Here is a 55567-nt window from a genome sequence, read left to right on the forward strand (position 1 = left end):
CCGGCACTGCCGCACCCCGTTCTGCGACGGCATCGTGGAGGAAATAGACCACGTCAAGCAATACGCCCGCGGAGGCAAGAGCACCGTCTTCAACGGCGATGGCCGATGCGCTAGTTGCAACAAGGCCAAGGAAGCCGCCGGCTGGTACGAATACACGAGCTACGGCAACGGCCACACCATCATGATCTGTCCCGGCTCGGCGATGTCCTACAAGTCCACCGCGCCACCAGCCACGGGCTACGCGCACAAGCCGTTCCCGCAATTGAGACGCGACTCGAAATGGATACAGCAACTCAAGGAACGGCTGAAGCCCCCACCCGACCAACCGGATCCATGAGCCGCGAGGTAAACCGATCGTTTGCACCGCTCGCCGCTATTACGTAACCACGCATCACCCCGTCCCACCCCTGCTTGGCGCGCTAATCCAAACCGCCTGGCATGCATCCGCCACGCAACACTTCGATTTTCGTGCACCGCGCAAGCTGGCACCTCGTTACCGCACTGGCTTGGCACCTCTTCTTGCCGCTCATCGTGCAGATGCTGAACCCGCGAGATGCGCCACGACCACCATGCGAAGTTTTTCACCATGAGGCTTGACTGTGACGTGAGCCACTGAAATGATTCAGTGCAACACTGTTGCGCTTCTTGCAACCGTATTCCGATACCGAATCTTTCCCGCCTGCGGCATTACTTGCCCCACGGGTCCAGGAGAATTCCATGCACTCAGTATTCATAGACGAACTCGATGCCCAGACTTACGCCGAGAACGTAGCGCGTACCGGATCCACCATTATCATCCCGGCCGGAGCGACCGAACAGCACGGACCTCACATGCCACTGGGCGTAGATGCCATGCTCTCGCGTTCCATCGCAGAAGCCGTCGCGCAACGCACAGGTGCTTTGGTTGCGCCGGCGTTGAGCTACGGGTACAAATCCCAGCCCCGCTCCGGCGGCGGCAACCACCGCAAAGGCACCACCAGCCTCGGCGGCACTTCGCTTAGCTTGATGATTGAGGACGTAGTTGCATCCTTCATCTCCCAGGGCTTCGATAATGTTGTCGTCCTCAACGGGCATTTCGAGAACTACCAGTTCATCTACGAAGGATTGGACAACGCAGTAGTCAAGTGCCGAGCCGCCGGCGCGGCGTCGCGCGCCATCCTGCTGTCTTACTGGGACTTTGTCGATGAGGAAACCTTGGCCAAGGTCTTCCCCGACGGCTTCCTCGGCTGGGACATCGAGCACGGAGGCATCCTCGAAACTTCCTTGATGCTCCTGCTCCACCCGCACCTGGTAAACATGGATCGGGTTGTCGACCACCCGCCCGCTAAGCTCGCGCCCTATGACATCTTCCCGGAGGATCCGTCACGCACCCCGGACAGCGGTTGCCTCTCTTCTGCGAAGGGCGCCACGGCAGATCGCGGCCAGCTGCTATTCGAAACCGTCACAAACCAAGTTGCCGATGCACTCAAAGGCGAGCTGCTGCTGGGCAACATCAGCATCGAGGTGAAATAGCATGTCTGTGGATAGCTCGACATCCCAAGACAGGAAAAAGTCCGCGAAAGCACCCCGGACCCCTGAAGGCACTAAGAAGCAAGTTGAGGTACCACGTTTCATGGGGCGGCACATACCGCCCATGGATCGACTGCTCATTCGCGTAATCCCCCCAGTACTGATTATCGCCGTGATGATTTGGGTCCTGTCCAATCCAGAAGCCGCCTCAGCCGCGATTTCCGAAATGCGCACTTTCGTCACCGGAAAATTCACCTGGCTCTTCATCTTGTATTCAGTATTCACAGTGGTGGTGTGCATTTGGCTCTCCATGAGCCGAGTAGGCAAGATCCGTCTCGGCGGCCCGAACGCCAAACCGCAGCACAGCAAATTCGCTTGGTATTCCATGCTGTTCGCTTGCGGCCAAGGCATCGGCTTGATCTTCTGGTCAGTTGCCGAACCAATTATGCTGCGCGATGAAAATCCCGTGATCCCGGCAGGGCCAAACGGTGGCGGCGAAGAAGGGGCCATTGTTTGGACCTACTTCCACTGGGGCTTGACCGCCTGGGCCATGTATTGCGCCGTTGCAGTGTGCTTGGCCTACTCGCATCACAACCTCGGCAAGACGTTGACTTTTCGCGAGGCTACCGTGGATATCCTGCCCCGATGGTCGCGACGCGGAGCCGGCGTCATCGTTGAGCTCCTGGCAATTATCGCGACCGTACTCGGCCTGGCTACTTCCTTCGGATTCGCAGCCATGCAGTTCACCTCCGGACTGACTTCCTTCACTGGATTAACCGCCAGCCCAATGATGTGGTTCATGGTCATTCTGATCTTCGCTGGCATCACCTCTATTTCGGCTATCGTCGGCATCAGCAAGGGCATGGCACGGATCAGCGGATTGAACTCGATCCTCAGTATCGTGCTGATCGCAGCGGTGCTGGTTTTCGGCCCATCGCTGTACATCATCTCGAATCTGTCCCAGACCTTTGGCAGCTTCTTCACGAACTTCGCGAATATGAGCCTGTGGACCGATTCAGGATTGGCCGCCAACACCCTGGATTCATGGCAAGACAGCTGGAATGGCTGGTGGACGGTCTTCATCTGGTGCTGGGTTATTGCCTTCTCCCCATTCGTGGCCGGATTCATTGCCCGCATTTCGCGTGGCCGTACCATCCGCGAATTCGTTCTCGGCGTGACCATCATTCCTTCATTGATCGTGATGGTTTGGGTTGCAGTGATCGGCTCCGCAGCACTCTACTACGATGACCAGACTGATCGCGGCATCAGCAGTGCAGTCGCCGGGGACACTTCCTCCGGCTTGTTCGTCATGCTTGATTCCTTGCCTGTCGTCGGCACGGTCCTGCTAGTTGTTTCCACCATCCTGGTGGCCACCTACTACGTGACATCCTTGGACTCTGGCATTTACGCACTCAGTGAATTCGTCTCCGCCCCGGGCAAATCCGGTCCAGTCTTCCGTGTAGTCCTCGTGCTGTCTGTCGCGACGGTGACCACCGTGCTGCTGACCATGGGCGGAACCGCGGTGGTCGATACGGTCCAAACTGGCACCATTATCGGCGCCTTCCCCTTCTCCTTCGTGATCATTTTGATGATCATCAATTTGATCCGGAGGCTGCTCAAACGAGACAAGGCGATCAAGCAGCTGGAAAAGGACATCAACAACCCCGACCCGAATCTGGTCTTCGTAGCCGACCCCGATGGCGGCGGAGCGATCCTCAAGGAAGACCCAGGACAGGACCCACAGAATTAAGCAGTAGAACCCGCATTGGCATGAAGGCCGCGATGCTCGCCATGATGAGCTTCGCGGCCTCCTGCATTACCTCGTGGTTTTCATATTCATGCAGGACAATTCCGATCTTGTGCACTGCAGAAAAAGTTTTCACAATCGCCCTTGACAGTGACGCAGCGCACACATAATCTAAATGCAACGGCGTTGCATTGAGCGCAACACGTACTTCTTCTCCGGCGATTCCCATGAATCCTCGCAATCCATCTGATTGGGCCGGCCTCCCTTGACAGTTGATTTCCCACAAGGAGCCAAAACCATGACTACCGCCAATATCGCCACCAATGTTTCCGAACTGGCCCGACTGAAGACCCTGCACAACGGCGCCAAGGAGCAGCTGACCTTCTCGGATGCCGAGTTCGAGCGCCGCCTGGCCGGCCTGCGCCAGATCATGGCCACGAAGTCGCTGGACGCAGTCATCCTGACCAGCTACCACGGCATCAAGTACTACTCGGACTTCCTGTACACCACCTTCGGCCGCAACTACGCGCTGGTGGTCACCGCCAGCAACTCCACCACCGTCACCGCGAACATCGATGCCGGCATGCCATGGCGCACCAGCTACGGCGACAACATCGTGTACACCGACTGGAAGCGCGACAACTTCTTCTACGGCCTGCAGGAAGCACTTAAGCGCGACGGCGTGAAGGCAACCCGGATCGGCGTGGAAGACGACTTCCTGCCGGGCCGCACCCGCCAGCAGATCGCCGACACCTTCGACGGCGCAACCCTGGTGGATGTCTCGCAGGACGCCATGCGCCAGCGCATGATCAAGTCCGCCGAGGAAATCGAGGTCATCAAGCACGGTGCACGCATCGGCGACCTGGGCGGCGAAGCCATCAAGGCAGCGATCCGCGAAGGCATCAGCGAATACGAGGTCGCACTGATCGGCACCGAGGCGATGGTGCACGAGATTGCCAAGACTTTCCCGCACCGCGAAGTGCGCGATACGTGGGTCTGGTTCCAATCGGGCATCAACACCGATGGCGCCCACAACTGGGCCACCACCCGCAAGCTTGAGCGCGGGGACATCCTCTCGCTGAACTGCTTCCCGATGACCTCCGGCTACTACACCGCGCTGGAGCGCACCCTGTTCCTCGGCGAGCCGGATGCCCGCAGCCTGGAACTGTGGAACGTCAACGTCGAGGTCCACAAGCGTGGCCTGGAGCTAATCAAGCCCGGAGCAGTCTGCAAGGACATCGCAGCGGAGCTGAACGAAATCTACATCTCCCACGGCCTGCTGCCGAACCGCACCTTCGGCTACGGCCACTCCTTCGGCGTGCTCTCGCACTACTACGGCCGCGAAGCTGGCCTGGAACTGCGCGAGGACATCGAGACTGTCCTGGAGCCGGGCATGGTCGTTTCGATGGAGCCAATGATCACCGTCGCTGATGGCGAGCCAGGTGCCGGCGGCTACCGCGAGCACGACATCCTGGTCATCGGCGAGGACGGTGGCGTCGAGAACATCACCAAGTTCGGCTTCGGCCCGGACAACAACATCATCGATGCCTAGGGGCAACTGATAACCGTGGGGCGGGGCCCGAGCCCCGCCCCACGGCTGCTTTAGCCATCTGGGGCGCAGCAAGCAGGGGGCTGTGCCTAGAACCGAAGACCACCCACCGGTCTGTCGAAACACTTCATCATTCCAGCGGCATCAAAGCCAGGACTGGCCAAAGCCGTTGCCCTCCAGAGGCGGTTTCACCCCATGAACCATTCCAGCAATTCCCCATTGCAAGCCCCCACCGGAACCACGGCCGCAGCGTCCACCTGCGTGCCCCAGTCCCGCACCATTGACGCGAAGACCCGCCGCAAGGTGATCGCTGCCAGCTTCATCGGCAACTTCGTGGAATGGTTCGACTACGCAGCCTACGGCTACTTCGCCGTCACCATCGCCGCCGTATTCTTCCCCAGCGACGACCCCCAAGCTGGTCTGCTGATGACTTTCGGGGTATTCGCCATCTCCTTCCTGGTCCGTCCTGTCGGCGGGTTCATTTGGGGGCATCTGGGCGACAAGATCGGCCGGCGTGAAGCCCTGTCGTGGTCGATCCTGCTGATGACCGGTGCCACCTTCTGCATAGCGCTGCTCCCCGGCTACGCATCCATCGGTTTTGGCGCGCCTCTGCTGCTCCTGGCCCTGCGTCTGGTCCAGGGCTTCTCTGCCGCCGGCGAGTATGCCGGCGCCTCCGCCTTTCTGGTCGAGTACGCGCCGGCCAACCGGCGCGGCCTATACGCGGCAGTGGTTCCGGCGAGCACTGCCACCGGCCTGCTCTTCGGCTCACTGATGGCCGCCGGGCTGACCGGGTTGCTGTCAACCGGGGATCTGGAGTCCTGGGGATGGCGCATACCGTTCTTGCTGGCCGCGCCCATGGGGCTCATTGGCCGCTATATCCGCACCAAGCTGGAGGATTCACCAGCTTTCCTTGAAGCATCATCCGAGTCCTCCACTCCTGAGGGATCCCCAGTCGGGTCGTTGCTGAAGAACCACTGGCGCCAGCTGGTCCAGGCTGCGGGTGCGGTGCTGCTGAACGCCGTGGGCTTCTATGTAATCCTTTCCTACATGCCGACTTATCTATCCGAAGAGCTCGGACTGGACGCCACCCGTTCCTACCTGGCAACGACCGTTGCGCTGTTGGCCTACGTTGGTTTCATCTTTGTCACCGGCATGCTTTCGGATCGTTTCGGACGCAAGCGCGTCTTGATCAGCGCATCGATTCTGTTCATCCTGTTCACCGTTCCTGCCTTCATGGCTTTGGAATCAGGAAACTTCCTGGTCATTGTCTTGGTCCAGATCCTGCTCGGCGCGATGCTCACGCTCAACGACGGCACCCTTCCGAGCTACCTCGCGGAAATGTTCCCCACCAAGGTCCGCTACTCCGGCTTCGCAGTGTCGTTCAACCTCTCGAATGCATTGTTTGGCGGAACCGCACCGTTCGTGGCCACATTACTGATTGCCACTAGCGGCAACGTCCTTGCCCCCGGCTGGTACTTGATGGGCGCAGCGGTGATTTCGCTGGTGGCGGTGGCCTGCTCGGTCGAAACCAGCCGCAAACCACTAGTCTGAGCCGTAGGATAGTAGCAACTCAGGAGGGGAAATGACTGAAATTCGCAGTGAAACCCGAGGCACCTCGGTGATCGTCAACGTGCTCGATGTGCTCCGTTGCTTCACCGTTGAGCGCCCGGTAGTGGGCGTCACCGAAATCGCGGAGCAGGTCGGCCTCCACAAATCGAGCGTCTCGCGCATTCTGGCCACCCTTGAGCAGGAACGCGTTGTGGATCGCGACGCGGAAACCCGCAAGTACCGCTTGGGTGTCGGCCTGATTGCCATTGCCGGACCATTGCTTGCCAACCTGGACGTGCGGCAGGTGGCTTACCCCATTCTGGAAGATCTGCGTGAAGCTACCGGCGAGACCGCTGTACTGAACATCTGGGACGGCAGCGAGTCGATTTCGGTAGAACAGCTGCCTTCAACCCATCTGGTCAAGCACACCTCGGTCATGGGGTCGCGGTACCGTTCGGGGCTGAGCGCTACCGTCCAGGTATTCCTCGCCAATGAGGATCCAGTACGCCGCGCGGAGCTGATCTCCAACGGAGAGATCGATCTTGCCGGCACGGCCCCCGCCGAATACCAGGCACGCCTGGATCTTGTACGCGAGCTGGGCTACGCGGTCAACTACGGCGAGACCTCCGCCGAGGAGGTCGGAGTGGCCGCAGGAATTCTCGATCACCGCGGTGAACTCGTCGCCTGCGCCATGACCGCCGCTCCGTTCTACCGCATCGGCGCCGATGAGCTGGAGCAGCTTTGCTCCAGCACCCGTGCCGCAGCAAGGCGAATCAGCACCAGGCTGGGATACCAGGCGGAGGGATAGCCATGGATCCGTTTGAAGCGCGCGATGCCCATGCCTTCGACTACCGGATGCACGAAGGCTCAGCCATGAAGGTCAGCCACCACTTCGCCGGGCACACCGGGATGCCGGTAGCCATCCAGACCTGGGTGATAGAACCAGGCGGCTTCGAGGGCTTCCATCGCCACGAGGGCCAGGGAGCTTTGCAGGAGTTCTACCAGGTGATCGAGGGCCGGGCGCGGATGCGGGTCGGCGAGCGCGTATACGAGCTCGGTCCCGGTGACAGCGTATTGGCCGATGCCGGAGTGGACCACGACCTGTGCAATCCCGGCGGCACGGACCTGCGCGTGCTCACTGTTTGGGGCCCGCCGGGCGCCGCCGACTTCTCGGACTTCGGTTCGCACCAGATTGCGCAGCGCGGTCATCCAGGCGGCCTGGCTTAGCTGGGAGTTTGCCCGAGGGCCTTTTGCCACCCCTCACCCCGGTGCTGAAGTGGTTCCATGGATTACAACATCGGCTATTTCATCGGTTCGCTCGCCACGAACTCCATCAACCGCGTCCTGTCCAAGGCCCTGATAGCCCTGGCACCTGAAAACCTCAGTTTCACGGAAATCCCGATCAGCGATCTGCCCTTGTATAGCGCTGACTACGATGATAATTATCCCGAAGCCGGGACCGCGCTAAAGACCGCCATCGAGGCCTCGGACGGCCTGCTATTCATCAGCCCGGAGTACAACCGTTCAATTCCCGGTGCGCTGAAAAATGCCATCGACTGGGGTTCGCGGCCCTGGGGCACCAACTCCTTCGCCCGCAAGCCCACCGGCCTGCTCGGCGCTTCGGTCGGAGCCATCGGTACCGCGGTCATGCAGTCCAGCATGCGCAGCGTCCTCAGCTTCCTGGATGCCCCGCAGCTGAACTCCCCCGAGGTCTACCTGCAGTACCGTCCCGAAGACTTCGGCGAGGACGGGAGCATCAGCAACCCGGACACCGAGAAGTTCCTGGCCCACTACATGGGCGAATACGCGGCGTTCGTTGAGCGTGTGCTCGATGCGACAGCTGCGGGTCATATCGGAGACGAAGGAATGTAGCCGCCTCCAACGTCCACTAGCCGCGCGAGTACTCGGCAAGACAGACTCCGGAGGCAAAAGACTGCATGTTCTCCAGCCTCCAGCGATCCGGGGCATACCCTGTGTCCCCGAAGAGCTTGATACCCGACCCGAACATCACCGGCTGCACCTTCAGGGCCAACCTGTCGATGTCCGGCCGGAGCCTGGCGGCCAATTGCCCTCCGCCGCACAGCCAGATGCCGTCACCCGGTTGGGATTTGAGTTCCCCGATGACCTCTCGCGGATCCGCACTGGTGAACTGCACCTCTTGGCTTCCTGGAGGTGAAGAGTGCTCGCGCGTGAAAACAATCTGTCTCAGATGCGAGTACGGGCTGGGCAGTGCTGGCAAGCCGACCGCGTAGGTATTCCATCCCATCAGCACCGTATCGAAAGGGCACCCCTCGATAGGCAGTCCAGCCGACTCTGCCAGCTGGGTCGGCGCGGTGCCGCGGTAGCGGTCCCAGATGGGCGCCGCGTGGTCGCCAGCCACCGCGAATGCATCGAATTCGCCGTGAGGACCGGCAATGTACCCGTCCAAGCTCACTGCAACGAAGTAGGTTAGTTCTCTCATTGATTCTCCCTTGGCTCGAAGACGGAATCGTCTGGGAAATTGAGCCAACCCTACAGCATGGCCTGTTGGGAACTTGGGAGAATGCGAAAAAACCGGGAAACATCATTTCTGATGTTTCCCGGTTTTTTTCCATTTGGTGGAGGTAAGGGGATTCGAACCCCTGACCTTCTGCATGCCATGCAGACGCGCTACCAACTGCGCCATACCCCCAAACGAGGTGATTCCAGTGGCTTGCACAACCCCTGAACCGAGATAAAACTTTACCGGAGCACTGCCGAAAACTCCAAATCGGCTGTTCGAGACGCTGGTCACAATCCTCTATTCACACGGTGCTCCCCAAGTGGAAGAATATGGGTCGGGACCTGCCGGCCCCACCCATTCCTTCGAAAGGCGCAATCCCATGACCATCGGACTGACCCCATACCTGCGTTTCGCCGGAGACGCCAAAGAAGCTATGGAGTTCTACCACCAGGTACTCGGTGGCGAGCTTTCCATGATGACCTTCCAAGAAGGCATGAATGACAACAATCCGGCCGTTGCCGACCAGATTATGCACTCCTCGCTATTCGTTGAACGCGGCCTGCACTTCATGGCCTCGGACACCCCGCCCGAAATGGACGTCCGGGGCAATGGCGTGATCGCGCTAAGCAGCGACGGGACGGCCGGAGCCGACGCGGAGACCCTGACCCGGTGGTGGGAAGGATTGGGCGAAGGCGGCCAGATCAACATGCCATTGGAGCGGGCCCCGTGGGGCGACTCCTTCGGCGAGCTGCGCGACAAGTTCGGCGTGGTCTGGATGTTCAACATCACCGCGTTGGCCAGCTAGCCCAAGCGCTAGTGGGTGCGCGCCTGCTCGCGGGCTTCCAAAGCTTCGCGGCCTACGAGCAGGCCCACCTTCTTCGCGCGGATCTGGGTTATCCACGCGATCAGCAGGCCCAAGGCGGCCAGCCCAGCGCCAACCACAGATGGGGCGCGGAAGCCGTAACCGGCGGCAATCACCGCGGCACCCAGGGCGGCGCCCAGCGCGTTGGCAACATTCAGCGCCGAGTGGTTCAGCGAAGCAGCCAGCGACTGCGCATGCGGGGCCGAATCCATCAGCAGCGTCTGCAACGCAGGGATCAGCAGGGAACCCACTGCGCCCATCACGAAGACCATGATCATCGTCGGAACCACCCAGCTGGTCACGGCAGCGAAAATCAGCATGGTGGCGATCATGAAAACGGAAGAAAGCTTGATCGCGCCGAAGATCGACCAGTCGGCAAGCCTGCCACCGGCCAGCGAACCAACGACCATGCCTACGCCATAGAGCGCCAAAGCCAACGGCACCAGCTCAATTGGCAGTCCTGCTTCTTCGGTCAGCGTGGGCGAAATGTAGGAGTACACCGCGAAGAATCCGCCGAAGCCGACAATGCCGGTGAGCATCGCCAGCCACACCTGGGCACTCTTCAAGGCGGTCAGCTCGCGGCGGATGCTCGCCCCGGCATCGGTCTTGCGCCATGGGACGAACAAGCTAATCAGCACAGCGGTCAACACGCCGATCGCAGTGACGACCAGGAACATCGAACGCCAGCCGTATTCCTGGCCGAGCCGGGTCACCAACGGGACACCGGCAACGTTGGCCACCGAGAGCCCGAGCATCACCCAGGCAATGGCGCGTCCGCGCATCGTGGCCGGAACCAAGCTGCCGGCAAGCACACCGGCCAGTCCGAAGTAGGCCCCATGCGGCAGGCCTGCAAGGAAGCGGGTCACCAGCATGGTGTTGTAGTCCGGAGCGAAGAATGAGGAGAGGTTGGCGAGCGTGAAGAAGAGAATCAGCAGCTGCACCGCACGCTTGCGCGGGATCTTGGCAGCCAGCGCAGTGAGCACCGGGGCGCCCACCACCACGCCGATTGCGTAGGCGCTGATCATCAGGCCCATCTGCGCATAGCCCACTTCCAGATCAGCGGCACCTTCCTGGAGCAAGCCCATCATGGCAAACTCAGTGACACCGATGCCGACGCCGCCCATGGCCAAGGCAACAATTGCCAGCAGTAGTTTTCCGCCAGATACATAGGCAGTCATTCAATTTCTCAATTCATGGCAGGGTCTTGGGAAGCGGCTCCCTCGGCGCTCTTATCCATCGTAGTGACTGCATCGGGCGACAGTGGCAATCCCCGAGCGGAAAATTACGAATCCCACAGTATTTTGTGCCACTGTATTAAGTCCTATGCCTCATTCATCGCACCATCGCCTGTCGGCCTCGCGAATAATCGCGAGGTTCTTCTTTGTCATGCTCTGTCTCGCGCTGGCCGGGCTAATGGTGTTCCACCAGCAGATCCCCGATGTCCTGGGTCTCGGATTGATCGTCGATAACCTGGCCCCGTGGATGGGCCTCGGAATTCCAGTGCTCTTGCTGATGGCCTTGGTGGTGCGCGGACGCATCAGCTTCATCGGCCTGCTCGTACCGGTCGTTGTTTGGGCTGTGCTCTTCGGGCCGGCGTTCCTGCCTTCGGACCGGCGCGCACCAGAAGCTTCCCTGCTGGTTGCCACGCAAAACGTCCACGAGTCTGCGGGCGTGCAGGCTGCCCGCGAATTGGCAGCCAACGGCGCGCAGGTCATCACCCTGCAGGAAATCGGTGAAGGCCAGGAGCCGGGAATCACCGCCGAGCTCGCCCAATCCCATCCTTACAGCTACATGGTCAGCACCGTAGGCGTGTGGAGCGCCTATCCGCTGAAGAATCCAGAGCCCCTGGATCTGGGGCTGGGTTGGGACCGCGCGTTGCGGGTGGACGTGGCCAGCGAAAAAGGGGATGTCCGCCTGTACGCTGTGCATGCGGCGTCGGCCAGGCCTACCGGCCATCACGAGCGGGACATGATGCTTGCTTCCTTGGCCGGCTACCTCGCCGATGACGATTCTCCGAAGATCGTTGCCGCCGGAGACTTCAACGCCACCAGCTCCGACCGCCACTTCGCGCCGGTCGCTAACCAGCTGGAGGAAGCCCACTACAGCGACTGGGGCTTGGCCCTGACCTGGCCGCGGTCCCTGTTCCCGATGCTCGGCATCGATCATGTGATGCTACGCGGCGTCGAATCAGCAGGCCTGGAGCGGCTGGAAATCGCCGATTCCGATCATTACGCGCTCGCTGCCACGATCGATCTGGGGAACTAGTTCCTTTCCAGCCCGGTCTGGCGCAGCGTGATGTTAATGCGTCCGCCGCCAAGGCCCAAGCCTGCAGGCGCGGTCCCGGCATGGATCTTGCTCACCCCGTGATAGGCGAAGCGTGAGGGGCCGTCGAAGACGAACAGGTCCCCCGAAGCCAGCCGTATCTCTTGCCATGGCCGGTTGCGGTTCTCGGTATTGCCCAGGCGGAATGTTGCCGAATCGCCGATGGACAGCGAAACCACCGGGGCGTTGATGCGCTCTTGCGCATCCTGGTGCATGCCCATGGCGGCCTGCACGTCGTAGTAGTTCACGATAGCCGCATCAGGCTGGTAGTCCTGCGCGCGCTGCAGGTCCCCCGTAGCTTCTGCGACCGCCTGCTTGCCCAAGCGGACCAGCCAGTCTTCCATGGGCGCCACTGATTGCCCGTCCAGGTCGTCAGCGGTCTTGGAGTAGCGGTTCGGGCTCCAATGCCACCCCAGGCACAAGCTCTGCACGCTCATCGGATGGCCGTTGACGGCTGTGCGGTGCGGCGGAACAGGCCCGCTGCCCCATTCGAAGAAGCGCCGGACGATCCACTGCTGCGCGGGCGCGTCCAGCCACCCCGGCAGGTGCCAGGCTCCTGGGCGCAAGGCTCCCCCGCTACGGGGCAGTGCACTGTCGTCGAACAGGGATTCCATGTTCCCAGCGTGCCCGTTGCAGGCAGAACTCGGCAAGTCTCCCGCGTATTCGCTCACTGAACTTTGCAGGATCAGCCAGGCCGGTGCCTCGCAACAATATTTACATTAGAGACTTTGTGTTTCGTCTTACCCTCGCGAACATTTCGAAAAGGTTAACCTTTACTCGAATTATTGCGCTTGAAACATTTGCGATACCTCCGGGAAAACCTGGGCGCCTAAGCTGGGTGCATCCACTAGTTCAAGGAGAATCCCATGTCACCCCTAGAAACTCGAGCAGAATCAAGGAAACCATGATTGGCATCGACCTCGAACTGCGCGGATGCACTGTGCTGATCGCTGGAAGTAAATCCGGGAGCAAAAATACTGCGCTGCGCTTCCGGGCGGAGGGCGCCACGGTGCTCACCGCCGACGGGCCCTTCCAGGCAGTACAGTTGCTGGAACAAGCCGGCCTGCTGGTGATCTGCGATGCCGAACCGCTGCGCTTCGCCTCGGTGGTGCAGGCCGCGCGCATTCCCGTCATGCACCTTGGACCAGCGACCCGGGCCGGATCCATCACCCTGCTCGGTGGCGGCCCCGGCGCATTGGACCTGCTGACCCTGCGCGGCGTGCGGGCCCTGGCCGAAGCAGAAGTCGTCTTCGCCGACAGGCTCGGTCCCGCAGCGCACCTGCCGTCTCTTGCACCGCAAGCTCAAATCGTGGACGTCGGCAAGCTTCCTGGACACCACAAGCTCACCCAACGGGATATCGAAGCCCTGATGATCGAAGCGGCCCGCGGTGGCGCTGCCGTAGTCCGGCTCAAGGGCGGAGATCCCTTCGTCTTCGGCCGCGGCTTCGAAGAAATCGCGGCCGCTACCGCTGCGGGCATCCCGATCAGCGTCATCCCGGGACTGAGCTCGTGCATCACCGTGCCGGCAGCAGCCGGCATCCCGGTCACCGCCCGCGGGGTGAACACCATGTTCACCGTGGTATCGGCCCACGACCCACTCAGCGATGCGCAGCTTGACCATCTGGCCAAGCTGGGCGGAAGCATCGTGATCCTGATGGGCATGGGCACCATCGAGCAGACCGTCGCCGGGTTGCACCGGGTCGGCATGGACCCGCAAATGCCATGCGCCATCGTCGAATCCGGCACCACCGACATCCAGCGCACCAGCTGCACCCGGCTAGCCCATCTCGCCGAAACAGCCCGCGGCCATTCCAACCCTGCAGTCATTGTCATAGGTGAAGTCGCTGGACTGCCGGCCACCCTGGTGAACGCGGCAGCGCAAGAAGAGCCGGCCACGCTGGCAGCGCAATTGGAAGTGGCCTGATGAGCAGCCCCAAACCCTTGGCCGGCTTCCGGCTGGCCGTCACCAGCGACCGCCGTTCCGCAGAACTCATCGAGGCCTTCGAACGCCGCGGCGCCGAGGTGACCCATACTCCGCTGCTCCAGCTCGCCCCGCTGGACGACGAGCAGCAACTGATCGCGCAAACGCAAAAGCTGATTGAGGTCCGTCCGCAGGTAGCCGTCATTACAACCGCCTACGGACTGCGCCGCTGGGTTGATACCTCCGAGGCTGCCGGCATTGGCGACGAGCTGCTGGCAGCGCTCGGGCAGGCGCAGCTCTACGTCCGCGGGGCCAAAGCCCATGGCGCCGTCAAGGCGCTGGGCCTGGAACCGGCCGCCGTGGCCAAGGACGGGCGCAGCGCCTCCATGCTGGAACTGCTGGAGGGCAAGCTCCAGGGCGCCACCGTCGCCTTGCAGCTTCATGCCGATTCCGACCATGGAATGCCCCAGAGCCTGCGCGAGCTGGGCGCTCGCCGGGTGCTGAAGGTGGAGCCCTACCGCTGGCAGGACACCAGCAGCGATAGCGGGATTTCTGCTTTGGTGGAGGGCCTGTGCGCCGCCCACTTCGACGCGGTGACCTTCACCAGCGCGCCAAGCGTGCACGCGCTGTTCGCCGCTGCCAAGGCGCGCAATCGCTTGCCCGCCCTGCTGCGCTCCCTGGCCGAGCGCGTCGCAGTGGCCACCGTTGGACCGGTGACTGCTGCCCCGCTGATCGAGGCGGGCATCTGCCCGTTGGTTCCCGAGCGCCATCGCATGGGTGCCATGATCGGCCAGCTCGTGGAGCATCTGGCCTCGCTGGGCACGTTGCAGGCCCAAACGGTCCACGGCCAGGTGCAGCTGCGCGGTCGTACCCTCTCGGTCCAGGACGAAAACTGCGAGTTGACGCCCGGGCAGGCCGAATTGGTGCGGGCGCTGATCGAGGCCGGCGGCAGCGTCCTCTCCCGCGACGAGCTGGGGGCCGCACTTCCGGAAGCCAGTTCCAAGCATGCCTTGGATATGACATTGAGCCGGCTGCGCAAGGCGTTGCCGCAACCAGAAATCATCGCCACGGTCATCAAACGTGGGTACAGGCTGAACGTATGATCACCCCGATGGGCTTTTTCCCTCCGGGTTACGTAGGATCGATGTCATGGTTAATATTCAGGTTGCCGGTGAAGCCCTAGTCGATATCGTCGATGGTGTGGCGCATCCCGGCGGTTCCCCGATGAATGTTGCTGTTGGACTGGGCCGATTGGGCCACGAAGTCCTGCTCCAGACGGACATCGGCGATGACGAGCATGGCCGGCTGATCGCCGAACATGTGGCGGCCTCAGGCGTTCAGCTCGCAGCCGGATCACACACCGATGCGCAGACTTCCAGCGCCACCGTCGTGCTGGACGAGTCCGGAGATGCCAACTACGAGTTCCAGCTGAACTGCAAATTGCAGAGCATGGCTTCGACCCAAGCCACCTTGTTCCATTCAGGATCCGTTGCAGCGTTCCAGGGTCCGAGTGCCGCTCGAATCCATGAGGCTTTCGAGGCTTCCCCACCGGGCCAGATCCTGAGCTTCGATCCGAACCTGCGTCCGGAGCTGGTCGAGGACCGGGCAGAATCGGTCAAGCAGATCGAGAAGCTGGCCGGGCTGGCGGATATCGTCAAGCTTAGTGACGAAGACGCCCTGTGGCTCTATCCGGGATGGGACACCAATCGCATCCTGGAGCACTTCTTGGAGCGCGGGGCATCGCTAGCGATCATCACCTTCGGCGCACGCGGAGCCGAGGCCCGGACCAGGCAAAGCGAGGTCATGGTTCCCTCGATTTCGGTGCGAACCGTAGATACGGTCGGCGCCGGTGATGCGTTCATGGCCGGGCTGCTCCACGCCATCTTGGACAGCTCGCTGGCCAAGTCCCTTCGCGATGGCACGCAGCTGGACAGCGTCGAGCTGGAGAAGGTCATGCAGATCGCTTCGGTGTGCGCGGGAATCACCGTGTCGCGCGCCGGGGCGAATCCTCCAACCCTTGACGAGCTGAATCATTTCCTCAGTTCCACGACGCGCTAGACCTTTCATTTCTGGCCGATAGTCGCTGGGATCTCCGCCTGGAATGGCGCTGATCCCAGCGACTATTTATTTCATTCGTTGTGGGTGACTAGCACTATCCGCCGGCAGCCAGCCCAGCAGCCTGGACTATCGAAGGAAACCGCTGACCAGGTTGCTAGAGTTCCTTGCAGAGCACTATGCACGATTCATTGAGGAGGCCCCATGGGCAGCAAGGTTCCAGCGGCCGATAACACCTTGCGGATCCTCAGGTTGCTGGCCAGCAGGAAGACCCCGACTCCGGCGGCAATGATCGCCACGTTGCTGGAGCTTCCTCGATCCAGTGTCTACCAGCTGCTGAACGTGATGCTGGAGCACGGATTCATCACCCACTATCCAGAGGACAAATCCTATGGTCTGGGTGTCTCCGCTTTTGAGCTTTCCAGCGCCTATACCCGCCAGGAACCGCTGGCACGGCTGGGTGCCCCGCTGATTGCCCAGCTGGTCGACAAGGTCGGGGAAAGCGCCCACCTGGCCGTGCTGCATGGTTCCGATGTTCTCTACATTGTCGAAGAACGCGCCAAGGGCCGGCCATCCTTGGTCACCGACGTGGGTGTTCGCCTGCCTTCGCACCTGACCGCATCCGGCAGGGCAATTCTCGCCGCGCTGCCCAAATCCCAGGTGCGTGCGCTCTACCCCGGTGCTGCCAGCTTCACGGAGCGAGTGGCCGAGTCATCGATCTCCAGCTACTCGCAGTTGCGCCGCGAGCTGGACCAGAGCACGCAGCGCGGCTATGCCGTAGAGCGCGGGGATGTCACCCCGGATTTCCACTCGCTCGCGGTAGAAATCCGGGATTCCAGCGATTGGCCGGTGGCCGCCGTTGCTGTCACCTTCCTGGCCGATCGTGTCCCCGAAGAGCAGTGGGAGACTCTCCTGCTGCAGATCCGCGCCACCGCTTCGGTGATTACCTCGCGGGTGCAGGGCAAGCGTCCTTCCTAGCCAGGTGCTACTGGTTCGAGAATGCCGCGTCGAAGGACGCTTCGGGGCGCTTGAACAGGAGGCTGCGGATGTAGCCCACAGCTTCCTTCGCACCGTGCAAGCGGTCCATTCCCGCGTCTTCCCATTCAATGGAGATGGGGCCCTTGTACCCGTGGAACTCCAGTGCGCGGAAGGCATCTTCCCAGTTGATGTCGCCGTGGCCGGTGGAGACGAAGTCCCAGCGCCGGCGGGGATCGCCCCATGGGAGATGGGAACCCAGGATGCCATTGCGCCCGTTGGGATGATGCATCCGGGTGTCCTTGCAATCCACGTGGTAGATGCGGTCGGCGAAGTCGGTGATGAATGCGACCGGGTCGATGCCCTGCCAGAACATATGGCTGGGATCCCAGTTCAGCCCGAACGCTTCGCGGTGGCCGATTGCTTCCATGGTGCGCACGGTGGTCCAGTGATCGTAGGCGATCTCGGATGGGTGCACCTCCAGGGCGAATTTCACCCCCTGCTCATCGAATTCGTCCATGATCGGATTCCAGCGATCCGCGAAGTCCTCGTAGCCTGCATCGATGACCTCGCCCGGAACCGGCGGGAACATGGCGACGTACTGCCAGATCTTCGAGCCGGTAAAGCCAACCACTACATCGGCACCGAGCTTGCGGGCGACGCGGGCCGAGCGCTTCATGTCCTCGGCGGCCCGCTGGCGGACGCCTTCCCCATCCCCATCGCCCCAGACATAGTCGCGCAGGATGGCCTGGTGGCGGAAGTCGATGGGATCATCGCAGACAGCCTGGCCGCCCAGGTGGTTGGAGATCGCCCAGGCTTTCAGCCCGTATTTGTCCAGGATTTCCAGCCGCGACTGGAGGTAGGCCGGATCCTCGTCGGCACGCTTGAGGTCCAGGTGGTCACCGCTGGCTGCGATTTCCAATCCGTCATAACCCCATTCTGAAGCCAGCCGGGCGACTTCTTCGAAGGGCATATCAGCCCACTGGCCGCTGAATAGCGTCACTGGATGCGTCGCGTTCATGGTGGTTTCTCCTCTAGTCATCGGTGTCGATCCAGTCCCCGGAATCAGCCGATTCCAGAACGGCATCGGTCAAACGGCAGGCGCGGGCGCCATCGGCAAAAGTTGGAAGCCCTTCGGGTGCTTCGCGACGGATCGCCGCGTAGGTGTCGGCCACGAAAGCAGCGAAAGCATCCAGGTAGCCCATCGGGTGTCCTGCAGGTACCACCGACAAGCGTGCGGCATCGGGACTGAGATCAGCGGCCTGGCGGGACAGGATCGAGGACATGTCGGGTTTGCCGATCCACAGTTCTTCCGGCTTTTCCTGCTTGAATTCCAGCGCCGACCGGTCTCCGGACAACTCGATGGTCAAGGCGTTTTTCCGGCCGGCGTTGACCTGTGACACCATCAGCGTGCCGATGGCTCCCGAAGCCATCTGCACAATCAAGGCGGCAGCATCCTCGGTATCGACGTCCACGGCGCCCCGCTGCTTATGGGCAATGGAGGTGGCCGCGTTCAGCCGAACGATCCGCTCCCCCGCAATGAATTCCAGCAGATCCACCAGATGCGAACCGATGTCCGCGAAGGCCCGCGAAGGTCCGCCTTTGTCCGGTTCTACCCGCCAGTTGCTGTCGCTGACCGTATGCATCCAGTCTTGCAGGTACTGGCCACGCACGGTCAGCAGCCGGCCAAGTTTCCCTTCCTGCACGTGGGCCCGGGCCTGCCGCACCATGGGGTGGTAGCGGTAGACGAACGGCACCGAAGCCACGGCCCGGGAACGCGATGCCAGTAATGCCAGCTCGCCGGCTTCCCGGGCGCTGGTCGCCAGCGGCTTCTCGCAAACAACGGACAGGCCAGCTGCCAGTGCAGCGGCTGCCTGCTCGGCATGCAACGCATTGGGCGAGGTGACATGCACGGCGTCGCATTGGGCGAGCAGCGCTTCGACGCTGCCGAAACCGGGCACGCCCAGGGCGGCTGACGCTTGGCGGGTGGATTGCTCGCCGTTGGATCGCACCCCGATGAGCTGGGCGCCTGCCCGGCGGATCGCATCGGCGTGGGTCCGGGCCATGAAGCCGCCGCCGATGACGCCGACCTTCAGTTCCTGCATGGCCGGTGCAGCCTGCTGGCTGTTCAACTGGGACATGTAATTCCTTGTCTTTTCTTACTTGACCGCGCCGGAGGACAAGCCTGCGACCAGGTGCCGTTGCGCGAAGAGGAAACCGACCAGCACCGGAATCGATACCACCACCGAGGCGGCCATCATCTGGTTCCAGTACACATCGGTCTGCGAAGCGTAGGCCTGCAAGCCGATGGACAGCGTCCTGGTGTCCGAATTGGTGAGCACACTGGCGAAGAGCACTTCGCTCCAGGAGGTGATGAAGCAGTAGACCGACACCGCGATGATCCCCGGGCGTGCTACCGGCAAGACCACCTTGAGCAGTGCGCCGAGCCGGCCAAGTCCATCGACCATGGCCGCCTCTTCCAGTTCCTTGGGCATGGCGGCAAAGAAGCCGGTGAGCATCCAGATGGAGAATGGCAGGGAGAACGTCATGTAGGTGACGATCAGCCCCAGGTAGGTTCCGTTCAGCTGCAGTCCCACGGCACGCTCCAGCTGGGTGAAGATCAAGAAGAGCGGCAGCAGGAACAGGATGCCGGGGAACATCTGGGTGGAGAGCACGATCAGCCGGAAGGACCGTGCCCCGCGGAAGTCGAAGCGCGAGAGCGCATAGGCGGCCAGGATCGCGATGGAAACCGAGAGGATGGTGGCGCTGATGGTCACGATCAACGAGTTGGCGAAGTACTTGCCCAGCGGCACCGTGGTCCAGATATCCAGGTACGGGGCCAGCGTGATTTCCGAGGGAATCCACTCGAAGGCGCCGCGCACATCCTTGAGGGGCTTGATGGAGGTCGTGAGCACCACGTAGAGCGGCAGCACGATGATCAGGGTGATGAAGGCCAGTCCGAAAACTCGCAGGATGCGGAAGCCGCGGGTCTCAATCATCGATGCTCTTTCCCTTCGGCATGACAAGTCGGATGTAGAACGCTGAGACGATCAGCAGGGCAATCAGCAGGACGACGCTCAAGGCGCCACCCACGCCGAAGTTCCAGTTGTTGAAGGACTGCTGGTAGATCAACGGGGAAATCAGGGTTGCTTCTTCCGGGGACACCGGGCCGAAGAGCAGGTAGGGGATGTCGAACTGGTTGAACACCCACAGTCCCAGCATCAAAAGCAGCACCACGTTGGCGTGCTTGATCATTGGCAGGGTGATCCTGGTGAACTGCTTCCACAGGCTGGCTCCATCCAGGGAAGCGGCTTCATAGACTTCGTTCGGGATGGATTGCAGGGCGGCCAGCAGCATCAGGAAAGCGAAAGGCCAGAATTGCCAGACGGCGACAACCACCATGACAAAGAAGGAATTCCCGCCCAATAGCCAGAACGGCCCTTCCTCCAGGATCCCGAGGTCTTCGACCAGGAAGCGGTTGACCATGCCGTCGCGCTGGTTGAACATGAACGCCCAGGCGATGGTGGTGACGTAGCTTGGCAGTGCGTAGGGAACCAGGAACAGGGTGCGGAAGAATCCGTTGCTGCGGAATTTGGATGCCAGCAAGACCGCGGCGAAGATGCCAAGGCTCCAGGCGATTGCCACTACCAGGAAGGTGAACAGGAAGGTGCGCCCGAGGGCGTCGAAGAATTGGGAACCGATCGGACCGTTGGGGTCCAGCGCGGTGGTGAAGTTCTGCAGTCCCACGAACGGGGCCTTGACCCAGTTGGCAATGGAGAACTGGGTCAGCGAGAGGAAGGCGATCCATACGCCGAGCAGCATCGGGATGATGTGGATCAGCAGTTCCAGGAATGCTGCGGGAGCTGAGAGCGCATAGGGGAAGAACCGGTCGCGCTTGATTGAACTGCGCTTGATCGCCCTTGAAGCGTCGCGAGGCTTGAGCGGTTCGCTGATTCGAGGCGGTGTCTGGGCTGGCGCCGACATTCGGTCTCCTTTCATGAAAACGAATTTGGGTGCTGCAACTGGCCGCGGGGGCGCAAGGAGGTCCGCTCCCGCGGCCAGTGCAACGTGTCGGGCCGCTAGCTAGCCGGCATCTGCTTCTGCGCGTCTTCCAATGCCTTGCGGACATCGGCCTCGGTGATTTTTTCGCCCTGGGCAATCCTGGCGAATTGCTTGGCGATGGCCTCGCCTACGAGGGATTCCATCTGCCCTTCGGTGGGGAACAGCGGCATCGGGGCAGCGTTATTGGCCAGGATCTCCTTCTTGGCCTGCTGCTCGGGGGTGTCGAAGGCCGGGTCGTCGAAAGCTTCGGTAACCGATGGCAGCGAGGTGTACTTGGCGTTCAGCTTCTTCTGCTCATCGACGCTGAGCAGGTGGTTCACGAATTCAAGGGCGGCATCCTTGTTATCCGAGTTCTCGAAGACGCTCACGTTGATGCCGGCAACCAGCGACTGGGTGGCTTCCAGCCCGGTGGCATCGGCGTTCTTCAGCGGGATGGGCGCCATGGCGTAGTCCTTGAAGCCAGCGGCATTGAAGGACTTGCCCGGGGCCTGGTCGAAGAACATGGCGGCGTTGCCGTCCATGATTTCCCCTGGCAGCACCGAACCGTCATTGATCTCGGCGTTGGACTTGGAGACCACGCCGTCCTCGCCCATCAGCTGGATCCAGTCGTTGACGCCGCTGACGACGCCATCATTGGTGAAGTCCGGCTTGCCGTCCGTGGTGTACAGCTCGCCGCCGTTCTGCATGCCCAGGATGAATGCGGAGTGGGCATTATTGGCGGTACGCTGTCCGGCCAAGGTGAAGCCGTACTGGTCGACCTTGCCGTCGTCGTCGGTATCCTTGGTCAGCTTCTTGGCGGTGGCCAAGAATTCATCCCAGGTCTTCGGAGCCTGCTTGATGCCGGCTTCCTCGAACATCTTGGTGTTGTAGTACAGACCGTAGGCCATGGAATACAACGGCAGCGAGGTTGGGGCCTGGCCCTCGGCGCCGCCGGTGGCCAGGGCTGCCGGCACGAACTTCTCGGCTCCGCCTATGGCCTCCAGCGCCTCGCCTTCAAAGGGGACGAAGGCGCCGCTGGCCTGCAAGGTGGTGGCCCAGGTGTTGCCGATGTTCAGCACGTCCGGCCCTTCGCCGCTGGAGACGGCGGTGAGGATGCGGTTGTACAGGTCGGCCCAGGGGACGACTTCCAGCTCGACCTCGATGCCGGTTTCCTCGGTGAACCGCTTGATGGATTCGCCCAGGATCTCCTCGTCCTGGGTGACCGAGCTGCCCTGGTTCGAAGCCCAGTAGGTGATGGTCCCACCGGCTTCTTCCGAGCCGGAGCCGGAAGCCGAGCCGGAACAGGCGGCCAGGCCGCTGAGCGACAACGCTGCGATGGAGGTAATCGCCGTGAAGCGCCCCAGCTTGCTCTTGAAATGTGGTGCAGACATGTTTATTCCTTTTCAGGTGCGGATGATGCTGTCAAGGGGTGGTGCTTCAGGCAAGGATGCCGGGAGCCGAAGGATCCCAGGCTGGGTCCAGCAGCGCGATGGGCTCGACCGTCGAGGCCACGTCGATGAATGCTCCCGATTCCATTGCTTCCGCGGCGCAGACCATGATGTCCAGGACGTGGAACGCCAGTTCGCCGGGCACGCGTTCCTTGCGTCCCTCGCGGATGGCTTGGGCGAGTTCGGCAACGCCGGTGCCGCGCCCGTAGGTGGATCCTTCGGCGGTGACAACGCTCGGCTCCTGGTCCTCCAGGTGCAGGATGGTGTCTCCGGTGAATTCGTTCGGATCCGGCAGCTGCGCGGTGCCTTCCGTTCCGGAGATCTCCACGAACCCTGCACGCTTGAGCTTGGAGTCGAAGCTGAAGATGCACTGCGCACTGGCCCCGGATTCGAAGGAGAGCAGCGCTCCGACGTGGGTTGGGACCTCGACCGGGAAGCTGGTTCCGGCCTTGGGGCCTGCACCGATGACCCGCTGCGCGCGGGCCTGCGAACCCAGGGCGGCAACCTTGGCTACCGGGCCGAAGACCCGCACCAGGGTGGTCAGGTAGTAGGGCCCGAGGTCGAAGAGCGGTCCTGCGCCGTGGGCGAAGAGGAATTCCGGGCTGTGGTGCCAGGATTCCGGGCCGGGGCCCTGGAAGATGGCCAGGCCCGAAAGCGGGGTGCCGATGGCGCCTGCTTCAATCTGCCGCAGGCCGGTCTGCAGGCCCGCACCCAGGATGGTATCCGGGGCCACGGCGACGCGGACTCCTGCTGCCTTGGCGGCTTCGACCAGCTGCCGTCCGGATTCGCGGTCCAGCGCGTAGGGCTTCTCGCCCCAGACGTGCTTGCCGGCGGCCACCGCCTGCAGGGCTACCTCGACATGAACTGCCGGGATCGTCAGGTTCACGACGATCTGGATGTCTTCGCGGGCCAGCAATTCAGCATAGGTTCCCGAGGCTTCCACGGACCATTTGCGCGCTTGGCTTGCTGCGCGCTCGGTATCCAGGTCGGCGATGAACCGCACGGCGAGGTCCGGGAATGCGGTGAGGTTCTCCAGGTACTGGTCGCTGATGGTGCCGGCTCCGACAATGCCCACGCCCATGGGCTGATTCTGAAATTCCATAATCCCTAGTTCTTTTCTGCTACGAGGTAGGCGCGGCTTTCGGACACGGCCTGGAAGATGTCGCCTGCGAAGTCATCGAGTTCCACCACATGCAGCATGCCGCTGGTGGCGTCGATGATCTGGTCGATCGGCATGGATCCGCTGCCCACCGGAACCTGTTCCTTGTGGTTCTTGGACTTCGGCCCGTCCTTGATGTGCAGGGCCACGACGCGGGGTGCCAGCGCTTCAAGCAGCTGGAGCACATCGGCGCCGCCCACGGCAACCCAGTAGGTGTCCACTTCCAGGACGACTTCCGGGTCCAGCAAGCTAGCCAGGTATTCCAGGGCCGTCTTGGAATTGATCTTGCTGGAGATCTCCCAGTCGTGGTTGTGGTAGCCGACCTTGATGCCGTATTCGGCACCGCGCCGGGATGCGGCGTTGAGCTTCTGCGCGATGGCACCGATGGACTCGGCATCCTGCCACTGCTCCGCCGGGATGAACGGATCGATGACGGTGCTGATGCCGAGTTTGCCGGCCGCGGCGAAGACCTCGTCGTAGTCCGAGGAGAGCAGCGGTGCGTGCGCCGTTGGCGCGCTGAGTTCGTTCTCGGCCAGCGCCTGTGCATACTCGTCAGCGCGGGCCACGAAGTTGTACGGCTCGACTTGCGTGTAGCCGATGCCAGCTACGCGTTCGAGCGTCGCGGCCAGGTTCTCTGCGATGTGCTCGCGCAGCGTGTACAGCTGGATTGATAGGTCGTGGGCAGGCAAAGGCGTCTCCTGAAAGAAGTGGTGGGTGCGATCCAGATGCTCATGACTTGCATCACATCTTGAGACTAGTTTTACTTTTGTCGATAGTCAATAGAAGTATGTCGACATTCTCATAAAGTGTTTCGGCTTCGCGTCCATTGCTGTGTTTTACTGGGTTCATGGCCAATCCTTCGAGCCCCCAAAGCATGCAATTCGCCCGCGGCGCCAGTGGGGCAGGCAACGTCTTGCAACTGTTCATGGACGGTGCCGCGCACAGCCGCACGGACCTTGCCGCCCTGACCGGCATGGCTCGCTCCACCCTGCAAGAGCGCCTCGACGTGCTCATCCAGCTGGGCCTGGTTGGCACCATCGCGGATGGCGCGTCCACCGGAGGCCGCCCTCCCCAGCGGCTTGCCCTGCTCCCCGATGCCCGCCTGGTGCTGGCCGTCGATCTGGGAGCCAGCCACCTGCGCGTTGCCCTGACCGATCTGGCCCCCACTCCCCTAGTGCAATCCCAGGCTCCCATTTCCTTCGCCGACGGCCCGGTGGCGATCTTGCAGACCGCGATGGATCTGGCCGATGGCTTGCTCGATTCGCTGGGCCGCACCCGTGACGATGTCATTGCCATAGGCATGGGAGTGCCAGGGCCGGTGAATTTCGAGACCGGCCGTCCCGCCAATCCGCCCATCATGCCCGGATGGGACGACTTCGACATCCCCGCTTGGTTCCAGCAGCAGCTGGACGCCTTGGTGGTCGTGGACAATGACGTCAACCTCATGGCCATTGGCGAGAAGGACCAGCTGGAGACCGGCAGCGAGGACTTCATTTTCGTCAAGCTGGCTACCGGCATCGGCTCGGGCATCATTTCCGGAGGGCTGCTGCAACGCGGAGCGCAGGGCACAGCCGGCGATATCGGGCACGTGCGCATCCGCCGCGGCGATGGCATCTACTGCCATTGCGGCAATGAAGGCTGCCTGGAAGCCGTAGCCGCCGGACCCAAAATTGCCACCGCATTGCGGGCGCAGGGCATCGAAGCGCACAGCAACACCGATGTGGTCGCCCTGGTGAACTCGGGGAACATCCAAGCGATCCATGCAGTGCGCCAAGCCGGCCGCGACTTGGGCGAGGTATTGGCTGCCAGCGTGAGCTTGCTGAACCCGTCGCTGATCGTGGTGGGCGGTCGGATCTCCGCCGCCGGAGAGCACCTGCTGGCAGGCATCCGCGAGGTGGTCTACCAGCGCGGAGCGCCGCTTTCCACCCAGCACCTGCAGATCCGCACCTCGCGCAGCTGGGAAGTTGGAGCCCTGCGCGGAGCCAGCATGATCGCCATCAGCCAAGCCCTGAGCCCGGAGGCCATCGAACGCAGCGCGCTGGCGCTGATCCCCGCCACCTAGGAGCTGGAGGCAACCGGAAATTCCTCCGATTCTGAAATACCGGACAGCTCTGCCCATTCTCCGGTACCCAAGCCATGGCCGATAGCCAATGATGGAATCAGTTAGCTACGTTACATCGTAAGGAATTGCCATGAGCCACGAACCACGTGTTGTCCGCGCCCCGCGCGGTACCGAACTGACCGCCAAGTCCTGGGCCACCGAAGCCCCATTGCGCATGCTGATGAACAACTTGGATCCGGAAGTTGCCGAACGCCCCGAGGATCTCGTGGTCTACGGCGGCACCGGCAAGGCAGCCCGCTCATGGGAGGCATTCGACGCGATCGTCCAGACGCTCAAGGACCTGGAAGAGAACGAGACGCTGCTGGTGCAGTCCGGCAAGCCGGTCGGCGTCTTCAAGACCAACAAGTGGGCACCACGGGTGCTGATTGCCAACTCCAACCTCGTTGGCGACTGGGCCAATTGGGAGCACTTCCGCAAGCTCGAAGCCGAAGGCCTGATGATGTACGGCCAGATGACCGCCGGTTCGTGGATCTACATCGGCACCCAGGGCATCTTGCAGGGCACCTACGAAACCTTCGCCGCGATCGCCGAGAAGCGCTTCAAGGGCTCGCTGGCCGGAACCCTGACCTTGACCGGTGGCTGCGGCGGCATGGGCGGCGCCCAGCCGCTGGCCGTGACCCTCAACGGCGGTGCCGTGCTGATCGTTGACGTGGATGAAACCCGACTGCGCCGCCGTGCCTCCAAGCGCTACCTCGATGAGGTCGAGCTGGATCTGGACAAGGCGCTGGGCAAAGTCCTGGCAGCCAAGTCCGAAGGCCGCCCGCTGTCGGTGGGCTACGTCGGCAACGCCGCCGAGGTCTTCCCGGCGCTGCTCAAGCGCCACGAAGCTGGAGAATTCTCCTTCGACATCGTCACCGACCAGACCAGTGCCCACGATCCGCTCAGCTACCTGCCGGTGGAATACACCATGGACCAATGGCACGCCGAAGCCGAAGCCGATCCGGCCGGCTTCACCAAGAAAGCCCAGGCCGCCATGGCCGCGCAGGTCGAGGCGATGGTGGGATTCCAGGACGCCGGCGCGGAGGTCTTCGACTACGGCAACTCGATCCGCGACGAGGCACGCAAGGGCGGTTTCACCCGCGCCTTCGAATTCCCGGGCTTCGTCCCGGCCTACATCCGTCCGCTGTTCTGCGAAGGCCTGGGCCCGTTCCGCTGGGTAGCGCTGTCCGGGGATCCCGAGGACATCAAGGTCACCGACCAGGCGCTGAAGGACCTGTTCCCGGAAAACCAGCACCTGCATCGCTGGCTGGATGCCGCACAGAAGCACGTGGAGTTCGAGGGCCTGCCGGCGCGCATCTGCTGGCTGGGCTACGGCGAGCGCCACAAGGCCGGCTTGCTGTTCAACCAGCTGGTCGCCGAAGGCAAGGTCTCTGCACCTATCGTGATCGGCCGCGACCATCTGGATTCGGGTTCGGTAGCTTCGCCGTACCGCGAGACCGAGGCCATGAAGGATGGCACCGATGCCGTGGCCGACTGGCCGCTGCTGAACGCCTTGACCGCAACCAGTTCGGGTGCCACCTGGGTTTCGATCCACCATGGCGGTGGCGTGGGCATGGGCCGTTCCATCCACGCCGGCCAGGTCTCCTTGGCTGACGGCAGCGAAATGGCCGCCGCGAAGCTGGAGGCACTGCTGACCAATGACCCGGGCATGGGCGTCATCCGCCACGTCGATGCCGGATACGAACGCGCCGCCGAAGTTGCCGCTGAGCGCGGCGTGCGCATCCCGATGGCCGCACAGGAGAAGTAGGACGCGCACATAGCCTGAGGCACCACTGTTTGTGGTGCCTCAGGCTATTTATTCAATTCCAGGACCGCGCGGCCCGGTTTACGGCTTGCGGGTTTCCGCGCTGATAAACCAGGCTTGCTGCTCCAGATCCGCAATGTACTGGTGCAGGATATCGGCGGTGGTCGGATCCGCTTCATCCACCGGGTCATGGACCTCTCGCATGACTGCCACAGTGGTCTGCAGTGCCTTGACTACCATGTCCACTGCATTGGTGGTCAGGATTTCGGTATTCACGGGTTGTTCCAGCTTCGTGTACTTCGTGACCGTTGCTGCCAGCCCGTCCGGAGTGGCATGCAAAGCTCGCATCCGCTCGGCGATTTCATCCGAGCCGCGGCGCGCGATGTCAACGATTTCGTCGAGGTTCTGGTGCAGGTCGCGGAAGTTGGGACCAACGACGTTCCAGTGGATTTGCTTGCCCACCAATTGCAGGTCCAGCAGCTGGATCAGCACGGTCTGCAAGGACTCGCGCAGCACTTCCGGAGCCACGAACCCGTTTTCTGCGTTTTCGCGATCAGTTTTCTTTGCTGGAGTCTTCTTCGAATTAGCCAATGCTTCTCCTTACGTTGTCATGGACGCTTGGGGCAAGACCTTTCTCGGTGTCCCAGTCTGGACACTATCGATTTACCGGGCAGATTCCGACCGGATGGACAATTCTTTCGGAGAACGTTCAGCTTTCTCTTCGCGCCTGTTGAGCAATTCCAGAAGCCGCCATGGCAGCTGCGGAAAATCCTCCTTGTCCCTCGGGTTCCCGGGAATGGCGATTCCTTTAGCACGCAGTAGTGAATATTGGCCGAAGTCTCTGAACACCATGGGTATTGGCTTAACTGCGGGTTTCCAGCGGCTCTGAGCTTCCCCGAAATCCTTGAACCGGGCTTTTTCTACGCATAGCGTAGGGCAAGTCAGGAACCACCGACCCACGGAGGACAGCATGTCTGAGCAGGATGCAAACGAGCAGTTCGGGAACTTCGACAACAACGAATCTGAAGGCTTCGAAAGCCAGTCCAATTCAGATTTCGGATCAAATGACAATGGCGGATTCGAAAGCCAGCAGTCAGAACAGCAGTCCTATGGCGGTGGCGAAAGCCAGCAGTCAGAACAGCAGTCCTACGGCAGCGACAGCCAGTCCGGACAGCAGTCGGAGCAGCAGTCCTACGGCGATAGCAACGAATCCGGTGAGGAATCGTTTGGCGGCGAAAGCCAGTCCGGACAGCAGTCCGATGGCCAATCGTATGGAAACGATGAAAGCCAGTTTGGTTCCGAAGAGCGGAATGAAGGATTCTAGGAACCAAATAGCCCGGTAGGTTCGCCTGCCGGCTCAAATCGTGCCCCTTCTCCCCCTGGGCACTAGTAATCGCTTCACTGCTTGCACTGGGCAAGCGGTGAAGCGATTACTTTTGTCCCCGCACGGAATCGTCAGCAAATTGCATGGTTGCGTGCTCCCGGGGCACGAGAACTCATTCGTTCCTGAGCCGTTCGCGTTGGTCATTTATCGTCATTCAACGCAGAATGTATCTATACCGCGTGTCCAAATGCGCTGGCCGGTTCGATTGACAGGATGGTTATGTTCTCGAAAATTACCAAACGCCTCGCTGGGCCGCTGGCGGTTGGAATCCTTGCAGTCGCACTGGCAGGTTGCGTGAGCATCCAACCCTCCAGCGAAGAGACAAGCGCACCAGCAGAAGAAAGCATGGCACCGGAGAACGCCGGGCCTATCGAAGGCAGCGTCACCCCAAGCTCCAAAGCCCCAGAAGGCGCTTCTACTGGTACTCCCAATGTTCCGAAGGCACCTGCGGACAGCACCTTCCAGTCCGTCTATGATTTCCTCGATGCGCAAGCGACCGAAATCAGGTGCACGGGCGGCATGGATATCTCTGAAATGGGTCAAATGCTGAAGCTCATCGGCGATTGCCAGAACGTCACCGTCTCTGGTTCCGGAAACATGATCGTCGCTCCGCACATCAAGAATCTTGAGCTGGACGGCAGCGGTAATATCGCAGCGGTCAAGAACATCAAGCACGTAACCTTTAGCGGCATCGGCAATTCTGCCGCATCCCTTAACGAGAACGCCAAGGTCACGGACAACGGCTCGTCCAACAAATTTGGCGAGGAAGCCTTCGAAGGCATCACCTTCTGAAACCGGAACCCCTGAACGGGCCTCCAATTGGAGGTCCGTTCTTTTCTCCCTCCAGGGCACTGTCTGGCATTTCGGACAGATGACCCGAATATCAGTGCCGTGCAAACTCGTTCTGCCGAACAATGGAGATTAGAGACCTCATTGCAGCGTAGAGAACGGATTGAAAATCATGGCTACTTCCCCGCACGTAACCCTGGACCTAGCTGGCGCCACCGCCGATGACGTGATTGCGGTAGCCCGGCACAACGCGCAGATTAGCCTCGCGCCTCAGGTTCTTGAAGAACTGGCAGCAGTCCGCGCACACATTGATGCCCTGGCTTCAGCCGACACCCCGGTCTATGGCATTTCCACCGGGTTCGGCGCCCTGGCAACGCGCCACATCGCTCCCGAGGACCGCGCTAAACTGCAGCGTTCGCTGATCCGCTCGCATGCAGCCGGCATGGGCGACCCAGTTGAGCGCGAAGTGGTGCGCGCGCTGATGTTCCTGCGCGCCAAGACCCTGGCCTCGGGCCGCACCGGCGTGCGCCCGGTAGTGCTGGAAACCATGGTTGGACTGCTTAATGCCGGCATCACCCCGGTGGTGCGTGAGTACGGTTCGCTGGGTTGCTCAGGAGACCTTGCTCCGCTCTCCCACTGCGCACTGGTCTTGATGGGCGAAGGCGAGGCCACTGACCGCGAAGGCGTGAAGCGCCCAGTGCCGGAGCTCTTTGCTGAAGCAGGACTGGAACCTGTCGAACTGGCGGAGAAGGAAGGCCTGGCGCTGGTCAACGGCACCGACGGCATGCTCGGCCAGCTGCTGATGGCACTGGCAGACCTGGAAGAGCTCGCAGACATTGCCGATGCCACCGCGGCCATGAGCGTCGAAGCCCAGCTGGGCACCGACCAGGTCTTCCGTGCTGAACTGCACGAACCGCTGCGCCCGCATCCGGGCCAGGGCCGCAGTGCTGCGAACATGTTCAGCTTCCTTTCGGGCTCCCCCATTGTCGCTTCGCACCGCGAAGGCGACGGCCGGGTGCAGGATGCCTACTCGCTGCGCTGCTCCCCGCAGGTTACCGGCGCAGTGCGCGACACCATCGCCCATGCCCGCCTGGTCGCCACCCGCGAATTGGCGGCAGCCATCGATAACCCTGTCGTGCTGCCATCGGGTGAAGTCACCTCCAACGGCAACTTCCACGGTGCTCCCGTGGCGTACGTCTTGGACTTCTTGGCCATTGCCGTAGCTGACCTGGGATCCATTGCAGAGCGCCGGACCGATCGCATGCTCGACCCGGCTCGTTCCCGCGACCTGCCAGCGTTCCTTGCCGATGACCCGGGCGTGGATTCGGGCATGATGATCGCCCAGTACACGCAGGCCGGACTGGTCGCGGAGAACAAGCGTTTGGCCGTACCGGCCAGCGTGGATTCCATCCCGTCATCAGCGATGCAGGAAGACCACGTTTCCCTAGGTTGGCACGCGGCGCGCAAATTGCGCACCTCGGTCGCCAACCTGCGCCGCATCCTGGCAATTGAAATGCTGATTGCCGGCCGAGCCCTGGATCTGCGCCAGCCATTGCAGCCTGGCCCGGCTACCCGCGCCGTATTGGAGCTGCTGCGCACCAAGGTTGCAGGCCCGGGCGAGGACCGTTTCCTCTCTGCCGAGCTGGAAGCTGCTTGCCAGTTGCTGGCCTCCGGGGAAGTGCATCGCGTGCTGGAAACCCATCTGCCAAAGTAGCCGTTCGCGGCCAACTGTGTGGGGTGCCGGACAATGCCCGGGCATCTGCGCGCAAGAGGCGTAAGCTTGGATACCGGGAAACCACTTACCTCGCGTGAAAGAATCGTCTAATGCAACGCACCATGTTCAAGTCCAAGATCCACCGGGCAACTGTCACCCAGGCAGACCTGCACTACGTAGGCTCGGTCACCGTTGACTCCGAGCTGCTCGAAGCCTCGGATATCCTGCCCGGCGAACTGGTCAGCATCGTAGACATCACCAACGGCGCCCGCCTGGAAACCTACACCATCGCCGGCGAGCCGGGCAGCGGGGTCATCGGCATCAATGGTGCGGCAGCGCATCTGGTGCACCCCGGCGACCTGGTCATCCTGATCAGCTATGCGCAGATGGAAGACGCCGAGGCTCGTGGCTATGTGCCGAGCGTGGTGCATGTGGATGCCGATAACAAGATCATCCACCTCGGCGATGATCCTGCCGAAGCGGTGGCCGACGGGGTGCAGACCCCGCCGCACGCACTGCTGAACAGCAAGTAGTCCAGCTTCACAAGGCCAGCCGGCGCGCAAGGTATTGCGCGGTTCTGCTGGCCTTGTCTTGCGCCACCGCCGTTGGGGTCCCCTCGGCAACGATGCGCCCGCCGCCATCCCCGCCGGCCGGCCCCAAATCGATCACCCAGTCGCTTGCGGCAACCACATCCATCTGGTGTTCCACCACGATGACGGTGTTGTCCTGGTCGACCAGCTGCTGCAGCTGCGATACCAGCAGCTGCACGTCGGCAGGGTGCAGTCCGGTGGTGGGCTCATCGAGAAGATAGAGCGTGTGCCCGCGGCGCTGGCGCTGGAGTTCGGTGGCCAGCTTGATGCGCTGGGCTTCGCCGCCGGACATTTCGGTAGCTGGCTGTCCCAGCTGCAGATACCCCAGTCCGACTTCGCGCAGGGTCGCCAGGGCCCGTGCCGCGGAAGGGATTCCGGAGAGGAATTCTTCGGCTTGGCTGACGTCCAGTTCCAGGATCTGGGCAATGTTCTTGCCCTGGTATTCGACGTCCAGGGTCTGCTGGTTGTACCGGGTTCCGCGGCATTCGGGACACGGCCCGTAGGTCCCTGGCAAGAAGAGCAGCTCGATTTCCAGGTAGCCTTCGCCCTGGCAGTTCTCGCACCGCCCGCCGGCAACGTTGAAGGAGAAGCGTCCGGCACTGTAGCCGCGTTGCCTGGACAGCGGCAGCTCGGAGAAAGCCTTGCGGACCGCATCGAACAGGCCCGTGTAGGTAGCGACATTGGATCTGGGCGTGCGCCCGATGGGTTTTTGATCCATGAGCACTACGCGGCTTAGCTGGTCTGCGCCGGTGACCTCGGCGATCACCGCGCGATCCGCCGTCGCTTCCGGATACTCCGGCCCGGCAAGCACCGGGCCGCCCGCAGCCTGGGCCAGGGCACCGCAGACCAGGCTGGACTTGCCCGATCCCGACACGCCGGTGACCGAACAGAAGACCCCCAGCGGGAACGCGGCGTCCACGTCGTCCAGGTTGTGCAGGTTCACCCCGCGCAGCTGCACCCATCCTTGGGCTTCGCGCGGCTCGCGGTGCGGCGCAGGCCCGGGATCGAGGAAGCGCCGGGTCACGGATTCCTGAATTCCGGACAGGCCGGAAACTTCTCCGCTGTAGAGCACCTGCCCGCCGTTGCTGCCCGCCCCGGGGCCGACATCGACAATCCATTGCGCACGGCTGACCACATCCATATTGTGCTCCACCACGAATACCGAGTTGCCTTCGGCCTTGAGCGCGTCGAGCACCTCGATCAGCGGCTGCACATCGGCCGGGTGTAGCCCGGCAGATGGCTCATCGAGCACGTAGATGACGCCGAACAGTCCCGCGCGCAGCTGGGTGGCGATGCGCAGGCGCTGCATTTCCCCCGGCGACAGCGTCGGGGTGGCGCGGTCCAGGCTCAGGTATCCCAGCCCGAGCTCGACCAGCACCTGGATTCGGCCCAGCAGGTCGGCGCTGATGATGCTCGCGACTTCGGCCTGCGCCTCTGCCTGGGCATCAGCCGCGAAGGGGCGCAAGAGCTCGGCCAGGGAGCTGAGCGGCTTGCCGTTGAATTCCGCGATATCCAGGCCGTCGAAGGTGACCTGTAGCGCATCGGGGCGCAATCCCGTCCCCGAGCACGCCGGGCAATCCTGCGAATGCATGAAAGCCAGCGCCTTGGACCGCAGGTTCTCGCTCTTCGAGGTCGCAACCGTGTGCCGGACGTAGCGTTCGGCACTCCAGAACCGGCCCTTGTACGGTTTGGCCACGCGATCCCGTTCCGGGGTGACTTCCACGACTGGCTGGTCTTCGGTGAACAGCAGCCACTTCCGTGTTTCCGCGGTCAGCTGCTGGAACGGAACGTCGATGTCGTAGCCCAGGTGCGTGGTGATGTCCCGCAGGTTCTTGCCCTGCCAGGCGCCGGGCCAAGCCGCAATCGCGCCGTCCCTGATGCTCAGGGAGGAATCCGGGACCAGCGATTCCTCGCTGACCGAATGCACCGTTCCCGCACCGTGGCATTGCGCGCAGGCGCCGGCCGCGGTGTTGGTGGAAAAGGCATCCGAATCCAGCCTCGCCGCACCCTGGGGGTAGGTTCCTGCGCGGGAGAACAGCATGCGCACGGAGTTGGACAGCGTAGTCAGGGTCCCGACGGTGGAACGGGAACTGGCAGCACCACGCCGTTGCTGCAGGGCCACGGCCGGTGGCAGCCCGGAGATGAATTCCACCTTGGGCGTGTGCCCCTGGGCAATCAGCCGCCGCGCGTAGGGAGCCACCGATTCCAGGAATCGGCGCTGGGATTCAGCGAAGATGGTTCCGAAGGCCAGGGAAGATTTCCCGGAACCGGAGACCCCGGTGAAGGCGACAATGGCATCGCGCGGAATGCGCACTTCGACATTGTCCAGGTTGTTCTCGTTGGCACCCCGCACATGGATGAATCCGTCATGGTCGGCAGGTGCCCGGAAGGATGCAAAGCTCTTCATCTTTCCCACACTATGCGCCTGCACGGGGCGAACTCAATTCGCACCTCGCGCGCTCACCCTTCGGATTGGCAGGCCGCGTCGGGGCATCCTTGCCAGGTCTTCGAGAAGTATCCGACGATATCGGTACTGTGTTCCCACGGGTAGATTTCATCGACCTTCCCGCGGATACGCATCGCTGCCTGCTCCACGGCCAGGTGGAAGAACCGGCAGACCTGTGAGTAGTGCCAGAGATCCGCAATCAGCTCGGCCAGCTGTCCATGGGCCAGCGGCCGGCCGGGTCCAAATCCTGCTGCCGCCATAGCCTGGAGCACGATCTCCTCCGTGAGTTCATGGCCTTTGCCGCAATCGCACCAGGCCAGGCCCTGGCTGGGCATCGACCACACATCAATGCTGCTCCCGGCGGCGCCATCAGGTTCCATCTGCTCCTCCATCATCGAATTCTGCTTGGCTCCCGAATGTACCGGCCGCGACCTACAGTTTGGCCCGGCGGGCCGGCAGGCTCTTGCCTGCACCGGCATTGCTTGGCATAGTCGTTTGAGCCGGCGGGGTTCAACCAGCTGGCGGATTGAGGCCGAGGAGAACAGTGATGATCAAGCGTTCCCACCCCGATACCAGCGATGGCGCACCACACCGGCAGTGGAACGAGCTGCTGCAGGAAATGCGGGTGATGCAAACTGGTGTGCAGATCCTGGCTGCTTTCCTGGTGGTTTTGCCCTTCCAGGCGAGGTTCGAGATGCTCAGCCGAACCGACGAGGTGGTCTACATCATCTTGCTGGTGGCGGCCACTGTGCTGATTCTGCTGCTGATCACCCCCGTGGCCGTGCACCGGTATCTCTTCGGGCAGCGGCTCAAAGAGCAGACGGTCAGCTTGGGCCACGCCATCGTGAAGATCGTGGGCATCGGCGTGGGGCTGCTGGTCTCGGGTTGCGTCTGGTTTGTGCTGCAGGTGCTCTTCGGCTGGCAAATCGGGGCCTGGATCGGAGGGCCGCTGATCCTGGTGGCCTTGTTCCTGCTGGTGGCGCTGCCGCGGATCCTGATCCGGGTTGGACCAGAGAACGGCTCGGGGCACTAGGCTTCGGGCCGGCTAGGCCATCTTGTCGACGCGGCGCAATATCAGCCGCATCGGGGCATGCCTGAGGACTCGCGGCAGCAGCCGCGTGGCGGCCCTGGCGACGGCGATGACGCGGGCGTTGCGCCTCGCGGCTTTCCCGGTGAGGCGATAGCCGAAGCCCTCGCGCACCGGGGCCGGCAGCTGGGCGATGGTCACGTCGCGCATCAGCGGCATGCCGATCCGGACCCACCATGGGGCATTGCGTGCTTCGAAAAGTTCGCGGGCCAGCGCCCGGGTCCGGTCGGTGACTTCCAGCTCCGCTTGATTCTGTGCAAAGTACTGCTCAAAGCCGCCGAGGTCCTGCGGCCAGTAGTCGACCGGCATCTGCAAGGCCTCACCGAGCCGTGCGTACTGCAGGTAGAGCTCTTCCTGGTCTGCCTCGTTTTCATCCAGGATCTGGCCGGCAATTACGCGGGCCGAATCATAGAGCGTGGCCGCCACCCACAACTGCAGCCTGGGATCCAGCGCAGAATACGCGGGCCTGCCCTCGTCACGTGTTGCGCGAATGGGCCGGTGCGCCGCGTCCACATGGGCGATGATCTTGCGCTGCTGTTCTGCTGTGCCATTGCTCAATGCATAGATATAGCCGAGGGTATGAATCAGCCGGCTGAGCGGGTTGGCGGCGAAATCAGAGTGCTCGGCAATGGCCCGGCCAATCTGCGGGTGGGCCAGCTGAAGCAAGATGGCTCGGCCCGCTCCGAGCAGCAGCCCGGCTTCCGGCGCGATGCGGGAGAAGGGCTCGCCGTTCTCTGCGGCCAGGTTCCTTTGCGTCATGACCCCAATTCTAGGCAGTCGGCTAGCCCAAGGTCATTGGCGCCGATGGCTGCAGGAAGTCGCTCAGGATTCTTGCGTCGCACCCTTCTTCAGCAGGACAACGACGGAAGCTGCGGCCATGAACACGGTTCCCGCGATCACCGCAATGCTCTGGGGCGTCTGGCCCGGGTCGCTGGACAACGCCGGCACGGTGAGAATCAGGACGGCCGCCCCCAGCACCATGAGGGCAAAAGCTGCATAGAACATCTTCTTCACTGCGTCTCTCCTCGGGTAGCGCGCTGCCGCGAAACAGCTGCGGCATCCGGTGCCTAGAATGCTACCCCACAGTGCAGGATCGCGTTGGCGTAGGGGGTAGCTTCCCCCGTGCGCACAATGACCTTGGCCTGGGGCAGTTGGGCTTTCAGCTCTTCGTGGGTGAGGAAGTCCGGGTCCAGGCCCTTGGCCAGGCACAGTTCCTGGACCGGGCCGTTCTCGGCTTCGGCCGCCAGGGTGCTGTTCTCGATCACCATGTTCCGGGCCAGGACCTCGAGCACCTGATCGAAGCTGGGCAGCCCCTGCACCAAGGCCAGATCGATGACCAGTGGGCCTTCGGGCAGCGGCAGGCCGCAGTCCGCTATCACCACGGTGTCGGTATGCCCGCACTTGGCCAGGGCGGCCAGCAGCGGGGCATTGAGAATTTCGGATTTCAGCACAGCGGCTTCCTTAGGTCTTGCTCGAAAAGGGGTCTCAGAGGTTCTGCAGGGAACGCGGGTAGGAAGCTTGGGCTCCGTGCGCCTGCACCGTCAGCGCGGCGAACTTGCCGGCGAATTCTGCGGCCTGCGCCAGGTCATCGCCCTTGGCCAGGCGGGCAGCCACCGCACCGGTGAATGCGTCGCCGGCACCGGTGGTGTCCACGGCCTTGACCTTCACGGCGGGCAGCGCGCGAACCTGGACCCCGCCGTTCTCCCCTGGGAACCGGTCGGCAACCAGGCAGCCATTGGCGCCGAGGGTGATGACCACGCTGGCGATGCCCTCGTCGACCAGCATCCCGGCCAGGCGCTCGTACTTGCCGTCGAACCGGCGAGCCGGGTGCGGGTTCAGCTGCTGGAGCACGGCTTCGGCCTCATGCTCGTTGACCACCAGCGGGTTGGCCTTGAGCAGGTACTCGCGGTCCAGTTCGATCACCGGCGCCAGGTTGAGCACGATGCGCTGTGTGGCAGCATCCATGGCGGCCTTGATGCCCGAGGCAGGAATCTCGCCCTGCAGCACCAGGATGCCCTCGATGCCCCCGGCGCCCTGCACAGCCTCGCCGGAGACGGTCGAGTTGGCCCCGGAGACCACGGCAATGGAGTTCTCCGCGCCACGGTCCACCTGGATGATGGCTACGCCGGTCGGCTCGCTGGTGCGGGCCACGCGATCGAGCTTCACGCCGGCTTCCTCGAGCTGGCCCAGCGCGATTTCGGCGTGCGAGTCGTTGCCGACGGCGCCGATGAATTCAGTGGCGGCACCGGCCAGCGCGGCGGCCAGCGCCTGGTTGGCGCCCTTGCCGCCGGGCGAGAGCTGGTAGGAGTCTGCCAGCACGGTTTCACCCGGGCCGGGAAGGCGGGCCATCAGCGCGGTGATGTCCACGTTGCTAGAGCCCACAATGGTGACCTGGATGTCCTGCTGCATGCTATTTCCTCTGGTTCTCTCCACCCGGCGGCCGATGGGCGCCGGTGCACTGCTTGATTGCCGCTAAGGGCAGATTACTCGCCTGCGTAGTCGGCGACGTTCTTCTCGTCTACCGTGTCAACGGCGACCTGCACGTTGGCTTCGACTTCTTCGCCCTTGATGGCCTTGGCCAGGATCTGCACCGACTGCTTGCCCAGCTCGGCTGGGTTCTGGGCGATGGTGGCAACCAGGGTGCCATCCTGGACTGCCTTGAAGCCGTCGTCGGTGCCGTCGAAGCCGACTACCAACACGTCCTTGCCGGCCTTGTCGCCCAGTGCCTGGATGGCGCCCAGGGCCATTTCGTCGTTCATCGCCAGCACGCCAGCGGCATCCGGGTTGGCCTGCATCAGGTTGGTGACCACGTCCAGTGCTTCGGCTCGGTCGAAGTTGGCGGTCTGCGAGGAGACGACCTCGATGTCCTTGAACTCGGCCAGGCCCTTGTCGAAGCCTTCGCCGCGCTCGTTGGTTGCCGAGGCGCCTGGAACACCTTCCAGCACGATGATCTTGCCCTTGCCGCCCAGCGCCTCGCCCAGCGCCTTGGCAGCCTGCTCGCCGCCGGCAACGTTATCCGAAGCCACGAAGGAAGCGATCTTGGTCTCGCCCACCGCGCGGTCAACCGCAACGATCGGCAGGCCGGCCTCGGCCACCGGTTTCAGGCCGGCTTCAGCGGTTTCGGTATCCACGGCGTTGATGATCAGGCCGGCCGAGCCGTTGGTTGCCGCGGTTGCCAGCTGGTTGGCCTGGGTTGCGGAGTCGTTCTGCGCGTCGACGACGGACAGGTCGATGCCCTGCGCTTCGGCCTCGGCCTGGGCGCCGTCACGCAGGTCGACGAAGAACGGGTTGTTCAGGGTGGACACTGCCAAGGTGGCCGAGCCGGCCTCTGCTTCGGTGCCGCGGTTGCAGGCGGCCAGGCCGGCCACCAGGGCCAGTCCGACGCTGACGGCTGCGGTCTTGCGGATGATGTTCTTCATGGGGTTCTCCTTTGAACTTTTCTTGAATTGCTGGGTACGGAGGGAAAATCTAGTGCTTGACGTTCTTGCGGCGCAGCACGTCGAAGCCCACGGCGATCGCAATCACGGCGCCGATGACTACCTGCTGCCAGAAGGCGGAAACCGAAAGCAGGTTCAGCCCGTTGCGGATCACGGCCAGCACCAGGGCGCCGATCAGGGTGCCGGAGATGCGTCCCACGCCGCCGGAGAGCGATGCGCCGCCGATGACCACGGCCGCGATGGCATCCAGCTCGTAGCCCGAAGCCAGGGTCGGCTGGGCAGAATCCAGGCGCCCGGCCAGGATCATGCCGGACAAGGCCGCGAAGACGCCGGAGATGACGAAGACGGTGACCAGCACGCGCTTGACCGGGATGCCCGACAGGCGCGCGGCTTCGGTGTTGCCGCCCACGGCGAAGGCGTTCTTGCCGATGACGGTGCGGTTGAGCACGAAGGCGGCAAGCAGGCCGGAGACGACCAGGATCAGAATCGGCACCGGGATCGGGCCCAGGTCATCGCCCAGCCAGGACACCGAGGAGCTGGTGGAGATCGGCCGGCCATCGGAGATCACCAGGGTCAGCCCGCGCACCACGGTGAGCATCGCCAGCGAGGCGATGAAGGTGGGCAGCTTGCCGTAGGCGCTCATCGCACCAGTCACCCAGCCGCACAGTGCACCGACGGCCAGGCCGATCGGGATGGACAGGCCATCGGGCAGGCCGGCGGTGGTGATGGCATAGGAGGAGCCCATGGCCGAGAGCGCCGCGACCGAGCCGACCGAGAGGTCGATGCCGGCGGCGACGATCACGAAGGTCATGCCGAAGGCCATCACCGCGATGGTGGAGACCTGGATGCCGATGTTCATCAGGTTCGGTCCGGTCAGGAAGCGCGGGGTGGCGATGAACAGGGCCAGGCAAAGAATGACCAGGCCAACCAGGGCTCCGTTGTTGGCAAGGAATGCCTTGAAATCAAAGCCCTTCTTCGGGGCAGTAGCTACGCTGCTCATTACTTGGTTCCCATTTCTTCTTCGCGGTGCACATTGCTGACGGCCAGGGACATGATGGCGTCCTGGGTGGCTTCTTCGGTGGCCAGTTCCCCGGCGATGCGTCCCTGGCTCATGACCAGGACGCGGTCGGACATGCCCAGCACTTCGGGCAGTTCGCTGGAGGCCATCAACACGCAGCCTCCGGAGGCGGTGATCTCATTGATCAGTTCGTAGATTTCGACCTTCGCTCCCACGTCCACGCCGCGGGTCGGCTCGTCGAGCAGCAGCACCTTGGCCCCGGCGGTGAACCAGCGGCCGAACACGGCCTTCTGCTGGTTTCCGCCCGAGAGCGAGCGGATGGGCGCATCGATGCTGCCCATGCGGATGCGCAGGCGTTCGGCGACCTGCTGCGCGCGGGCCTTCTGGCCCTTGCGGTCCACCAGTCCGTTCTTGGCGGTGGCGGCCATGGTGGCGTAGCCGATGTTCTCGGCCACCGAGGCATCCAGCACCAGGCCCTGGGTCTTGCGGTCCTCGGGAACGTGCCCGATCCCAGCGCGGGTAGCTGCAGCGACGTCGAAGCTGGCCAGCTTCTTGCCGTTGACCGCCACGACGCCGCTGGCGTACTTGTCGGCTCCGGCGATGGCGCGGATCAGCTCGGTGCGCCCGGCACCCATCAGGCCGGCCAGGGCAACCACTTCGCCGGGGCGGACTTCCAGCGAGATGTCCTTGAGCATGCCCTCGCACAGGTTCTGCACGCTCAGCAGCGGCTTCTGGCCTGGCTCGGTGGCTACGCGCGGGAACTGGGCGTCGATGTCGCGGCCGACCATGAGCCGGACCAGCTCGTTCTCCTCGGTGTCCGCCGGCACGGTGGCAATGAATTTGCCATCGCGCAGCACGTTCACGAAGTCGCCGATTTCGGCAATCTCATCGAGGTGGTGGCTGATGAACACCATGCCCACCCCTTGTTGCTTCAAGGTGGCGACCACCGAGAACAGGTGCGCGATTTCGGCCTTGGTCAATGCCGCGGTGGGCTCATCGAGGATCAGCACGCGGGCGTCCAGGCTCAGCGCCTTGGCGATCTCCACGAGTTGCTGCTGGGCCAGGCCCAGCTGGCCCACCGGCGTATCGACATCCAGCGCCAGTCCGAGCTTGTCCATCGCTTCGCGGGCGATCTGGCGCATGGCGCGGCGGTTGATGATGCCGAATTTGCGCGGCACGCGGCCCAGGGTGATGTTCTCGGCGATGGTCATCGACGGGACCAGGTTCAGTTCCTGGTGGATGGTGGCGATGCCCAATGCCTCGGAGGCCTTGGTGTTGGGAATCTTCACGGCCTTGCCGTCCACCAGGATCCGGCCGGCGTCCGGCTCGTGCACGCCGGCGATCATCTTGATCAGCGTCGACTTGCCTGCGCCGTTCTCGCCGAGCAGCACCGAGACCTTGCCGGCATGCACCTCGACGGTGACCTCGTCGATCACCTGTACCGGGCCGAAGGACTTGCAGACCTTGTCCAGGACCAGCAGAGCGTCATTACTCATTTTCGTTCCTTCCATCCTCGCCTATGCGCCGGTGGCGGGTTGCGTTGGGGCCAGCGACTCACGCGCGGTGAATCGGCTGATGAATTCTTGGGGCTCGGGGCTCTTGCCCGCCATGACGTCCTGGAGCGCGGTGACCGCGGCGCGGCCCATGCTGGTCAGGTCGTGGCTGATCGTGGCGATCGGCGGATCGTGCATGAGCATTGCATCCACCTCGTCGAAGGTGATCACCGAGAGCTGCTTCCCGATCCGGATGCCGGCTTCGCGCCACACGGTCAGTGCGCCGATGGCCATCGGCGCATCGGCGATGACCACCGCGGTCGGCTGCAGTTCATGGCCCAGCAGCCAGCGGGCGCCTTCGGCACCCGAGGCGGCGCGGAAGTCGCCGGCAAAGTGCAGGGCAGGATCGGTATCCAGGCCGTTGGCGGCCATCGCCGAGTCGAAGGCGCTGTGGCGTTCGCGGGCGGTGGATGCGTGGTCCGGGCCGCCCAAGAAAGCGATTTTGGCGTGGCCCAGGGCCTTCAGCCGCGCGATGGCTTCTTCCAGGGCGCCGGTGCTGGAGGCGGTGATGGATGGGATGCGAAGCTCGGGCAGGGTGCGGTCGACGAAAACCAGCGGAGTGCCCGAGGCAATGATGCGCTGCATCATCTGGCTTGGCCGGTCGGCGTCTTCATCAAGGCCCTGGGGAACGAGAATCAATCCGTCAACGCGGCGCGAAAGCATCGCGGCGAGGAACTGGTCCTGCTGTTCGGTGTCCTCGTTGGCATTGCCGATGAAGGTCATCATTCCCGCGGCGTGGGCCTGCTGCTCGACGGCATGCGCGAGATCGGAGAAGTAGGGGTTGCGCACATCGGATATCAGCAGCGCGATGGTGTCGGTTTTGGTGGAGCGCAGGGAGCGGGCCTGGGCATTGGGCACGAAACCCAAATCCTTGGCGACAGCTTCCACTTTTTCGCGGGAAGCGGCCGAAGTGGCGGGGTGGCCGGATAGAACGCGCGAGGCAGTCGCGGAAGATACTCCGGCTGCAAGTGCCACATCCTTGATGGTGACAGCGTTCATGTCGATAAGCCCCTTTGCTTACGTGTAATCGATTCCATGGAATCGATTACACAGTTTTCCGCACAAAGAAATTTAAGTCAATACGCTGCCCCTGGGCCTCGGATAATCCTTATCCGTGGAGCAGAATTTTTAGGCTCGTGACTAGCCGCTTTCAGTTGTCAGAGGTCTCCAGCCCGAATTGCCCAATAATCAAAGTCACCTCGCGACCAGCTGGCCCGATGGTCGCTAAGATGGTGCTTGTGTCGGTCAACCAGCTTTCAGATAGCGCCCAGAACTATCTCAAGATCATCTTCGGTCTCAACGAGTGGTCGAGCGATCCGGTAACCGCCAGCATCATCGCCAGCAAATCAGGCATGAAGCTCTCCACGGTTTCCGGCGCCCTGGGCAAATTGCGCCAGCAGGGCCTGCTCGACCATGCGCCCTATGGCGCCGTAACGCTGACCGAACTGGGACGCGAGTATGCGGTGACCATGGTGCGCCGCCATCGCCTGATCGAAACTTTCCTGGTGCAGATGCTGGGCTACCGCTGGGACCAGGTGCATGACGAGGCCGAGAGCCTGGAGCATGCGGTATCCGATTTCATGATCGAGCGCATCGACAGCTTGCTGGAGCACCCCACCCGCGACCCGCACGGCGACCCCATCCCGACGGCCGAAGGCCGCATTTCCATCCCGCAGGCGTTCAACCTGAGCGAAGCCAGCGATGACGCCCAGGTGGTTGTCGAACGCATCGCCGATGACGATTCGCAGCTGCTGCAGTATTTCTCCGATCATCGGATCGTTGTCGGCGCGCAACTGCGCATTACCGCTGGCGAGCAATTCTCCGAGACAGTGAATGTCCAGGTCTGCTCAACTGGCGAAACCCTGCGCTTGGGTTCGCGTGCAGCCGCGGCCGCATGGGTCTCCCTTCTCCCCTGAATAGCCTTTCCAGGTCCTGGTCAACGGCAAGCGGAAGGCCCGTGGCATCGCCGCGTCCCTGCACCCAGGGTGCTGATTGTCCGGCCAATAGTCTAAAGTGATGATCAACCAGGGATACTGCAATGTACAAGTTTTACATGGGGGTACATTGCAGCATTCTTGGCGAACTCCTGCGCTCACACTCTCTTGAAAGACATCACCTTGCCAAGAAAACTCATTGCTGCGCTCTGCGCTGCAGTTTTGGTGCTCGCTGGATGCAGCGCACCGGCAGAACCCTCGGCACTTACCGGGATGGATCCCGCACCGGTTGAAGACCTGCTGGCAACAGATCGGCCATTGCTGGTTGAACGGGCTGCCACCAGCAGCAAGAAGGTCCTTCCCGGGGCGAAGCTCAAGGGCCCCAAGGCCACCGCAATGCTCAAGACCCTGCCGGTAAAGGGCAAGGCGGCCGCCACTGGGTACAACCGGAACAAGAAGTTCGGCAATGGGTGGAAGGACTTCGACAAGGACAAATGCGATGAACGCCAGGACACCTTGTCCCGGGACATGTCCAAGGTGAAGTTCAAGGACCGCAAGAAGTGCACCCTAGCTTCGGGCACGTTGCATGACAGCTACACCGGCAAGAGGATCAACTGGAAGGTCAAGTCAGGCAGCGTCGACATTGACCACGTGGTTTCCCTGAAGAACGCGTGGATCTCCGGCGGCCAGAAGCTTTCCCAGGCCCAGCGCCAGGCTCTGGCTAACGACCCGCTGAATTTGATGGCCGCTGATGCCTCTGCCAATCGCCAAAAGGGCGATAAGAACACAGCTGAATGGCTCCCCAAGAACAAGTCCTTCCGATGCCAGTACGTAGCCACCCAGATCAGCGTCAAGAAGAAGTACGCGCTGTCGGTCACCAAAGCCGAAAAGCAGGCCATGGCCAAAGTGCTCAAGAGCTGCCGCAACCAGAAGGCCGCGAAAGTCACCACGATCAAGCCTGCCGGTTCCAAGCCCAAGGCATCACCGAAGAAGGACGTGCACAAGGCTCCTTCCGTGGTCAAGGGCACCGTGCATCCGGGCGCTTACTGCAAGCAGGCAGACAAAGGAAAGCGCGGCAAGTCCAAGGCCGGCAAGCTCTACACCTGCAAGACCGACGCCAAGGGCAAACTGCGCTGGCGCGCCTAATGCCGCTTGCAGGTCCCGATCGAGCCAACTGATTCAGCTGCCCATCCGGGCGCAGCGCAGGGCAGCGCCCTTCCAGTTAGCAGGGTGGTCGGGTGGAGGTTCAAGCCATGCGCCGGATCGCCCGGATCCGGATCCAGCCATGAATCGAGAGGACTGCCGCAGCGTTGCCGGCCATGGGAAGTACGCTGATTCGCTGATGCGTGCATCCATTGCCCATCAGCTGTCGCCGGCGAGCGCACGTCTCACACGCCATTTTCCTTTCAGCTGCGGGAAACTTGCCACCGCCTTCTACGTGTTCGCCGCAAGCGCCTTGCGCCGCCCCTTGCTGGCCAGCCGGGTGGCAATGAGTCCTTGCTTCGGACTGAACAGATAGGCAATTCCAAAAATCGCCGCCTGGGCCAGAACCACCATTCCGCCGGTTGATGCATCGAGGTAATAGCTCATGTAGACACCCAGGATTCCTGCACAGGCTGCGAGGATCGGTGCGATCAGGAGCATCTTCCCGAATCGATCGGTCAACAGGTAGGCCGTGGCGCCGGGGATGATCAGCATGGCAACTACCAGGATGACGCCCACCGCCTGCAAAGCCACAACAGAGGTCATGGCCAATAGCCCCAGGAGCACCGCGCCGATGATCCGCGGGCTCATCCCCAAGGCATGTGCGTGCGTTTGGTCAAAGGCATAGAGGGTGAAGTCCTTGCGCTTGAGAATCAGGATGGCGAAGGTGATCGCGCCAAGCACCAGGACCTGCCACAGGTCATTGGCCGAGACGCCCAGCAAATTGCCGAAGATGATGTGGTTTAGATCCACATGGCTCGGCGTGACCGAGACCAGCACCAGCCCGATGGAGAAGAGCGTGGTGAAGACGATGCCAATGGCAGCATCTTCCTTGAGCTTGGTGGTGTCGCGGACTCCCCCGATCAGGGCCACCGCGAGGAATCCGAAGACCAGGGCACCCAGGGCAAAGGGAGCACCCACGATGTAGGCCAGCACGACTCCGGGCAAGACCGCATGCGAGACTGCATCGCCCATCAGCGACCAGCCAATGAGGACCAGCCAGCAGGACAGGACCGCGCACAGTACGGCGGCGATGATCGTAACCAGCAGGGCGCGCACCATGAAGGTGTAGCCCAGCGGCTCAGCTAGCAATTCAATGAGGTTCATTCCCCGCCTCGCTTCATGGGATCCAGCCCGAAGGCCAGGGCCAGGTTTTCTGCCTGCAGCACGAGATCCGGATGGCCATGCATCAGCACCTTGCGCATCAGGAGCACCGCTTCATCGGCAAGTTCCGGAAGCGCGTGCAGGTCGTGGGTGGAAATCAGCACGCTGCCGCCTTCATCAGCAACTTCGCGCAACAGCTTGGTGATCGTTGCTTCGCTGCGTTTATCCACGCCTGCGAAAGGCTCATCGAGCAGCATGATATTGGCGCCCTGGGCAATGCATCGGGCGACGAAGGCACGCTTTTTCTGGCCTCCGGAGAGCTGGCCGATTTGCCGGTTGGCAAAACTGGCCAGCTCCACCCGTTCGAGGGCTTCATCCACGGCGGCGTGGTCCCTCTTCCTGGCTCTCCTGGTCCATCCCATTTGCCCGTAGCGCCCGGTCATCACCACTTCACGCACCGAGATCGGGAAGTTCCAATCCACGGCTTCGCTTTGCGGCACGTAGGCAAGCTGCCCGCTTTTCCGAGCTTGCAGCGGGTCGGTGCCGTTGATGCGCACGCTGCCCGTGTCGGGCTTGATCTGCCCCATGATGGTTTTGAACAGCGTGGATTTGCCCGAGCCGTTCATCCCGACCAGGCCGCAGACCCGACCGCGGCCCAACTGCAAGGAGGCATGGTCCAGGGCCAGCACGGGGCCGTAGTGGACGGTCGCGGCCGACACATCAATTGCGAGGGCATCGCTGGGCTTCGCGTTCATGGTGTTCCGCCTTTCAAGGCACGGGCGATGGTTCTGGTGTCATGCGAGATCAGGTCCAGGTAGCTGGGTACTGGACCACCAGGCTCGGATAGCGAGTCCACATAGAGCGTTCCGCCATAGGAGGCATCGGTGGATTCGACGACTCGTTGCATGGCCGCATCGGAGACCGTGGATTCGCAGAAGACCGCAGGAACATCGTTTTCCCTGACAAAGTCAATCGCCGCGGCGACCTTGCGCGGCGTAGCCTGCGATTCCGCGTTGACGGCCCAGAGATACTTTTCGGCCATGGCGGTATCCCGGGCCAGATAACTGAAGGCCCCTTCGCAGGTAACCAGTACCCGCTGGCGTTCGGGGATCTCTGCCAGTGCCGCTTCGAGCTCGTCGTGGACCTTTTGCAGTTCGGCTTGGTAGGCCTTGGCGTTGTCCCGGTAGTCGCGCGCATGGGCCGGGTCCAGTTCGGTAAATGCATCTGCCATGCGGTCCACGTAGATTTTCACGTTCAATGGACTCATCCACGCATGCGGATTGGGCTTTCCCGCACCTTCTTCCTGGACGATATCGATGGCCTCGATCCCCTGGCTGACGGTGGCATGCGGAGCGTCGTTGCCTTCGACGAATTGCTGGAACCAGGCTTCGAGGTTCAGACCGTTATCGAGAATCAGGTCCGCATGCGATGCCCGGCGCAGATCATCAGGGGTAGGTTCGTAACCGTGGATCTCCGCACCAAGACGGGTAATGGATTCAACGCGCAGGTGATCACCTGCGACATTCTGGGCGATGTCCTGCAGGACCGTGAAGGTTGTCAGCACCACCGGCCGGTGGTCTTGGCTGTCGGCGGGCACGGCACTTTGGCTACCGCCGCATCCAGCGAGCGCGAACAGGCATGCCAAGCCAGCGGCCAGCCAGCCTGCGCGTTGCCCCGCACGTGATCGGGGCTTGAGGGTTCGCACCATTGCACACCATTCCAAATCTCGCCATGACGATTAGTTCGTCCCCCTCAATCATAATGTTTGAGGGGTCGAACATTGCAAGTTCGCGTCGGCAGATTTCGGTGCGCCCTACTGCATCAGACCCCCAGCAGGGTATTAACCAGCCTGGCTGCGGTGCGGGCCGTTCTTCCGTCAATATCCAATGATGGATTCAATTCGACAACATCGACCAGCGCCAGCTTGTCACTGCGCGCCAGCATCGCGCAGACCCCGTGGATTACTTCCAGCGGCACCCCGAATCCGGCAGGGGCGCTAACCCCGGGGGCGACCGAGGCAGGAAGCACATCCAGGTCAATGGTCAGGTACAGCTTGTCTACGCTCTCCATGAAGTCGGCAACGAAGGCCAGGACGGAAGGCAGCTGCCCGGCAGTGCACTGCTCGTCAAGCAGGTAGCGCACTTCCAGGGCGCGGGCCTGCTCGAAGAGGACCCGGGTATTGTTCGGTTTGCTGATGCCCACCACGGCATAGTTGAAATCTTGTCCCGCCGCCTGCAGGTCCTTGGCAATATCCAGGAAAGGAGTGCCGCTGCTCCGCCGCGGAGCACTGCGCAGATCGAAATGCGCATCCAGATTCAAGATGCCCAGCCGAGTTCCAGGCTCTTGGCTGCAATGCCGGAAAAGGCCGTTGAACGAACCGTAAGCCGTTTCATGGCCGCCGCCGAGCACGACTGGAAGCATCCCTCCTCCGAGCAAAGCGCTCACCGACTGCGCCAGCCGCTCCTGCCCTGATTCAAGCTCATCGCCAGATACTGCGACATCACCAGCATCAATCAGGAGCCGTGGCTCGTGGATAGCAAGGGAACCCAAGGCGGCACGCAGCGCCTGTGGTCCTTGCGCCGCCCCGGCCCGGCCCTCGTTGCGCAGCACGCCGGCATCCGAAGCGAAACCGAGCAGCGCTGCCGGTCCCCGCCCGCTGGACTGGTCGTCAGCCTTGCGGTTGATTTGCTGATGCCATCTCAGGTGCTGCTCGCCGGCACCGTCATTGCGCCCGCTCCACGTAGCCGCTGCCCGGTCAACAGCCAATTCCGGCTTAAAATTCTCCATAGTTCCAGCTGACCAGAGACACCGCGAGTACGCTATGCCCCCTGCGCATCTTCGTCTGAAACACCAGACAGCAGCAGATTAGCGGGTTCGCAGCGCCCCGTAGTCCAGCGGACCTCCCGTGGCCGAGTTGCCGTAGACCTCCACATGGATGTGATCCATATGCATCGTGGTGTCATTCCAATTGCCGGTGAACTGGTTTCCGTACTTTCCTGATCCGGAATACGGCGTCCAGCCTGTCGTGGGAAGCCAAATCCGGTCTTGCCAGATCAGGTAATAGATACCCAGCTGACTGCGGTTATCCAGCAGGAACTGGGCCAGCTTCTTGCCCTGGGCAACCCGCTGCCTGTTCTTGTAGTCGCGAATCATCAGGTCCACGGCCTTCCCGGAGCTGTGCCCGGCAGAGCCGCTTCGAATGGTATGAATGGCGCTGATAGTATCGCCGGTCTTCCCCTGCAACGCAGCGATGACGCGCTGCGCATCGGGTTGCAACGTTCCCGGCTCATTTTTGGAAAGGTAGTTTTCCTTGACCCAGCCGGTGGCCTGGGGAGCGGCGACTTGCGCCCATCCGGAATCGCTGCGCAGGTAGGCGACTTTCTGCCCCGCTGGCAGCACGGCTTTGCTCTGGTGGCTGATTCCCGCGCCGGCGCGGAGGTTCACGTTGGTTGTGGTCCAGCGGTATTCGGCTTTCGGTGCCGGTGCCGGTCGCGGCGCCTGCGGTTTGCTAGTAGCAAGATAGCCATTGCTGATCCATCCGGTGCCCTGCGTTGAGGCAACTCGCGTCCAGCCATTGGCCGTTCCCAGGACGCTGACCTGCTGGCCCTTGGAGATGACCGCCAGTGATTTATGGCCGGTGGAGTACCCGGAGCGCAGGTGCACATTAGCCGTCGTCCAGCGCTTGGCCTGCTTCAGCGGCGTGTAGGCCTTGGCCACCAGTACGCTTGATGGAACCCATCCCATCGTCTTGGAAGTCTTCACTCGCGCCCAGCCATTCGACGTGCCGTGCAGGGTGAGCTTGGACCCCGCTGGCACGGTCCCCAGGGACTTGGCAGAGCCCGAAGCGCCGACGCGCAGGGCGGTATTAGCCAGGATCCAGCGAGCCGATGGGTTGGCGGGCTTGTAGGCGGTGCTGGACAGGCTAGTGCTAGGCACCCAGCCGGTGCCGCGCTGGGACTTGATCTGGGACCAGGAACCTCGGGTTGCGTACAAGCCGACTTTTTCACCCGGCGCAAGGCTTCCAAGGGATGGAGATGAGCTGCGATTGGACTGGCGCAGGACGCTGCTGCTGATCAGCCAACGGTTCCCGATCGTTTTCCGGGTTGCTGCCGGTTGCGACGACAGCTGCTTGGCCGGCAGCCAGCCGCGTTTTCCGGCAGAAATGGCATAGGTCCACGAGCCTGACGTGCGCAGCCACTCGACTTTGGCTCCAGCTGGAACACCCGCAACGCGTGCCGCTTTGGCAGAGGCGGACTTGCGCAGCACTTGCGCGGTTTTCGCATACCGGTACACCGGCGCGGGCATTGCGGTAGACAGCTGGCTGGTGGGCACGAAACCGGTGATCTTGCCGATTCTGATCCGGCTCCAGGAACCGGTTGCGCCCAGGCGCTGGACCTCGGCTTTGCGCATGGCCCCGGTCAAGGCCGCGGATGCCGCCGATGCCTTCTTGCGCACCGGCTGGAAGGAAATCAGATAGCGCACGGCTGAGGTCTTGGGCTTTGCCGGCGCCAGCGCTTTCGGCGTTGCCAGGTACTTGGCCGAGACCCAGCCGGTCTTCTTCATGTAGCTCGCTTGCACCCAGCCCGATGAACCCTTGGACGCGAGGAGCTTGGCACCTTTGGGAATGACTAGCAGCGACGCGGATCGGGCCGATGGCGACTTGCGCAAATTCAGGTTGGTGGTGGTCTGCTTGGCAATTGCCGGAGGAGCGGCAGCGAGTTGCGCCAGGCCGGCTGGAGCCTGCGTTGAGGCGCTGGCGCCAGCTGCGGTCCCGAAGGACAGCATCAGGACCAGCAGCAGGCCCAGTACACGTTTAGAGAATTTCAATGTCAGTGCTTTCGAGCAAGGGCATATTGCCGTTTCCTGCGGCCCACGGAAGTGCACAGCGATCCGCTGTGGTGACAATTGCTGTTACCGCCAAGGAAATCATGACACAGGCATGGCGGTTTCACCGCGCTTGGATTCTAAGGTTCTAGCGTGCCTTGGAAATAACGAAAGCGGTGACAGATCCGGGTTCGATTTCAGTTCGCCCGGCATCCTGGATGACAGGTCCAGCGGCCTGCCGCGACAAGCGGTCGAATTCCTTGCGCGGCAGGTGCTTGATGCCCACCGGAGCATGGGCGTGGAGCCACGCTTCGACCTCTTCCGCTGGGGATTCTGTCAGCCAGGCGAACAGCGCGTGCGCTGCCTGCGCCGCGGCCTTGCCTGTGGACATGTCCAAGGATTTGTTCAGCACGATGCTGATCTGCGCATCCAGGACTTCCTCCGCTTTTGGAAGCTGCGTGCCGGAGACCTGCAACTTGGCAATCAGCTTCGGCAAGTCCGCGGCCGGCAATGGAGGCAAGCCAACGGCTCGGGCCTTGCCCACTTCACTGACCATTTGCTCAGGGAACATCTCCAGCACCTTGGCGAACATCTTGGGATTAGCCCGGCGTACCGATTTGGCGTAGGCCTGTGAAGCCCACTGCTGCCAATCCGGGTTCTGCGGATCTTGCAGATAGGCAATCACAGCTGCTCGCGCCACCGCTGACAGACCCTCGTCCTCGCTCGACGGATCCTCCTTGTCGATTCGCAGGATGATGGGCTGGACCAGTTCTCCGGGGTCGCGATCGCGCAGTTCAGTCATAGTCTTATTCTATGGCGAGTGGTGGCCCTGAAATACTCGGAGCGGACTAGCAGTGCCCCGACTGGCGAAGCCGATTGCTCCCCGGCTTCCACCGCGTGCACAGCGCGGCATTGCGCCATGTTCCAATGCTTGGCTTACTGCTGGCCTATGGGCCCGAGCACTGGTGCTTCGGGGAACGGCAAGCTGACCAGCAAGCTGATTCCAATCACCTCCGCGAACACCACCGTTTCGCCAGTGGGCGTGCAGTTCATCGAGCCCACGGTACGTACCGATGGGCTGGGCACCGTGCTGCTCGATGAGGCTGTCGGCAAATCGTGGTGGACCCTGCTGTTCCGGGCAACGATCCAGCGGAGATCCTGCCGGCGCGCACTCTTGCCAACTACGAGGAGCTGGGCGCGCCTGGTGCCGTTGTCCTAGAAATCCATTACGGATGGCCCGCAAGCCTTTGATGCTGTCTTGGCAGCAATGAACTTCCAGGGTGCAGTTCGCGTCGTTGCGGATATTTGGCCAGCACCGGCTAACTAGCGGCTTGGACTCTTGCCTAGCGCCGCCGCACCTTGCGAACAATCAGCAAGATGACACTGGTAAGCATGGCCGTCGCCAAGCTGACCAGCAGCGGAGTCTGCCACGGAATTTCCAGGACACTTCCGGTGAATTGTTCCCAGAAGGAGCCGACGGTCTTCCAGCCAGTGGTCTTCGATCCAATAACTCTGGCCGCGCTTTCCACGACTGCCGGCATCATCCATTGGATAGCCAATGCGAAAACCCACATCAGCAAGTTCATGATCCTCGAGAACCCGACGAATCCCAAAATGAGGCCGAGGATCAGCGGCCCGGAATACCAAAGGTAAACGTAGTACGACTGGGCGCCCGCAACGAGCGATGCGATGATCTGCAGCCAATAGCTCACGCCCACAGTGAGCGTTGCATAGAAGAGCACCGCTATGGGCAGCCGCAATTTAGTGGCCAGGAAATACCAGGCTTGGCTGACCAGCAGCAGGCCACCGAAAACCCAAAGATGGCGAATCGAACCTGGGGAGAGTTCCCCGTCCAAGAGCCCCGGTTCGAATGCGTGGAGTCCTTGGAACCCCAGGCCCAAGAGTCCCAGGACCATGCCCACGGCAGTCACGATGGCAAAGCCGGTGCGGCTATATCCAATGCGTCGGGCAAACCAGCTGCCCCAGAGGGTGATCACGGAGAAAATCACCAGTAGCCCTTGGGCGTCGTCGCTGGCATGCGGGAGAATTGAGCGGTCTTCCTGACCGATCCATAACCACGGCAACACCACGATCGCAGTGATCAGCAATCCGGCGACCAATTGCATCCACCAGTTTTGCCAGACGCGCCTCATTGAACCCACTCTTACTCCTCGGTGTACCTACGCGCTCATTGTTCCAGAGCCAGAGCGAAGCATCGCGAATGCCGGCAGGCGTTTCCTCCAACTCGCTCGGAGCTTGTGATTCGAACGTCAGCGATTTTGGCAGAAATGCCAGATGGCCCGTGGGCATTCCACCCAACTGGAATGCCCGCGAGCCATCTGGACTATGTCTTCTACCTTGCCTTGGCGTGGGTGGCCAGGGCTCCTTGATCCCGTAAATGCAGATGGTTTACGTCATCAGGCGGTCCTCGTTGATTTCGGCGGTAACCTGTTCAACTTCATCTACCAACAGTGAACTACACATAGATCACACTGTGCAACAGGCGTGCTAACAACTAGTCAATATGATCAATCATGCAAGGAATATTCCGTTATTATTCGCCATTTTGCCGTGAGATCTGAATCACAAATTTTGATCAGGAAATGCGGCTGGGACTATTGACCTTGACGTTGCGTCAACCATTAGCGTGGTAGCCATGAAGGATTCAACTAGCCACGAGCCGGCAGTTCACCACTCGATTGCGCATGTCTCAAAATCCGCTGGCATCAGCAGCCGTACCTTGCGGCACTACGACCAGATCGGCTTGCTGAAACCTGACTACGTGTCCGCCAACGGCTACCGGTTCTACACCGACGGGCAGCTGGTCCGGCTCCAGCAGATTCTCCTGCTCAAGCAGCTGGGCATCAAGCTGGAGACCATCGCTGAAATCCTGGACGAGCAACGCGATGAACTGGCCGCGCTGAGCACACATAAGGAACAGCTCCATAGGCAGCGTGCGGCGCTGGACCGGCAGATCGCGGCCTTGGAGCACAGCATTTCAACACTAACGACAGGAGGAAACATGGAACCGGAAAAGAGCTTTGACGGCTTCAACGAGCAGTACAAGCAAGAGGTCGCCGAACGCTGGGGCGCCGACGCGTATGAAGCATCGAATCGCTGGTGGCGTTCCAAAACCGGGGACCAGCAAAACGCATTCATGGAAGAGGTGAAAATGCTCAATCAGGATTGGATTATGGCGGGCAAGAATTCCGTCCCAGCGGACAGCTTCGAAGCCCAGGAATTAGCGGCTCGACATGTGCGCTGGCTCCAGAGCGCCAAGGGCACCCCGCTGGATTCCGGCGATCCGGCACAGCACAAGGCATATATCTGCAATCTCGGCGAGATGTATGTCGCTGATCCGCGGTTTGCAAAGAACTACGGCGGATACGCGGAGCTGGTTCGCGACGCATTGCGGATCTTTGCAGAACGGGCTATCGAGCTGGACTAGGCTGTGGCTGTTCCCGATGGACTCGGGAACAGCCAAGGGCACCGCATTCAGCTCTGGGATTCGTTCGCGATATCGTCGCGGGCCTGCGCATAGCGTTCTTGGATATAGTTCTCCAGTGCAACGCGTTCCACGCGCCACATGCCCCGCCCGCCAATTTGGATGGCCGGCAGCTCGCCGCTTTTCACCAAAGCGCGGACCTGGGGCAGCTTCACATTCAGTTCCTCTGCCACGTCTTCCAACCGCAAAAACCTCATATCAACAGGTTACTGTGATTAGCGCCCATTTGATCTCAGCCTGGTTATTTTGTGGATAAAAGATGGCTTTTCGCCCGAGCATTCGCCCTGTTGACCCCAGTAGCCGACTTGCACGCAATAATATCGGCCAATCCGCGCAACACATTTGGGATTCACTGGTCATATTGACTAAAATCTAGGTTGGTACTTATGCACGCGCAACACAACCTGTCTCAGGAGACCACCACATGAATTCGGATACGTATCAGCTCGATGAAACCGACCGGCGTATCCTTCTGGCACTCGATGCGGATCCGCGTGTGCCGATCATGATGCTGGCGCAGCAGCTGGGCCTGGCCCGCGGCACCGTGCAGACTCGTTTGGAACGCTTGGCCCATTCAGGTGCGTTGCGCCCGAACACCGCGCGAATCCTCCCTGCGTCCATGGGCCGTGGCGTCAGCGCTTTCGTTAGCGCTGAATTGAACCAGGCCAGCTTGAATGAGGCCATCGCCGCACTGCGCCAGATTCCCGAGGTTCTGGAATGCGTCGCGCCGGCGGGAGACACGGACCTGTTGATTCGTGTGGCCGCGACTGACCCGGATGACCTGTACCGGGTCAGTGAAGAGATCCGCCTCTGCCCGGGCATAACCCGCACTTCCACTTCGATGATCCTGCGCGATGTCATCCCATTCCGCACTACCGAGCTGCTCAAGAAGCTGAGCCAGGACTAGCTCCCAGTATGTTGGAGTCCAATGCGTAAACGCCGTTGCCGGCACCGCAAGGTGGCCGGCAGCGGCGTTTGGCATTATGGCCTGTTTGGAACTTCTTCAAGAATGGCAGCGGGCAGATACTTGGCCGAGCGGTACACCTGCATCATGGATAGCAGGCAGAGCACGGCAAGCAGGCCAATGAATAGAGCAGGATGAGCGACCGTGCGCCACAGTGCAAAGAATGTCGGGAAGCTGAACCCGATGAAACAGCACATGTAGAACCGGCCGGTCAATTTGCCGACGTCGGCGCCGCCGGCAAGATCCAATACCTGGCTTAGCCCGGCAACCAGCAAAATGCCATTGGCCGAACCGGCTATGGCGAATGCGATAATTCCCAAGAATTCTGAGCCGCTCAGCGACACTGCGATCATCATTAGCAGTGCAGCCAGCGAGGTAGCCAGTCCAGCCATGAGCAGCTTGATCTTGCCCAAGTCATTGAATCTCTTGACGAATGGCTGGATCAAGGTGCCCATGCCCATGGTGACCGCGACTGCCAAGGTGGTGTAGAACAGGCTGGATTCACCGGCGCCGTTGCTCAGCGCCGGAACC

56 protein-coding genes, 1 tRNA gene and 1 pseudogene (1 of these 58 cut by a window edge) are annotated in these 55567 nt (G+C 62.1%); 26 read left to right on the forward strand and 32 right to left on the reverse strand.

Annotated features, from left to right (window positions below):
- The 3 genes and pseudogenes from CQ012_RS08755 to CQ012_RS08765 all read left to right on the forward strand — a co-directional run.
- Window positions 1–337: pseudogene (locus tag CQ012_RS08755) on the forward strand (HNH endonuclease); the annotation flags it as partial.
- 380 nt (window positions 338–717) lie between these two features.
- Window positions 718–1512 carry a creatininase gene (locus CQ012_RS08760; RefSeq protein WP_105661928.1) on the forward strand — a complete coding sequence of 265 codons (795 nt, stop codon included), beginning with the start codon at window positions 718–720 and terminating at the stop codon, window positions 1510–1512.
- 121 nt (window positions 1513–1633) lie between these two features.
- On the forward strand, window positions 1634–3259 hold the full coding sequence (locus CQ012_RS08765) for a BCCT family transporter (RefSeq protein ID WP_286134618.1): 1626 nt from the start codon (window positions 1634–1636) through the stop codon (window positions 3257–3259).
- Here CQ012_RS08765 and CQ012_RS17425 read toward each other — a convergent pair.
- The gene (locus tag CQ012_RS17425) at window positions 3225–3485 is read right to left on the reverse strand and encodes a hypothetical protein (RefSeq protein WP_146112936.1); all 261 of its coding nucleotides are present in this window, start codon (window positions 3483–3485) and stop codon (window positions 3225–3227) included. The genes CQ012_RS08765 and CQ012_RS17425 overlap by 35 nt on opposite strands.
- A 69-nt stretch (window positions 3486–3554) precedes the next feature.
- Here CQ012_RS17425 and CQ012_RS08770 point away from each other — a divergent pair, with 69 nt between their 5' ends.
- From CQ012_RS08770 to CQ012_RS08790, 5 genes are all read left to right on the forward strand, one after another.
- Window positions 3555–4808, forward strand: coding sequence for an aminopeptidase P family protein (locus CQ012_RS08770; protein ID WP_105661930.1), 1254 nt, complete (start codon window positions 3555–3557; stop codon window positions 4806–4808).
- A 192-nt stretch (window positions 4809–5000) separates the two neighbouring features.
- On the forward strand, window positions 5001–6356 hold the full coding sequence (locus CQ012_RS08775; protein ID WP_105661931.1) for an MFS transporter: 1356 nt from the start codon (window positions 5001–5003) through the stop codon (window positions 6354–6356).
- A 31-nt stretch (window positions 6357–6387) separates the two neighbouring features.
- Window positions 6388–7161: an IclR family transcriptional regulator gene (locus tag CQ012_RS08780; RefSeq protein ID WP_105661932.1), complete on the forward strand. Its 774-nt coding sequence runs from the start codon at window positions 6388–6390 to the stop codon at window positions 7159–7161.
- A gap of 2 nt (window positions 7162–7163) precedes the next feature.
- Entirely contained in the window at window positions 7164–7580 is a 417-nt protein-coding gene (locus CQ012_RS08785; RefSeq protein WP_105656362.1) for a cupin domain-containing protein, read from the forward strand.
- A gap of 57 nt (window positions 7581–7637) precedes the next feature.
- Window positions 7638–8225 carry an NADPH-dependent FMN reductase gene (locus CQ012_RS08790; protein ID WP_105661933.1) on the forward strand — a complete coding sequence of 196 codons (588 nt, stop codon included), beginning with the start codon at window positions 7638–7640 and terminating at the stop codon, window positions 8223–8225.
- A 16-nt stretch (window positions 8226–8241) separates the two neighbouring features.
- On the opposite strand, the gene CQ012_RS08795 is transcribed toward CQ012_RS08790, so the two are convergent.
- Entirely contained in the window at window positions 8242–8814 is a 573-nt protein-coding gene (locus CQ012_RS08795; protein WP_105656360.1) for a dihydrofolate reductase family protein, read from the reverse strand.
- A 134-nt stretch (window positions 8815–8948) separates the two neighbouring features.
- Window positions 8949–9024, reverse strand: a tRNA-Ala gene (locus CQ012_RS08800).
- Between the two features lie 190 nt (window positions 9025–9214).
- Between CQ012_RS08800 and CQ012_RS08805 the strand changes: the two genes are divergently transcribed.
- Window positions 9215–9640 carry a VOC family protein gene (locus CQ012_RS08805; protein WP_105656359.1) on the forward strand — a complete coding sequence of 142 codons (426 nt, stop codon included), beginning with the start codon at window positions 9215–9217 and terminating at the stop codon, window positions 9638–9640.
- Between the two features lie 8 nt (window positions 9641–9648).
- Here CQ012_RS08805 and CQ012_RS08810 read toward each other — a convergent pair whose 3' ends face one another.
- The gene (locus CQ012_RS08810; protein ID WP_105656358.1) at window positions 9649–10875 is read right to left on the reverse strand and encodes an MFS transporter; all 1227 of its coding nucleotides are present in this window, start codon (window positions 10873–10875) and stop codon (window positions 9649–9651) included.
- Between the two features lie 208 nt (window positions 10876–11083).
- Between CQ012_RS08810 and CQ012_RS08815 the strand changes: the two genes are divergently transcribed.
- Entirely contained in the window at window positions 11084–11962 is an 879-nt protein-coding gene (locus CQ012_RS08815; RefSeq protein ID WP_181149044.1) for an endonuclease/exonuclease/phosphatase family protein, read from the forward strand.
- On the opposite strand, the gene CQ012_RS08820 is transcribed toward CQ012_RS08815, so the two are convergent.
- On the reverse strand, window positions 11959–12633 hold the full coding sequence (locus CQ012_RS08820; protein WP_105661935.1) for an alpha-ketoglutarate-dependent dioxygenase AlkB family protein: 675 nt from the start codon (window positions 12631–12633) through the stop codon (window positions 11959–11961). The two genes, CQ012_RS08815 and CQ012_RS08820, sit on opposite strands and share 4 nt — an antisense overlap.
- A 290-nt stretch (window positions 12634–12923) precedes the next feature.
- Here CQ012_RS08820 and cobA point away from each other — a divergent pair, with 290 nt between their 5' ends.
- The 4 genes from cobA to CQ012_RS08840 all read left to right on the forward strand — a co-directional run bounded on the left by cobA (window position 12924) and on the right by CQ012_RS08840 (window position 16973).
- The gene (cobA, locus tag CQ012_RS08825) at window positions 12924–13943 is read left to right on the forward strand and encodes a uroporphyrinogen-III C-methyltransferase (RefSeq protein WP_105661936.1); all 1020 of its coding nucleotides are present in this window, start codon (window positions 12924–12926) and stop codon (window positions 13941–13943) included.
- Window positions 13943–15043: a uroporphyrinogen-III synthase gene (locus CQ012_RS08830; RefSeq protein ID WP_105661937.1), complete on the forward strand. Its 1101-nt coding sequence runs from the start codon at window positions 13943–13945 to the stop codon at window positions 15041–15043. Before cobA ends, CQ012_RS08830 begins: the two co-directional genes overlap by 1 nt.
- A 46-nt stretch (window positions 15044–15089) precedes the next feature.
- Complete coding sequence (locus CQ012_RS08835) at window positions 15090–15998, forward strand: carbohydrate kinase family protein (protein WP_105656354.1); 909 nt, start codon at window positions 15090–15092, stop codon at window positions 15996–15998.
- A gap of 201 nt (window positions 15999–16199) precedes the next feature.
- Window positions 16200–16973 carry an IclR family transcriptional regulator gene (locus CQ012_RS08840; protein ID WP_105661938.1) on the forward strand — a complete coding sequence of 258 codons (774 nt, stop codon included), beginning with the start codon at window positions 16200–16202 and terminating at the stop codon, window positions 16971–16973.
- A 7-nt stretch (window positions 16974–16980) separates the two neighbouring features.
- Here the strand turns inward: CQ012_RS08840 and CQ012_RS08845 are convergent, their stop codons facing one another.
- From CQ012_RS08845 to CQ012_RS08875, 7 genes are all read right to left on the reverse strand, one after another.
- Window positions 16981–17991, reverse strand: coding sequence for a sugar phosphate isomerase/epimerase family protein (locus tag CQ012_RS08845; protein WP_286134621.1), 1011 nt, complete (start codon window positions 17989–17991; stop codon window positions 16981–16983).
- 13 nt (window positions 17992–18004) lie between these two features.
- On the reverse strand, window positions 18005–19111 hold the full coding sequence (locus CQ012_RS08850) for a Gfo/Idh/MocA family protein (protein ID WP_105661939.1): 1107 nt from the start codon (window positions 19109–19111) through the stop codon (window positions 18005–18007).
- A gap of 18 nt (window positions 19112–19129) precedes the next feature.
- Complete coding sequence (locus tag CQ012_RS08855; RefSeq protein ID WP_105656351.1) at window positions 19130–19969, reverse strand: carbohydrate ABC transporter permease; 840 nt, start codon at window positions 19967–19969, stop codon at window positions 19130–19132.
- Window positions 19962–20954, reverse strand: coding sequence for a carbohydrate ABC transporter permease (locus tag CQ012_RS08860; RefSeq protein ID WP_105656350.1), 993 nt, complete (start codon window positions 20952–20954; stop codon window positions 19962–19964). Before CQ012_RS08860 ends, CQ012_RS08855 begins: the two co-directional genes overlap by 8 nt.
- A gap of 95 nt (window positions 20955–21049) precedes the next feature.
- A complete protein-coding gene (locus CQ012_RS08865; RefSeq protein ID WP_105661940.1) occupies window positions 21050–22402 on the reverse strand; it encodes an ABC transporter substrate-binding protein in 1353 nt (450 codons plus the stop codon).
- Window positions 22403–22448: 46 nt separating this feature from the next.
- Window positions 22449–23561 (reverse strand): Gfo/Idh/MocA family protein, encoded by a 1113-nt coding sequence (locus CQ012_RS08870; RefSeq protein WP_105661941.1) that lies wholly within the window; start codon window positions 23559–23561, stop codon window positions 22449–22451.
- Between the two features lie 5 nt (window positions 23562–23566).
- Window positions 23567–24307 (reverse strand): sugar phosphate isomerase/epimerase family protein, encoded by a 741-nt coding sequence (locus CQ012_RS08875; RefSeq protein WP_105661942.1) that lies wholly within the window; start codon window positions 24305–24307, stop codon window positions 23567–23569.
- Between the two features lie 158 nt (window positions 24308–24465).
- Here CQ012_RS08875 and CQ012_RS08880 point away from each other — a divergent pair, with 158 nt between their 5' ends.
- A complete protein-coding gene (locus CQ012_RS08880) occupies window positions 24466–25680 on the forward strand; it encodes an ROK family protein (protein WP_105661943.1) in 1215 nt (404 codons plus the stop codon).
- Between the two features lie 130 nt (window positions 25681–25810).
- Window positions 25811–27487 carry a urocanate hydratase gene (gene hutU / locus CQ012_RS08885; RefSeq protein ID WP_105661944.1) on the forward strand — a complete coding sequence of 559 codons (1677 nt, stop codon included), beginning with the start codon at window positions 25811–25813 and terminating at the stop codon, window positions 27485–27487.
- Between the two features lie 78 nt (window positions 27488–27565).
- On the opposite strand, the gene CQ012_RS08890 is transcribed toward hutU, so the two are convergent.
- Window positions 27566–28075 carry a Dps family protein gene (locus CQ012_RS08890; RefSeq protein ID WP_105661945.1) on the reverse strand — a complete coding sequence of 170 codons (510 nt, stop codon included), beginning with the start codon at window positions 28073–28075 and terminating at the stop codon, window positions 27566–27568.
- Window positions 28076–28454: 379 nt separating this feature from the next.
- Between CQ012_RS08890 and CQ012_RS08900 the strand changes: the two genes are divergently transcribed.
- The 4 genes from CQ012_RS08900 (at window position 28455) to panD (ending at window position 31904) form a co-directional block, all read left to right on the forward strand.
- Entirely contained in the window at window positions 28455–28808 is a 354-nt protein-coding gene (locus CQ012_RS08900) for a hypothetical protein (protein WP_105661947.1), read from the forward strand.
- 279 nt (window positions 28809–29087) lie between these two features.
- The gene (locus CQ012_RS08905) at window positions 29088–29660 is read left to right on the forward strand and encodes a DUF3060 domain-containing protein (RefSeq protein WP_181149046.1); all 573 of its coding nucleotides are present in this window, start codon (window positions 29088–29090) and stop codon (window positions 29658–29660) included.
- A 169-nt stretch (window positions 29661–29829) separates the two neighbouring features.
- Window positions 29830–31371: a histidine ammonia-lyase gene (gene hutH, locus CQ012_RS08910; protein WP_105661949.1), complete on the forward strand. Its 1542-nt coding sequence runs from the start codon at window positions 29830–29832 to the stop codon at window positions 31369–31371.
- Between the two features lie 110 nt (window positions 31372–31481).
- A complete protein-coding gene (gene panD, locus CQ012_RS08915) occupies window positions 31482–31904 on the forward strand; it encodes an aspartate 1-decarboxylase (protein ID WP_105656340.1) in 423 nt (140 codons plus the stop codon).
- A 7-nt stretch (window positions 31905–31911) separates the two neighbouring features.
- Here panD and CQ012_RS08920 read toward each other — a convergent pair whose 3' ends face one another.
- Window positions 31912–34368 (reverse strand): excinuclease ABC subunit UvrA, encoded by a 2457-nt coding sequence (locus CQ012_RS08920; RefSeq protein WP_105661950.1) that lies wholly within the window; start codon window positions 34366–34368, stop codon window positions 31912–31914.
- A gap of 53 nt (window positions 34369–34421) precedes the next feature.
- On the reverse strand, window positions 34422–34799 hold the full coding sequence (locus CQ012_RS08925; RefSeq protein WP_105661951.1) for a hypothetical protein: 378 nt from the start codon (window positions 34797–34799) through the stop codon (window positions 34422–34424).
- A gap of 155 nt (window positions 34800–34954) precedes the next feature.
- Here CQ012_RS08925 and CQ012_RS08930 point away from each other — a divergent pair, with 155 nt between their 5' ends.
- A complete protein-coding gene (locus CQ012_RS08930) occupies window positions 34955–35440 on the forward strand; it encodes a DUF6328 family protein (protein WP_105656337.1) in 486 nt (161 codons plus the stop codon).
- A gap of 12 nt (window positions 35441–35452) precedes the next feature.
- Here the strand turns inward: CQ012_RS08930 and CQ012_RS08935 are convergent, their stop codons facing one another.
- The 8 genes from CQ012_RS08935 to CQ012_RS08970 all read right to left on the reverse strand — a co-directional run bounded on the left by CQ012_RS08935 (window position 35453) and on the right by CQ012_RS08970 (window position 42501).
- Complete coding sequence (locus CQ012_RS08935) at window positions 35453–36253, reverse strand: oxygenase MpaB family protein (RefSeq protein ID WP_105661952.1); 801 nt, start codon at window positions 36251–36253, stop codon at window positions 35453–35455.
- A gap of 63 nt (window positions 36254–36316) precedes the next feature.
- Window positions 36317–36508: a TRADD-N-associated membrane domain-containing protein gene (locus tag CQ012_RS08940; RefSeq protein WP_105661953.1), complete on the reverse strand. Its 192-nt coding sequence runs from the start codon at window positions 36506–36508 to the stop codon at window positions 36317–36319.
- 53 nt (window positions 36509–36561) lie between these two features.
- Entirely contained in the window at window positions 36562–36945 is a 384-nt protein-coding gene (rbsD, locus tag CQ012_RS08945; protein ID WP_105661954.1) for a D-ribose pyranase, read from the reverse strand.
- A gap of 34 nt (window positions 36946–36979) precedes the next feature.
- A complete protein-coding gene (locus CQ012_RS08950) occupies window positions 36980–37903 on the reverse strand; it encodes a ribokinase (RefSeq protein WP_105661955.1) in 924 nt (307 codons plus the stop codon).
- A 74-nt stretch (window positions 37904–37977) separates the two neighbouring features.
- A complete protein-coding gene (locus tag CQ012_RS08955; protein ID WP_105661956.1) occupies window positions 37978–38913 on the reverse strand; it encodes a substrate-binding domain-containing protein in 936 nt (311 codons plus the stop codon).
- A 49-nt stretch (window positions 38914–38962) separates the two neighbouring features.
- Window positions 38963–39931, reverse strand: a complete 969-nt coding sequence (locus CQ012_RS08960; protein ID WP_105661957.1) for an ABC transporter permease — start codon at window positions 39929–39931, stop codon at window positions 38963–38965.
- Complete coding sequence (locus CQ012_RS08965; protein WP_105661958.1) at window positions 39931–41445, reverse strand: sugar ABC transporter ATP-binding protein; 1515 nt, start codon at window positions 41443–41445, stop codon at window positions 39931–39933. Before CQ012_RS08965 ends, CQ012_RS08960 begins: the two co-directional genes overlap by 1 nt.
- 21 nt (window positions 41446–41466) lie before the next feature.
- Window positions 41467–42501 (reverse strand): LacI family DNA-binding transcriptional regulator, encoded by a 1035-nt coding sequence (locus CQ012_RS08970; RefSeq protein ID WP_105656329.1) that lies wholly within the window; start codon window positions 42499–42501, stop codon window positions 41467–41469.
- Between the two features lie 239 nt (window positions 42502–42740).
- Between CQ012_RS08970 and CQ012_RS08975 the strand changes: the two genes are divergently transcribed.
- Together CQ012_RS08975 and CQ012_RS08980 are read left to right on the forward strand one after the other, a co-directional pair.
- Window positions 42741–43418: a metal-dependent transcriptional regulator gene (locus CQ012_RS08975; protein WP_105662148.1), complete on the forward strand. Its 678-nt coding sequence runs from the start codon at window positions 42741–42743 to the stop codon at window positions 43416–43418.
- A 291-nt stretch (window positions 43419–43709) separates the two neighbouring features.
- On the forward strand, window positions 43710–44582 hold the full coding sequence (locus CQ012_RS08980) for an HNH endonuclease family protein (protein ID WP_286134624.1): 873 nt from the start codon (window positions 43710–43712) through the stop codon (window positions 44580–44582).
- 288 nt (window positions 44583–44870) lie between these two features.
- Here the strand turns inward: CQ012_RS08980 and CQ012_RS08985 are convergent, their stop codons facing one another.
- From CQ012_RS08985 to CQ012_RS09010, 6 genes are all read right to left on the reverse strand, one after another.
- Entirely contained in the window at window positions 44871–45746 is an 876-nt protein-coding gene (locus CQ012_RS08985) for a metal ABC transporter permease (RefSeq protein WP_105661959.1), read from the reverse strand.
- Window positions 45743–46498 carry a metal ABC transporter ATP-binding protein gene (locus tag CQ012_RS08990; protein ID WP_105656326.1) on the reverse strand — a complete coding sequence of 252 codons (756 nt, stop codon included), beginning with the start codon at window positions 46496–46498 and terminating at the stop codon, window positions 45743–45745. The genes CQ012_RS08985 and CQ012_RS08990 overlap by 4 nt, the downstream gene beginning before the upstream one ends.
- Window positions 46495–47451, reverse strand: coding sequence for a metal ABC transporter substrate-binding protein (locus CQ012_RS08995; RefSeq protein WP_105661960.1), 957 nt, complete (start codon window positions 47449–47451; stop codon window positions 46495–46497). Before CQ012_RS08995 ends, CQ012_RS08990 begins: the two co-directional genes overlap by 4 nt.
- Before the next feature lie 113 nt (window positions 47452–47564).
- Window positions 47565–48530 carry a formimidoylglutamase gene (gene hutG, locus CQ012_RS09000; protein WP_105661961.1) on the reverse strand — a complete coding sequence of 322 codons (966 nt, stop codon included), beginning with the start codon at window positions 48528–48530 and terminating at the stop codon, window positions 47565–47567.
- Between the two features lie 78 nt (window positions 48531–48608).
- A complete protein-coding gene (locus tag CQ012_RS09005) occupies window positions 48609–50570 on the reverse strand; it encodes an SH3 domain-containing protein (RefSeq protein ID WP_105661962.1) in 1962 nt (653 codons plus the stop codon).
- A 145-nt stretch (window positions 50571–50715) separates the two neighbouring features.
- The gene (locus tag CQ012_RS09010) at window positions 50716–51369 is read right to left on the reverse strand and encodes a peptidyl-tRNA hydrolase (protein ID WP_105661963.1); all 654 of its coding nucleotides are present in this window, start codon (window positions 51367–51369) and stop codon (window positions 50716–50718) included.
- A gap of 147 nt (window positions 51370–51516) precedes the next feature.
- On the opposite strand from CQ012_RS09010, the gene CQ012_RS09015 reads away from it, so the two are divergent.
- On the forward strand, window positions 51517–51786 hold the full coding sequence (locus CQ012_RS09015) for a hypothetical protein (protein WP_105661964.1): 270 nt from the start codon (window positions 51517–51519) through the stop codon (window positions 51784–51786).
- Between the two features lie 124 nt (window positions 51787–51910).
- Here the strand turns inward: CQ012_RS09015 and CQ012_RS09020 are convergent, their stop codons facing one another.
- Window positions 51911–52720 carry a hypothetical protein gene (locus CQ012_RS09020; RefSeq protein WP_105661965.1) on the reverse strand — a complete coding sequence of 270 codons (810 nt, stop codon included), beginning with the start codon at window positions 52718–52720 and terminating at the stop codon, window positions 51911–51913.
- Window positions 52721–53223: 503 nt separating this feature from the next.
- Here CQ012_RS09020 and CQ012_RS09025 point away from each other — a divergent pair.
- Window positions 53224–54015 carry a MerR family transcriptional regulator gene (locus tag CQ012_RS09025; RefSeq protein ID WP_105661966.1) on the forward strand — a complete coding sequence of 264 codons (792 nt, stop codon included), beginning with the start codon at window positions 53224–53226 and terminating at the stop codon, window positions 54013–54015.
- Window positions 54016–54062: 47 nt separating this feature from the next.
- Here the strand turns inward: CQ012_RS09025 and CQ012_RS09030 are convergent, their stop codons facing one another.
- Complete coding sequence (locus tag CQ012_RS09030; RefSeq protein ID WP_105656318.1) at window positions 54063–54269, reverse strand: helix-turn-helix domain-containing protein; 207 nt, start codon at window positions 54267–54269, stop codon at window positions 54063–54065.
- Between the two features lie 227 nt (window positions 54270–54496).
- On the opposite strand from CQ012_RS09030, the gene CQ012_RS09035 reads away from it, so the two are divergent.
- A complete protein-coding gene (locus tag CQ012_RS09035; RefSeq protein ID WP_105656317.1) occupies window positions 54497–54979 on the forward strand; it encodes an Lrp/AsnC family transcriptional regulator in 483 nt (160 codons plus the stop codon).
- A 74-nt stretch (window positions 54980–55053) separates the two neighbouring features.
- Here the strand turns inward: CQ012_RS09035 and CQ012_RS09040 are convergent, their stop codons facing one another.
- A protein-coding gene (locus tag CQ012_RS09040) for an MFS transporter (RefSeq protein ID WP_105661967.1) crosses the window boundary here: on the reverse strand, window positions 55054–55567 show its 3' end. Its footprint extends 680 nt past the window's final position; 514 of the gene's 1194 nt are visible here — the last part of the coding sequence; the start codon falls outside the window, past its right edge — the gene reads right to left on this strand; its stop codon occupies window positions 55054–55056.

It is taken from the genome of Arthrobacter sp. MYb214, from assembly GCF_002979865.1.
GTDB lineage: Bacteria > Actinomycetota > Actinomycetes > Actinomycetales > Micrococcaceae > Glutamicibacter.

Coding starts and splice junctions, on each gene's coding strand:
- CQ012_RS09035 (WP_105656317.1), top strand. CDS start 54,497: ATGAATTCGGATACGTATCAGCTCGATGAAACCGACCGGCGTATCCTT.
- CQ012_RS08770 (WP_105661930.1), top strand. CDS start 3,555: ATGACTACCGCCAATATCGCCACCAATGTTTCCGAACTGGCCCGACTG.
- CQ012_RS09025 (WP_105661966.1), top strand. CDS start 53,224: ATGAAGGATTCAACTAGCCACGAGCCGGCAGTTCACCACTCGATTGCG.
- CQ012_RS08935 (WP_105661952.1), bottom strand. CDS start 36,253: ATGACGCAAAGGAACCTGGCCGCAGAGAACGGCGAGCCCTTCTCCCGC.
- CQ012_RS08795 (WP_105656360.1), bottom strand. CDS start 8,814: ATGAGAGAACTAACCTACTTCGTTGCAGTGAGCTTGGACGGGTACATT.
- CQ012_RS09015 (WP_105661964.1), top strand. CDS start 51,517: ATGGGCCCGAGCACTGGTGCTTCGGGGAACGGCAAGCTGACCAGCAAG.
- CQ012_RS08850 (WP_105661939.1), bottom strand. CDS start 19,111: ATGTCCCAGTTGAACAGCCAGCAGGCTGCACCGGCCATGCAGGAACTG.
- CQ012_RS08840 (WP_105661938.1), top strand. CDS start 16,200: ATGGGCAGCAAGGTTCCAGCGGCCGATAACACCTTGCGGATCCTCAGG.
- CQ012_RS08995 (WP_105661960.1), bottom strand. CDS start 47,451: ATGGTGCGAACCCTCAAGCCCCGATCACGTGCGGGGCAACGCGCAGGC.
- CQ012_RS08760 (WP_105661928.1), top strand. CDS start 718: ATGCACTCAGTATTCATAGACGAACTCGATGCCCAGACTTACGCCGAG.
- CQ012_RS08990 (WP_105656326.1), bottom strand. CDS start 46,498: ATGAACGCGAAGCCCAGCGATGCCCTCGCAATTGATGTGTCGGCCGCG.
- CQ012_RS09010 (WP_105661963.1), bottom strand. CDS start 51,369: ATGACTGAACTGCGCGATCGCGACCCCGGAGAACTGGTCCAGCCCATC.
- CQ012_RS08925 (WP_105661951.1), bottom strand. CDS start 34,799: ATGGAGGAGCAGATGGAACCTGATGGCGCCGCCGGGAGCAGCATTGAT.
- CQ012_RS08830 (WP_105661937.1), top strand. CDS start 13,943: ATGAGCAGCCCCAAACCCTTGGCCGGCTTCCGGCTGGCCGTCACCAGC.
- CQ012_RS08790 (WP_105661933.1), top strand. CDS start 7,638: ATGGATTACAACATCGGCTATTTCATCGGTTCGCTCGCCACGAACTCC.
- hutU (WP_105661944.1), top strand. CDS start 25,811: ATGAGCCACGAACCACGTGTTGTCCGCGCCCCGCGCGGTACCGAACTG.
- CQ012_RS08845 (WP_286134621.1), bottom strand. CDS start 17,991: ATGAACGCGACGCATCCAGTGACGCTATTCAGCGGCCAGTGGGCTGAT.
- CQ012_RS08955 (WP_105661956.1), bottom strand. CDS start 38,913: ATGAAGAACATCATCCGCAAGACCGCAGCCGTCAGCGTCGGACTGGCC.
- CQ012_RS08980 (WP_286134624.1), top strand. CDS start 43,710: ATGGATCCCGCACCGGTTGAAGACCTGCTGGCAACAGATCGGCCATTG.
- CQ012_RS08785 (WP_105656362.1), top strand. CDS start 7,164: ATGGATCCGTTTGAAGCGCGCGATGCCCATGCCTTCGACTACCGGATG.
- CQ012_RS08950 (WP_105661955.1), bottom strand. CDS start 37,903: ATGCAGCAGGACATCCAGGTCACCATTGTGGGCTCTAGCAACGTGGAC.
- CQ012_RS08765 (WP_286134618.1), top strand. CDS start 1,634: ATGGATCGACTGCTCATTCGCGTAATCCCCCCAGTACTGATTATCGCC.
- CQ012_RS08775 (WP_105661931.1), top strand. CDS start 5,001: ATGAACCATTCCAGCAATTCCCCATTGCAAGCCCCCACCGGAACCACG.
- CQ012_RS08930 (WP_105656337.1), top strand. CDS start 34,955: ATGATCAAGCGTTCCCACCCCGATACCAGCGATGGCGCACCACACCGG.
- CQ012_RS08985 (WP_105661959.1), bottom strand. CDS start 45,746: ATGAACCTCATTGAATTGCTAGCTGAGCCGCTGGGCTACACCTTCATG.
- CQ012_RS08960 (WP_105661957.1), bottom strand. CDS start 39,931: ATGAGCAGCGTAGCTACTGCCCCGAAGAAGGGCTTTGATTTCAAGGCA.
- CQ012_RS08855 (WP_105656351.1), bottom strand. CDS start 19,969: ATGATTGAGACCCGCGGCTTCCGCATCCTGCGAGTTTTCGGACTGGCC.
- CQ012_RS08970 (WP_105656329.1), bottom strand. CDS start 42,501: ATGAACGCTGTCACCATCAAGGATGTGGCACTTGCAGCCGGAGTATCT.
- CQ012_RS08865 (WP_105661940.1), bottom strand. CDS start 22,402: ATGTCTGCACCACATTTCAAGAGCAAGCTGGGGCGCTTCACGGCGATT.
- CQ012_RS08810 (WP_105656358.1), bottom strand. CDS start 10,875: ATGACTGCCTATGTATCTGGCGGAAAACTACTGCTGGCAATTGTTGCC.
- CQ012_RS08820 (WP_105661935.1), bottom strand. CDS start 12,633: ATGGAATCCCTGTTCGACGACAGTGCACTGCCCCGTAGCGGGGGAGCC.
- CQ012_RS09030 (WP_105656318.1), bottom strand. CDS start 54,269: ATGAGGTTTTTGCGGTTGGAAGACGTGGCAGAGGAACTGAATGTGAAG.
- hutG (WP_105661961.1), bottom strand. CDS start 48,530: ATGGAGAATTTTAAGCCGGAATTGGCTGTTGACCGGGCAGCGGCTACG.
- CQ012_RS08835 (WP_105656354.1), top strand. CDS start 15,090: ATGGTTAATATTCAGGTTGCCGGTGAAGCCCTAGTCGATATCGTCGAT.
- CQ012_RS08805 (WP_105656359.1), top strand. CDS start 9,215: ATGACCATCGGACTGACCCCATACCTGCGTTTCGCCGGAGACGCCAAA.
- CQ012_RS08860 (WP_105656350.1), bottom strand. CDS start 20,954: ATGTCGGCGCCAGCCCAGACACCGCCTCGAATCAGCGAACCGCTCAAG.
- cobA (WP_105661936.1), top strand. CDS start 12,924: ATGATTGGCATCGACCTCGAACTGCGCGGATGCACTGTGCTGATCGCT.
- CQ012_RS08965 (WP_105661958.1), bottom strand. CDS start 41,445: ATGAGTAATGACGCTCTGCTGGTCCTGGACAAGGTCTGCAAGTCCTTC.
- CQ012_RS08815 (WP_181149044.1), top strand. CDS start 11,084: ATGCTCTGTCTCGCGCTGGCCGGGCTAATGGTGTTCCACCAGCAGATC.
- CQ012_RS08780 (WP_105661932.1), top strand. CDS start 6,388: ATGACTGAAATTCGCAGTGAAACCCGAGGCACCTCGGTGATCGTCAAC.
- CQ012_RS08920 (WP_105661950.1), bottom strand. CDS start 34,368: ATGAAGAGCTTTGCATCCTTCCGGGCACCTGCCGACCATGACGGATTC.
- CQ012_RS08900 (WP_105661947.1), top strand. CDS start 28,455: ATGTCTGAGCAGGATGCAAACGAGCAGTTCGGGAACTTCGACAACAAC.
- hutH (WP_105661949.1), top strand. CDS start 29,830: ATGGCTACTTCCCCGCACGTAACCCTGGACCTAGCTGGCGCCACCGCC.
- panD (WP_105656340.1), top strand. CDS start 31,482: ATGCAACGCACCATGTTCAAGTCCAAGATCCACCGGGCAACTGTCACC.
- CQ012_RS08905 (WP_181149046.1), top strand. CDS start 29,088: ATGTTCTCGAAAATTACCAAACGCCTCGCTGGGCCGCTGGCGGTTGGA.
- CQ012_RS08870 (WP_105661941.1), bottom strand. CDS start 23,561: ATGGAATTTCAGAATCAGCCCATGGGCGTGGGCATTGTCGGAGCCGGC.
- CQ012_RS17425 (WP_146112936.1), bottom strand. CDS start 3,485: ATGGGAATCGCCGGAGAAGAAGTACGTGTTGCGCTCAATGCAACGCCG.
- CQ012_RS09020 (WP_105661965.1), bottom strand. CDS start 52,720: ATGAGGCGCGTCTGGCAAAACTGGTGGATGCAATTGGTCGCCGGATTG.
- CQ012_RS08880 (WP_105661943.1), top strand. CDS start 24,466: ATGGCCAATCCTTCGAGCCCCCAAAGCATGCAATTCGCCCGCGGCGCC.